At 71.5% G+C, this 57,280-nt stretch carries 51 protein-coding genes and 2 pseudogenes (2 of these 53 only partly in view); 15 read left to right on the top strand and 38 right to left on the bottom strand.

Annotated features, from left to right (window positions below):
- Positions 1-310: the 3' end of a gamma-glutamyl-gamma-aminobutyrate hydrolase family protein gene (locus tag D9753_RS28800; RefSeq protein WP_121789664.1), read on the top strand. The gene continues 380 nt to the left of window position 1, outside the view; only the last 310 of its 690 coding nucleotides appear in the window; its start codon lies beyond the left edge, outside the window; its stop codon occupies positions 308-310.
- Positions 311-431: 121 nt separating this feature from the next.
- Here D9753_RS28800 and D9753_RS28795 read toward each other — a convergent pair whose 3' ends face one another.
- A complete protein-coding gene (locus D9753_RS28795) occupies positions 432-1,355 on the bottom strand; it encodes a LysR family transcriptional regulator (protein ID WP_121789663.1) in 924 nt (307 codons plus the stop codon).
- A gap of 70 nt (positions 1,356-1,425) precedes the next feature.
- On the opposite strand from D9753_RS28795, the gene D9753_RS28790 reads away from it, so the two are divergent.
- Entirely contained in the window at positions 1,426-2,577 is a 1,152-nt protein-coding gene (locus tag D9753_RS28790) for a TDT family transporter (protein ID WP_121789662.1), read from the top strand.
- On the opposite strand, the gene D9753_RS28785 is transcribed toward D9753_RS28790, so the two are convergent.
- Together D9753_RS28785 and D9753_RS28780 are read right to left on the bottom strand one after the other, a co-directional pair.
- The gene (locus tag D9753_RS28785) at positions 2,489-3,208 is read right to left on the bottom strand and encodes a helical backbone metal receptor (RefSeq protein ID WP_121791339.1); all 720 of its coding nucleotides are present in this window, start codon (positions 3,206-3,208) and stop codon (positions 2,489-2,491) included. The two genes, D9753_RS28790 and D9753_RS28785, sit on opposite strands and share 89 nt — an antisense overlap.
- 42 nt (positions 3,209-3,250) lie before the next feature.
- On the bottom strand, positions 3,251-3,823 hold the full coding sequence (locus D9753_RS28780) for a helix-turn-helix domain-containing protein (RefSeq protein ID WP_121789661.1): 573 nt from the start codon (positions 3,821-3,823) through the stop codon (positions 3,251-3,253).
- 366 nt (positions 3,824-4,189) lie between these two features.
- Here D9753_RS28780 and D9753_RS28775 point away from each other — a divergent pair, with 366 nt between their 5' ends.
- Together D9753_RS28775 and D9753_RS28770 are read left to right on the top strand one after the other, a co-directional pair.
- On the top strand, positions 4,190-5,101 hold the full coding sequence (locus D9753_RS28775; RefSeq protein ID WP_121789660.1) for a 5'-3' exonuclease: 912 nt from the start codon (positions 4,190-4,192) through the stop codon (positions 5,099-5,101).
- A 116-nt stretch (positions 5,102-5,217) separates the two neighbouring features.
- Complete coding sequence (locus D9753_RS28770) at positions 5,218-6,063, top strand: siderophore-interacting protein (RefSeq protein ID WP_121789659.1); 846 nt, start codon at positions 5,218-5,220, stop codon at positions 6,061-6,063.
- A 35-nt stretch (positions 6,064-6,098) separates the two neighbouring features.
- Here D9753_RS28770 and D9753_RS28765 read toward each other — a convergent pair whose 3' ends face one another.
- Positions 6,099-6,686, bottom strand: coding sequence for a GNAT family N-acetyltransferase (locus D9753_RS28765; RefSeq protein ID WP_121789658.1), 588 nt, complete (start codon positions 6,684-6,686; stop codon positions 6,099-6,101).
- 83 nt (positions 6,687-6,769) lie between these two features.
- On the opposite strand from D9753_RS28765, the gene D9753_RS28760 reads away from it, so the two are divergent.
- Positions 6,770-7,720 carry a pseudouridine synthase gene (locus D9753_RS28760; protein ID WP_121789657.1) on the top strand — a complete coding sequence of 317 codons (951 nt, stop codon included), beginning with the start codon at positions 6,770-6,772 and terminating at the stop codon, positions 7,718-7,720.
- Positions 7,721-7,799: 79 nt separating this feature from the next.
- Here the strand turns inward: D9753_RS28760 and D9753_RS28755 are convergent, their stop codons facing one another.
- The 16 genes from D9753_RS28755 to D9753_RS28680 form a co-directional block, all read right to left on the bottom strand.
- Positions 7,800-9,290: a cytochrome P450 gene (locus D9753_RS28755; protein ID WP_121789656.1), complete on the bottom strand. Its 1,491-nt coding sequence runs from the start codon at positions 9,288-9,290 to the stop codon at positions 7,800-7,802.
- Positions 9,291-9,336: 46 nt separating this feature from the next.
- The gene (locus tag D9753_RS28750) at positions 9,337-9,957 is read right to left on the bottom strand and encodes a GTP-binding protein (protein WP_121789655.1); all 621 of its coding nucleotides are present in this window, start codon (positions 9,955-9,957) and stop codon (positions 9,337-9,339) included.
- Entirely contained in the window at positions 9,938-10,360 is a 423-nt protein-coding gene (locus D9753_RS28745; protein WP_121789654.1) for a DUF742 domain-containing protein, read from the bottom strand. The genes D9753_RS28750 and D9753_RS28745 overlap by 20 nt, the downstream gene beginning before the upstream one ends.
- Complete coding sequence (locus D9753_RS28740) at positions 10,357-10,761, bottom strand: roadblock/LC7 domain-containing protein (RefSeq protein WP_121789653.1); 405 nt, start codon at positions 10,759-10,761, stop codon at positions 10,357-10,359. Before D9753_RS28740 ends, D9753_RS28745 begins: the two co-directional genes overlap by 4 nt.
- Positions 10,758-12,422 (bottom strand): sensor histidine kinase, encoded by a 1,665-nt coding sequence (locus D9753_RS28735; protein ID WP_163010815.1) that lies wholly within the window; start codon positions 12,420-12,422, stop codon positions 10,758-10,760. The genes D9753_RS28740 and D9753_RS28735 overlap by 4 nt, the downstream gene beginning before the upstream one ends.
- A 376-nt stretch (positions 12,423-12,798) precedes the next feature.
- Positions 12,799-15,651, bottom strand: coding sequence for a DEAD/DEAH box helicase (locus D9753_RS28730; RefSeq protein ID WP_121789651.1), 2,853 nt, complete (start codon positions 15,649-15,651; stop codon positions 12,799-12,801).
- 90 nt (positions 15,652-15,741) lie between these two features.
- Positions 15,742-16,686, bottom strand: a complete 945-nt coding sequence (gene tatC / locus D9753_RS28725; RefSeq protein ID WP_205614288.1) for a twin-arginine translocase subunit TatC — start codon at positions 16,684-16,686, stop codon at positions 15,742-15,744.
- Between the two features lie 47 nt (positions 16,687-16,733).
- Positions 16,734-17,021 carry a Sec-independent protein translocase subunit TatA gene (tatA, locus tag D9753_RS28720; RefSeq protein WP_121789649.1) on the bottom strand — a complete coding sequence of 96 codons (288 nt, stop codon included), beginning with the start codon at positions 17,019-17,021 and terminating at the stop codon, positions 16,734-16,736.
- A gap of 255 nt (positions 17,022-17,276) precedes the next feature.
- Complete coding sequence (locus D9753_RS28715) at positions 17,277-17,471, bottom strand: hypothetical protein (protein ID WP_121789648.1); 195 nt, start codon at positions 17,469-17,471, stop codon at positions 17,277-17,279.
- Between the two features lie 42 nt (positions 17,472-17,513).
- Complete coding sequence (locus tag D9753_RS28710; RefSeq protein ID WP_121791338.1) at positions 17,514-17,774, bottom strand: hypothetical protein; 261 nt, start codon at positions 17,772-17,774, stop codon at positions 17,514-17,516.
- Positions 17,775-17,870: 96 nt separating this feature from the next.
- A complete protein-coding gene (locus tag D9753_RS28705) occupies positions 17,871-18,902 on the bottom strand; it encodes a helix-turn-helix transcriptional regulator (RefSeq protein ID WP_121789647.1) in 1,032 nt (343 codons plus the stop codon).
- Between the two features lie 14 nt (positions 18,903-18,916).
- A complete protein-coding gene (locus D9753_RS28700) occupies positions 18,917-19,870 on the bottom strand; it encodes a helix-turn-helix transcriptional regulator (RefSeq protein ID WP_121789646.1) in 954 nt (317 codons plus the stop codon).
- A 137-nt stretch (positions 19,871-20,007) separates the two neighbouring features.
- Positions 20,008-20,379 carry an FKBP-type peptidyl-prolyl cis-trans isomerase gene (locus D9753_RS28695; protein ID WP_121789645.1) on the bottom strand — a complete coding sequence of 124 codons (372 nt, stop codon included), beginning with the start codon at positions 20,377-20,379 and terminating at the stop codon, positions 20,008-20,010.
- 86 nt (positions 20,380-20,465) lie between these two features.
- Positions 20,466-21,470: an FKBP-type peptidyl-prolyl cis-trans isomerase gene (locus D9753_RS28690; protein WP_121789644.1), complete on the bottom strand. Its 1,005-nt coding sequence runs from the start codon at positions 21,468-21,470 to the stop codon at positions 20,466-20,468.
- A gap of 139 nt (positions 21,471-21,609) precedes the next feature.
- Positions 21,610-22,971 carry a Pup--protein ligase gene (gene pafA, locus D9753_RS28685; protein ID WP_121789643.1) on the bottom strand — a complete coding sequence of 454 codons (1,362 nt, stop codon included), beginning with the start codon at positions 22,969-22,971 and terminating at the stop codon, positions 21,610-21,612.
- Positions 22,972-22,980: 9 nt separating this feature from the next.
- Positions 22,981-24,240, bottom strand: coding sequence for an MFS transporter (locus D9753_RS28680; RefSeq protein WP_121789642.1), 1,260 nt, complete (start codon positions 24,238-24,240; stop codon positions 22,981-22,983).
- Between the two features lie 170 nt (positions 24,241-24,410).
- Between D9753_RS28680 and D9753_RS28675 the strand changes: the two genes are divergently transcribed.
- Positions 24,411-25,427, top strand: coding sequence for a LacI family DNA-binding transcriptional regulator (locus D9753_RS28675; RefSeq protein WP_121789641.1), 1,017 nt, complete (start codon positions 24,411-24,413; stop codon positions 25,425-25,427).
- A gap of 135 nt (positions 25,428-25,562) precedes the next feature.
- Here the strand turns inward: D9753_RS28675 and prcA are convergent, their stop codons facing one another.
- The 6 genes and pseudogenes from prcA to arc form a co-directional block, all read right to left on the bottom strand.
- A complete protein-coding gene (prcA, locus tag D9753_RS28670) occupies positions 25,563-26,300 on the bottom strand; it encodes a proteasome subunit alpha (RefSeq protein ID WP_121789640.1) in 738 nt (245 codons plus the stop codon).
- A 60-nt stretch (positions 26,301-26,360) separates the two neighbouring features.
- A pseudogene (prcB, locus tag D9753_RS28665) lies at positions 26,361-27,207 on the bottom strand (proteasome subunit beta).
- Positions 27,159-27,455 carry an endonuclease domain-containing protein gene (locus tag D9753_RS28660; RefSeq protein WP_121791337.1) on the bottom strand — a complete coding sequence of 99 codons (297 nt, stop codon included), beginning with the start codon at positions 27,453-27,455 and terminating at the stop codon, positions 27,159-27,161. Before D9753_RS28660 ends, prcB begins: the two are co-directional and overlap by 49 nt.
- 22 nt (positions 27,456-27,477) lie before the next feature.
- Positions 27,478-27,696, bottom strand: coding sequence for a ubiquitin-like protein Pup (locus tag D9753_RS28655; RefSeq protein WP_121789639.1), 219 nt, complete (start codon positions 27,694-27,696; stop codon positions 27,478-27,480).
- Positions 27,697-27,870: 174 nt separating this feature from the next.
- Positions 27,871-29,382, bottom strand: coding sequence for a depupylase/deamidase Dop (gene dop / locus D9753_RS28650; protein ID WP_338057992.1), 1,512 nt, complete (start codon positions 29,380-29,382; stop codon positions 27,871-27,873).
- Positions 29,383-29,614: 232 nt separating this feature from the next.
- Complete coding sequence (gene arc / locus D9753_RS28645; protein WP_121789637.1) at positions 29,615-31,381, bottom strand: proteasome ATPase; 1,767 nt, start codon at positions 31,379-31,381, stop codon at positions 29,615-29,617.
- A gap of 521 nt (positions 31,382-31,902) precedes the next feature.
- Between arc and D9753_RS28635 the strand changes: the two are divergent.
- Positions 31,903-32,209: pseudogene (locus tag D9753_RS28635) on the top strand (ferredoxin).
- 7 nt (positions 32,210-32,216) lie between these two features.
- Here the strand turns inward: D9753_RS28635 and D9753_RS28630 are convergent.
- From D9753_RS28630 to D9753_RS28620, 3 genes are all read right to left on the bottom strand, one after another.
- Complete coding sequence (locus D9753_RS28630) at positions 32,217-32,786, bottom strand: hypothetical protein (RefSeq protein WP_121789636.1); 570 nt, start codon at positions 32,784-32,786, stop codon at positions 32,217-32,219.
- Positions 32,787-33,010: 224 nt separating this feature from the next.
- A complete protein-coding gene (locus tag D9753_RS28625; RefSeq protein WP_121789635.1) occupies positions 33,011-33,913 on the bottom strand; it encodes a tRNA (adenine-N1)-methyltransferase in 903 nt (300 codons plus the stop codon).
- A 41-nt stretch (positions 33,914-33,954) separates the two neighbouring features.
- The gene (locus tag D9753_RS28620) at positions 33,955-35,592 is read right to left on the bottom strand and encodes a site-2 protease family protein (RefSeq protein ID WP_121789634.1); all 1,638 of its coding nucleotides are present in this window, start codon (positions 35,590-35,592) and stop codon (positions 33,955-33,957) included.
- 178 nt (positions 35,593-35,770) lie between these two features.
- Between D9753_RS28620 and D9753_RS28610 the strand changes: the two genes are divergently transcribed.
- Both D9753_RS28610 and D9753_RS28605 read left to right on the top strand, forming a co-directional pair.
- Positions 35,771-36,805, top strand: coding sequence for a RecB family exonuclease (locus D9753_RS28610; protein ID WP_394346762.1), 1,035 nt, complete (start codon positions 35,771-35,773; stop codon positions 36,803-36,805).
- A gap of 14 nt (positions 36,806-36,819) precedes the next feature.
- Positions 36,820-37,491 carry a response regulator gene (locus tag D9753_RS28605; protein WP_121789631.1) on the top strand — a complete coding sequence of 224 codons (672 nt, stop codon included), beginning with the start codon at positions 36,820-36,822 and terminating at the stop codon, positions 37,489-37,491.
- A gap of 92 nt (positions 37,492-37,583) precedes the next feature.
- On the opposite strand, the gene D9753_RS28600 is transcribed toward D9753_RS28605, so the two are convergent.
- From D9753_RS28600 to metH, 4 genes are all read right to left on the bottom strand, one after another.
- A complete protein-coding gene (locus D9753_RS28600; RefSeq protein ID WP_121789630.1) occupies positions 37,584-39,164 on the bottom strand; it encodes an ABC transporter substrate-binding protein in 1,581 nt (526 codons plus the stop codon).
- A 98-nt stretch (positions 39,165-39,262) separates the two neighbouring features.
- Positions 39,263-40,867, bottom strand: coding sequence for an ABC transporter substrate-binding protein (locus D9753_RS28595; RefSeq protein WP_121789629.1), 1,605 nt, complete (start codon positions 40,865-40,867; stop codon positions 39,263-39,265).
- A gap of 433 nt (positions 40,868-41,300) precedes the next feature.
- A complete protein-coding gene (locus D9753_RS28590) occupies positions 41,301-42,041 on the bottom strand; it encodes an HAD family hydrolase (RefSeq protein WP_121789628.1) in 741 nt (246 codons plus the stop codon).
- Positions 42,042-42,223: 182 nt separating this feature from the next.
- Positions 42,224-45,751 (bottom strand): methionine synthase, encoded by a 3,528-nt coding sequence (gene metH / locus D9753_RS28585; RefSeq protein WP_121789627.1) that lies wholly within the window; start codon positions 45,749-45,751, stop codon positions 42,224-42,226.
- Positions 45,752-46,020: 269 nt separating this feature from the next.
- Between metH and D9753_RS28580 the strand changes: the two genes are divergently transcribed.
- The 5 genes from D9753_RS28580 (at position 46,021) to D9753_RS28560 (ending at position 52,376) form a co-directional block, all read left to right on the top strand.
- On the top strand, positions 46,021-46,785 hold the full coding sequence (locus D9753_RS28580; protein ID WP_121789626.1) for an IclR family transcriptional regulator: 765 nt from the start codon (positions 46,021-46,023) through the stop codon (positions 46,783-46,785).
- 341 nt (positions 46,786-47,126) lie between these two features.
- Positions 47,127-47,921, top strand: a complete 795-nt coding sequence (locus D9753_RS28575) for an MIP/aquaporin family protein (RefSeq protein WP_121789625.1) — start codon at positions 47,127-47,129, stop codon at positions 47,919-47,921.
- Positions 47,922-47,993: 72 nt separating this feature from the next.
- On the top strand, positions 47,994-49,532 hold the full coding sequence (glpK, locus tag D9753_RS28570; protein WP_121789624.1) for a glycerol kinase GlpK: 1,539 nt from the start codon (positions 47,994-47,996) through the stop codon (positions 49,530-49,532).
- Between the two features lie 47 nt (positions 49,533-49,579).
- On the top strand, positions 49,580-51,196 hold the full coding sequence (locus tag D9753_RS28565) for a glycerol-3-phosphate dehydrogenase/oxidase (protein WP_121789623.1): 1,617 nt from the start codon (positions 49,580-49,582) through the stop codon (positions 51,194-51,196).
- 187 nt (positions 51,197-51,383) lie between these two features.
- Positions 51,384-52,376, top strand: coding sequence for a PAC2 family protein (locus D9753_RS28560; protein WP_121789622.1), 993 nt, complete (start codon positions 51,384-51,386; stop codon positions 52,374-52,376).
- Between the two features lie 72 nt (positions 52,377-52,448).
- On the opposite strand, the gene mshC is transcribed toward D9753_RS28560, so the two are convergent.
- The 4 genes from mshC to D9753_RS28540 form a co-directional block, all read right to left on the bottom strand.
- Positions 52,449-53,678, bottom strand: a complete 1,230-nt coding sequence (gene mshC / locus D9753_RS28555) for a cysteine--1-D-myo-inosityl 2-amino-2-deoxy-alpha-D-glucopyranoside ligase (protein ID WP_121791336.1) — start codon at positions 53,676-53,678, stop codon at positions 52,449-52,451.
- Between the two features lie 114 nt (positions 53,679-53,792).
- Complete coding sequence (locus tag D9753_RS28550) at positions 53,793-54,617, bottom strand: SCO1664 family protein (RefSeq protein WP_205614286.1); 825 nt, start codon at positions 54,615-54,617, stop codon at positions 53,793-53,795.
- The gene (locus tag D9753_RS28545; protein ID WP_121789620.1) at positions 54,581-55,171 is read right to left on the bottom strand and encodes a DUF3090 domain-containing protein; all 591 of its coding nucleotides are present in this window, start codon (positions 55,169-55,171) and stop codon (positions 54,581-54,583) included. The genes D9753_RS28550 and D9753_RS28545 overlap by 37 nt, the downstream gene beginning before the upstream one ends.
- Before the next feature lie 104 nt (positions 55,172-55,275).
- Positions 55,276-55,962: a histidine phosphatase family protein gene (locus tag D9753_RS28540; protein ID WP_121789619.1), complete on the bottom strand. Its 687-nt coding sequence runs from the start codon at positions 55,960-55,962 to the stop codon at positions 55,276-55,278.
- A gap of 62 nt (positions 55,963-56,024) precedes the next feature.
- Here D9753_RS28540 and D9753_RS28535 point away from each other — a divergent pair, with 62 nt between their 5' ends.
- A complete protein-coding gene (locus D9753_RS28535) occupies positions 56,025-57,026 on the top strand; it encodes a magnesium and cobalt transport protein CorA (protein WP_163010814.1) in 1,002 nt (333 codons plus the stop codon).
- Positions 57,027-57,193: 167 nt separating this feature from the next.
- Here the strand turns inward: D9753_RS28535 and D9753_RS28530 are convergent, their stop codons facing one another.
- Positions 57,194-57,280: the end of an LLM class F420-dependent oxidoreductase gene (locus D9753_RS28530; protein ID WP_121789617.1), read on the bottom strand. Its footprint extends 969 nt past the window's final position; only the last 87 of its 1,056 coding nucleotides appear in the window; its start codon lies off the right edge, out of view; its stop codon occupies positions 57,194-57,196.

The following is a 57,280-nucleotide window of genomic DNA, read 5'->3' as shown; positions in this document are numbered from 1 at the left end:
CACGCTGGTGCAGCATCTGGAGGGACACGTGGAACGGGTCGGCGTGTTCGGCGGCCATCCGGTGAAGCCGGTGCCGGGGACGCTGTACGCCGGGCTCGTCCCGGAGGAACTGACCGTGCCGACGTACCACCATCAGGCGGTGGAGCGGCTCGGGGCCGGGCTCGTGCCGTCGGCCTACGCGGCGGACGGGACGGTGGAGGCCGTCGAGCTTCCGGCGGAGCGGGGCTGCTGGGTGCTGGGGGTGCAGTGGCATCCGGAGATGGGTGAGGATCTGCGGGTGATGCGGGGGTTGGTGGGGGCGGCGTCGTGAGCGGGGGTGGTTCGGGGGCGGGTGCGGGGACGGTTCGGGGGCGGGTGCGGCGCCTTCGTGGCTGGTCGCGCAGTTCCCCGCGCCCCTTGGGGGGTTGCGGGGCCGTCCGTCTTCAGTGGGGTCAGGAGTTTGTCAGGGTGAGGAGGTCTCGGGCCGGGCCTGTGGGGCGGTGGCCTGTGGGCCATACCGCTCGTAGGGCTCGGCGCAGGGAGATGTCCTGGACCGGGATGCCGACCAGTCGTCGTGTCGCCAGCTCCTCCCCCACCGCCAGTTCACTCAGGACCGAGGGGCCCGCGCCGCTGACCGCGGACGCCTTCACCGCCGTGGTCGACGACAGTTCGATCAGCGGACGGGCCAGCCCGCCGAGGGCGGTGTCCAGGACCTGGCGGGTGCCGGAGCCGCGCTCGCGGAGGATGAGCGGGGTCGCGGCCAGTTCCTCCGGGGTCAGCGGGCGCCGGCGGCGGGCCCACGGGTGACCGGGGGCGGTGACGACGATCAGGCGGTCGTGGGCGATCACCGCCGAGTCCAGGCCCACCGGCATCGTCAGGCCCTCCACGAAGCCGAGGTCGGCCTCGCCGGCCAGCAGCAGTTCCGCCACCCTGGCCGAGTTCCCGGCGAGGAGCGAGACGGCCGTGTCGGGCCGCTGGGCGTGCAGGGCGAGCAGCCAGCCGGGCAGCAGGTACTCGGCGATGGTCATGCTCGCGGCGACCCTGAGCCGTGAGTCCCGGCGGTCCCGCAGCGCCTGCGCCCCCGCGTCGAAGGCCGCCGCGGCCTCCACCACCCGGCGGGCCCAGTCCGTCACCAGGGCGCCCGCGTCGGTGAGCCGGGAGCCGCGCGGCGAGCGGTCGACCAGGGCCACCCCGAGCTGCCGTTCCATGGAGCGGATCCGGCTGCTGGCGGCGGGCTGGGTGATGCCGACCTCGCGCGCCGCCGCTCCCAGACTGCCCAGCCGCGCCACGGCGAGCAGCAGCTCCAGCGCGGCGAGGTCCGGCACCCGGTGCGCCAGCGACGCGGTGCATGCCTGCCGCCCCTCCACCTCACTCATAAGACCAGCTTATGTCCTCATAGGACGGGACTCCCTGGCCCGTGGCGGGCGGTGACGGCATCGTGGACGCATGGTCACCGCAGCCCAGCCCCTGTTCCGCGCCGACCGGGTCCGGCATCTCGGCCCGAACTGGTACGCCTCCGTCATGGGCACCGCCGTCGTCGGCTCGGCCGGTGTCGCGCTGCCCGGGACCGGGCATGGCTCGCGCGGTGTCCTCGCGGCCGTCTGGGCGCTGTCCCTGCTCCTGCTGGTGGTGCTGCTGACCGCCCGGACCCTGCACTGGTCCCGCCATCGCGACCAGGCCCGCGCCCACCTCCTCGACCCGGCGACGGCCCCCTTCTACGGCTGTCCGGCGATGGCCCTGCTGGCGGTGGGCGGCGGCGCCCTGACGACCGGACGGGAGCTGATCGGCACGCGCGCGGCGGTCACCCTGGACTCCGTGCTGTTCACCACCGGTACGGTGACCGGGCTCGGGGCCGCCGTGGCCGTCCCGTACCTGATGGCCGTACGGCACCGTGCCGGGGTCGCCGAGGCCACCCCGGTGTGGCTGCTGCCGCTCGTCGCGCCCATGGTGTCGGCCGCGGCCGGCCCGCTGCTGGTGCCGCACCTGCCGCCGGGCCAGCCGCGCGAGACCCTGCTGCTGGGCTCCTTCGCGCTGTTCGGGCTGAGCCTGCTGGCCGTGCTGCTGATGCTGCCGCTGGTCTTCGCCCGGCTGATCACGTCCGGGCCGCTGCCGCCCGCGCTCACCCCGGTCCTGTTCCTGGTCCTGGGCCCGCTCGGGCAGTCCACCACCGCCGTGGCGCTGGTCGCGGACGCCGCCGAGGGGGTCGTACCGGCCCCGTACGACCGTGGTCTCGCGGTCTTCGCCGTGCTGTACGGGGTGCCGGTCATGGGGTTCGCGCTGCTGTGGCTGGGGCTGTCCGTCGCGCTCGTGGTGCGGGCCCGGCGTCACGGCATGGGGTTCACACTGGCGTGGTGGGCGTTCACCTTCCCGGTGGGCACCTGCGTGACCGGTGCCGCGGCCCTCGCCCGGCACACCGGTCTCGCCGTGTACGACGTCCTGGCCGCCGGCCTGTACGCCGTCCTGGTGGCGGCCTGGCTCGCGGCGGCCTGCGGCACCGCGCGCGGCCTGCTCAGCGGCGAGCTGCTCGCAGCGCCGCGGCCAGCACCCGTGGAGCCCGTGCCAGCGACGGCCCGTACCAGGTCAGGTGCCGTCCGCTGACCAGGGCGCAGGGCAGGCCGGGGAAGGCTTCCGGGCCGTCGTCGGCGGTGAAGCGGTACGGCTCGTCGGGGAGGACGACGAGGTCCGGCTCCGCCGCGCGCAGCTCGTGCAGCGGAACGCAGGGGTAGCGCTCGGGGGCGGCGGCGTACGCGTGGTCCACGCCCAGGCGGGCGAGGACGTCACCGGCGAAGGTGTCCCGGCCGAGGACCATCCAGGGGCGGCGCCAGACCGGTACGACCGCCGTCCTGCGCTCCACCGGCTCCGGCAGGGCCGCCCAGGCCGCCTCCGCCTCGGCCAGCCAGGCCGGCCGCCCGGACGCGCCGCACGCGGTGAGCACGCGGTCCAGCTCGGTGAGGGCCTGCGGCACGGTCCGCACCTCGGTGACCAGTACTTCCAGGCCCGCCGCGCGCAGGGCGGCCAGGTCGGGGGCGCGGTTCTCCTCCTCGTTGGCGATCACCAGGTCGGGGGCCAGCGAGACGATCCGGTCCACGTCCGGGTTCTTCGTGCCGCCGATCCGGACGACGTCCAGGTCCGCCGGACGCTCACACCAGTCCGTGGCGCCGGCCAGCACCCCCGGGAGCGTGACGGCGACCGCCTCCGTCAGCGACGGGACGAGGGAGACGGCCCGCACCCCGGCCGCGACGTCGCGCTTGCGCCCACCCGTCGCCACGGCTCAGCGGGACCGGTCCTGGACGGCCTCGATGTGCTCGGCGACCGCCACGACGACGACCCGGGTGTCCGGGACCGTGGCCCGCCAGCGGTGGCGGACCCCGCCGGTCAGATACAGGGTGTCGCCGCGACCGAGGCGGTAGGCCCGGCCCTCGGCCTCGATCTCCACCGCGCCGTCGGCGACGTACATCAGCTCGTCGTTGCGGTGCTGGAACTCGCGGCCGGCGTCGTGGTCGCCGGTGAACTCGGAGGCGTGCAACTGGTGGTGGCCGCGCACCAGGGAGCGGGTCCTCGGGTCGAAGTCGCCCTCGGCGACCTGCTCGGCCCGGACCACGTCCACGCTGGCCGCCGGATCGGCGGCGGCGAGGAGTTCCACGGCCGTGGTGCGCAGGGCGTCGGCCAGCTTCTCCAGGGAGGTACTGCTCGGGCGGGCCCGGTCGTTCTCGACCTGGCTGAGGAAGGGCACCGACAGGCCGCTGCGCTCGGCCACGACGGCGAGGGTCAGTTCCAGCGCACGGCGGCGCCGGCGGACGGCCGCGCCCACCCGCACGGGCTGCTGCTCTTTGTGGTCGCCCATCGCTCCGGCTCCCTCCCTCACTCGTCGTGCCGCTGTCCGGGTGCCCTCCCGGGGGCACACCTCTCCCGATGACTTCTCTGCACCCTACGCATGTTCGGCAAACCGTTTCACGTGCTGTCACATCCCTGACATCCCCGTGACCCTCCACCCTCACCTTTCGCGCCAGCATCGCAGGCACCGGGACCGGCCCGGGACCCGGCCCCGGCGGCGGAGAAACACGCCGCCCAACTGGGCCGGGCACCCCGGCGCGGTCCACTGGCAGTCACTTTGAGCGATTGTCCTGATCCTTTCCGTAGCCATGGACGCTGTCGCGGCCGGGGCGGTGTCGGTGCCGTACGGCATGATGCGAGCGTGACCGGACGACTCATGCTCCTCGACACCGCCTCGCTGTACTTCCGCGCCTACTTCGGCGTCCCGGACTCCGTGAAGGCGCCGGACGGTACGCCCGTCAACGCCGTGCGCGGACTGCTGGACTTTATCGACCGGCTGGTGCGCGACCACCGGCCGGAGCGGCTGGTGGCCTGCATGGACGCCGACTGGCGGCCGCGGTGGCGGGTGGACCTCATCCCCACCTACAAGGCGCACCGGGTCGCCGGGGAGCGCGCGGACGCGCCGGACGAGGAGGAGGTGCCGGACGCGCTCGCCCCGCAGGTGCCGGTCATCGAGGAGGTGCTGGACGCGATCGGGATCGCGCGCGTCGGGGTCGCCGGGTACGAGGCCGACGACGTGATCGGCACGTTCACCGCGCGCGCCGGGGAGCAGGTGGACATCGTCACGGGCGACCGCGACCTGTACCAGTTGGTGGACGACGGGCGCGGGATCCGGGTGCTGTATCCGCTGAAGGGCGTCGGCACGCTCCAGTTGACCGACGAGGCGGTGCTGCGCGAGAAGTACGGCGTCGACGGCCGGGGGTACGCGGATCTGGCGCTGCTGCGCGGCGACCCGAGCGACGGCCTGCCGGGCGTGGCCGGCATCGGCGAGAAGACGGCCGCCAAGCTGCTCACCGAGTTCGGCGACCTGGCCGGGATCATGGCGGCGGTCGACGATCCGCGGGCGAGGCTCACACCGTCGCAGCGGAGGCGGCTCACCGAGGCCCGGGCGTACGTCGCGGTCGCGCCGAAGGTGGTGCGGGTGGCCGCGGACGTGCCGGTGCCGGACGTCGACACCGCCCTGCCGCGCACCCCGCGCGACCCGGCGGCCCTGGAGGACCTGGCGCGGCGGTGGGGTCTCGGCGGCTCCCTCCAGCGACTGCTGGACACGCTGGCCGAGCGGCCTTGACGGGAACCTGACCGGAATATTCCGGCAAAGGGCTCCCATCGAGCCCTGGGGAACGGGACGTTCACAGAAAGCGAGTGCTAACTTAGGTTTACCTAACCAATAAGCAGGAGGCCGTGATGGCAGAACGTCCTGGACGAAAGCCGCGCAAGCCCCATACCGCCCAGGTTGTGCGGACCGAACGACTGACCCCGCACATGCAGCGTGTGGTGCTCGGCGGCGAGCACCTCGCCGGATTCCCCGCGGACACCTGCACCGACCACTATGTGAAGCTGCTGTTCGGCGTCCCCGGCGTCACCTACCCCGAGCCCTTCGACGTGGAACGGATCCGCGCCGAGTTCCCGCGCGAGCAGTGGCCGGTGACCCGGACGTACACCGTGCGCGCCTGGGATCCCGAACTGCGGGAACTGACCATCGACTTCGTGATCCACGGCGACGAGGGCCTGGCCGGGCCGTGGGCCGCCCGCGTGCGGCCCGGCGAGACCGTGCGCTTCATGGGCCCCGGTGGCGCCTACGCGCCCGACCCGGAGGCCGGCTGGCACCTGTTCGCCGGTGACGAGAGCGCCCTGCCCGCGATCGCCCGCGCCCTGGAGACGCTGCCCGCCGGCGCCCGTGCGCACGCCTTCGTGGAGGTGTCCGGGCCCGAGGAGGAGCAGAAGATCGACACCGAGGTGCCGGTCGTCTGGCTGCACCGCGGGGACCGGCCGGTCGGCGAGGCCCTGCTGGAGGCCGTGCGCGGGCTCCGGTTCCCCGAGGGCCGGCCGCAGGCGTTCGTGCACGGCGAAGCGGGATTCGTCAAGGAACTGCGCCGGCTGCTCCGCGTCGAACGGCAGCTGCCGCGCGAGGATCTGTCGATCTCCGGTTACTGGCGCCTCGGCCACAACGAGGACGGCTGGCAGGCCTCCAAGCGGGAGTGGAACGCCCGGATCGAGGCCGAGCAGGAGCGCACGGCCACGGCGGCCTGAGCGGGACCGGCAGGCACGGCGGGCCGGCGGTCCCGTCAGGCGCCGTCGCCCCGCACACGCGCGTGCAGATGCATGTCGTGCCAGCCGTCCGGGTGCAGCAGGGCGCTGCGCTTGGTGCCCTCCAGGGAGAAGCCGGCCTTCACGGCGACGCGGCAGGACGCCTCGTTGGCGAGGGCGTGGGTCAGCTCCAGGCGGTGGAAGCCGATCTCCTCGAACGCCCAGTGGGCCAGCGCGGACGTCGCACGCGCGGCGACACCCCGGCCGCGGGCCCGCGCCACCGTCCAGTACGCGACCTCGGCGGCGCCGTCCCCGAGCAGGATCTGGCGCAGCGCGACCCGGCCCAGCAGCTCGTCCGTGATCTCGTCCGCGACGGCCCACTGGGCGTCCTGTTCGGCCTCCCAGCCCTTGCGCCACCGCGTGATCCAGTCGGCGGCCTCCCCGACCGAGTCCGAGGACCTGATGTGCCACTGGTGCATCACCGGATCCTGGAAGGCCGCGTGCACGGCGGGCGCGTCCTCGGCCCGCCACGGGCGCAGGACCAGGCCGTCACCGGCCGGGAGAGCGGGCTGGGGGATGCGGGCGAGGGCCCCGGGGATCAGAACCGGGCTGCTGAGGAACGGCATGATCCCCATCCTGCCGACCGTGCGGCCGGTGGCCCACCCATTTACGGCGGCCACCGAGTGACCGCCCCCGTACCCTTGACGCGATGAGACGCCGTACGCCGCCCCCGCCCGCCCCGCTCCCCCAGCGCGACGGTGTGGACCCCGTACGGGTGCGGCTGCCCGTGGACGGGACGTGGGCGACCGTGCGGGAACACCTGGTGGACCGGCTCACCGGCGCCGGGCCCGGGGTGGTCGCGTCGATGTTCGACGCGGGGCTGGTGGTCGGCGCCGACGGACGGCCCGTGTCCCCCGGGGCGCCGTACCGGCCGGGGATGTTCGTGTGGTTCCACCGCGAGCTGCCCGCGGAGGTGCCGGTGCCGTTCCCGGTGGAGGTGGTGTACCGGGACGAGCACATCGTGGTGGCCGACAAGCCGCACTTCCTGGCCACGACCCCGCGCGGCTCGCACGTCGCCGAGACCGCGCTGGCCCGGCTCCGGCGCGAGCTGGACCTCCCGACGCTGACGGCGGCGCACCGTTTGGACCGGCTCACGGCGGGGCTGGTGCTGTTCACCGTGCGGCCCGGGGAGCGGGGCGCCTACCAGACGCTGTTCCGGGACCGGCTGGTGCGCAAGGAGTACGAGGCGGTCACGCCGTACGATCCCGCGCTCGACCTGCCCCGCACCGTACGCAGCAGGATCGTGAAGGAGCGCGGGATGCCGGCCGCCCGGGAGGTGGCGGGCGAACCGAACGCCGAGACGCGGGTGGAGCTCGCCGGCCACCGGGACGGACTGGCCCGCTACCGGCTGCTCCCGGCGACCGGGCAGACCCACCAGCTCCGGGTCCATCTGAGCGCCCTCGGCGTGCCCGTCCTCGGCGACCCCCTCTACCCGGAGGTGACCGCCCCCGTACCGGTCGGCGACTTCCGCCGCCCGCTCCAACTGCTCGCCCGCCAACTGGAGTTCACCGATCCGGTGACCGGCACGGAGCACACGTTCGTCACCGGACGCGCACTGAGGGCCTGGACGTCGTACGACGAGTGGGCCGCCGGAGACTAGTCCGGGCCAGGGGACTGTTCCGGGCCCGGGAAGGCGGACCCCGGCGGACGGCCGGCCCTCACCCGAAGGTGCCGGTGCGTCACTCGCCGCGCCACCAGGCCAGCAGGCGGCGCCAGGCGCCCCGGGGGCGGGACGGTTCCGCGGGCGTGGGGAGCGGGGCCGGGGCCTGGGGCGGGCGCGGGGGCGCCGGCCGGGGTGCGGCGGCCGGAGCCGGGGCGCTGCTCGCGGTGCCGACCTGCCGGGCGGAGCGCTGCGGCGGTAGGGCCACGGGCCGGGGCGGCATCTCCACATCCTGCTGCGGCTTCGGTTCGAACCGCACCGGCAGGGCCACCAGATGCCGCGAGGCGATGGACGACCGCCAGCGCAGCTCCTCCTCCGCACAGTCGAGCTGGATGTCGGACAGCCGCGTCAGCAGCGCGTCGACGCCGACGTCGGCGATCGCGCGGCCGATGTCCTGGCCGGGGCACTCGTGCGGTCCGCCGCCGAAGGCGAGGTGGGACCGGTTGCCCTGCATGCCGGCGGACAGGTCCGGGCGGATGCGCGGGTCGAGGTTGCCCGGCGCGGGCGCGAACAGCAGCCCGTCGCCCTTGCGGATGCGCCGGCCGCCCAGCTCGGTGTCCTGCTTGGCGTAGTAGCCGAAGACGGTGCTGAACGGCGGCTCGTCCCACAGCGACTGCTCGATCGCCTCCGGCACGGTCATCTGGCCCCCGTTGAGCTGGGCGCGGAAGCCCGGCTCGGTCAGGACCATGCGCAGCGCGTTGGCGAGGAGGTTGGCGGTGGCCTCGTAGGCCGCGAAGAGAACCAGCCGCAGGTGTTCGCGGACCTCCTCGTCGGTGAGTCCGGCCGGGTGGGCGATGAGGTGACTGGTGAAGTCGTCCTCCGGCAGGGCCCGGCGGCGGGTGGTGAGCCGGCCGAGCGCGTCCATGACGTACCCATGGCTCTGGATGGCGGTCTCGGTGCCCTTGAGGGCGTCCCGCGCGGCCTGCACCATCCGGTCGTCGTACTCCTCGGGCATGCCGAGGACCTCGCACATGACGGCCATCGGCAGATGCTCGGCGAACTGGGAGACCAGGTCGGCCCGGCCCCGCTCGCAGAAGCCGTTGACCAGGGCCTGGGTGTGGCGGCCGATGTGGCGGCGGACGCTGCGGTGGTCGATGGTGGTCATGGCCGCGGTGACCGCCGCGCGCAGCCGCTGGTGCTCGTCCCCCTCGGCGTGGGAGCAGATGGGCTGCCAGGCGATGTGCGGCATGAGGGGGTGGTCGGGCTTGACCGTGCCCTCCAGCAGCGGGGTCCAGATGCGGCTGTCCCGGGTGTACTGCGAGGGGCTGCGCACCAGTTGCAGGTTCTCGGCGTGCCCGAGCACCACCCACATCGGTACGTCGTCGGGGAGCAGCACGGGGGCCACGGGGCCGTGCTGCTCGCGCAGGCGCTCGTAGAGGCTGCCGAGGTCCTCGGCGTCGGGGCCGTAGAGCCGGTGCAGTCCCCCGGGGCCGAGGCCGTGCGCCGGGCAGCCCGGCGGCGGGCCGGACGTGGGGTCTGTGCCGGTCAGAGATGGGGATTCAGACGTCACGGTGTCGCTCCGGAACGGATGGTGGGGGGATCGGTCGGGCGGCGGGTCAGGTGCGGGGGCCGGAGAGGGCGATGGAGTGCAGGAAGCGCATGAGGGTCATCAACACGTCTTTGCTGGAGGCCCGCCGGCGTACGTCGCAGTCGATGATCGGGACATCGGGTGCCAGGTCCAGCGCGGTGCGCAGGTCCTCGACCGGGTAACGGGGTCCGTCCGGGAAGGAGTTGACGGCGACGACGAAGGGAACGCCGCGCTCCTCCAGCCGGCCCATCACGTCGAAGCTGACCTCCAGGCGCCGGGTGTCGACCAGGACGACCGCGCCGAGAGCGCCTTCGAACAGTCCGTTCCACAGGAACCAGAAGCGCTCCTGGCCGGGGGTGCCGAAGAGGTAGAGCACGAGCTTGTCGGTGATGCTGATACGACCGAAGTCCATGGCCACGGTGGTGGCCGTCTTGGAGTCGGAGCCGTAGTCGTCGTCCACGCCGATGCCGGCCTGGGTCATCGTCTCCTCGGTGGTCAGCGGTCTGATCTCGCTGACGGACCCGACCATGGTGGTCTTGCCGACACCGAAGCCGCCCACGATCACGATCTTCACCGCGGCCTGGGCCGTGTGCGGCAGTTGGTCCTCGGTGCGCGGGCCGGGGATCGTGTCAGAGCCGTTGAAGTCCATGCATCACCGCTTCGAGGAGTGAACGGTCGGGGACCGACCGGCGGACGATGGGGGCGCGCGCCTGCACCAGTTCCGCCCCGATCAGCTCGGTGATCAGCACGGTCATCGCGCTGAACGGCAGCCGGAGATAGGCCGAGAGTTCGGCCACGGACAGCGGGGCGACGCAGAGCCGGAGCACGTCCGCCTCCTCCGGCGAGGCGGACGGCTGCGGCGAGGAGCGCGCCACCACCAGCGTCACCAGGTCGAGTTCCGCGCGGGCACCGTCGGCGGATCCCGCGATGGTGTACAGCCGTTCGGGGTTCCTGGGCGTCTCCTGGCCGCCGGCCGGCTGGGCGGACGGCGGCGGGGACGGCGGGGGCGCCACCGGCTGCGGCTGGCGCCGTTTGCGTCGTGGAGGCGTCATACGGCCTGTCCGTTGCGCCGGGGCGGGCTGGTCAGGTGGGCCCCGATCCGGACGACGAGGTCGCGCATCATGCCGCTCATCCGCCCCGGTTCGCAGGTCACGTCGGCGAGCACGGCGAGATAGGCGTTGGCGCCCGCGTTCATGAGGTAGAAGTAGCCGCCGTCGATCTCGAAGACGACGACCTTCATGTCACCGGCGCCGGGGATCTCCTGGACGATGGCACCGGCCAGGCTCTGGACGCCCGCGCACGCGGCGGCCACGCGGTCGGCGGCGTCGGGGTCGCCGCCGTAGCGGGCGATGCGCAGTCCGTCGGCGGAGAGGACCACGATCATCTCGATACCCGGCACACCGTCGTTGAGCTGCTTGAGCATCCAGTCCAGGTTCGCTCGCTGCTGGATCACTTGAGGTTCCCCTCGTCGTCGGCCTCGGTGGCGCCCTCGCCGGGGTCGGCCGAATCGTTGAGCAGATGCAGGTACTTGGTCGGGTTCAGCGTGAAGTCGGTCAGTTCCGAGGCGGTGGCGTCCGCGGGCATGCCCTTGCGCAGGCCGTCCCAGAACGCTTCCATCCACATGCCCGGCGGCCGGTCCATGAGCTTCTTGCGCTCGGGGTCGATCTCGGGCTCGGGTTCCGGCCTGCTCTGGGACCAGATGGTCGGCCTGCCCTCGCGCTCGGCGCGCTCGATGGCGGCCTGCTCCGCGAGCCGCTGGCTGATCGGGGTCTTCACCCGGCTGCGCCGCTGCGGCAGGCCGCCCGCGGTCCACTCGGTTACCTCCGGGACGTCGTCCTCCATGGAGATGCCCGCGGGGATCTTGGGGCTGGTGGGACGGCGCTTCTTGGGCGGGCGCTTCGGGCCCTCGACGGCACCGAGCTCGGGCTTCGGGATGCCGGTCGCGCCGATGCCGTGCGCGGCGCCGACGCCGGGCTCGGTGGTCGTCATCACCCGCGGCACGATGAGGATCGCGCGGACGCCGCCGTACGCGGAGGAGCGCAGCGAGACATCCATGTCGAACTGCTTGCACAGGCGGCCGACGACGGCGAGACCGAGGCGCGGGTTCTCGCCGAGGTTGTCCGCGTCGTCGTTGTTCTTGGCGTCCTCGATGGCCTGCTCGATACGGGCGCGGGACTCCTCGCTGAGGCTGACACCCGCGTCCTCGATCTCGATGACGACACCGGACTGCACCTCGGCGGCGGTGACGTGCACCTTGGTCGAGGGCGGCGAGTACCGGGTGGCGTTGTCGAGGAGTTCGGCGGCGGCGTGCAGGACCGGTTCGACCGCGGTGCCCTTGATGTTGATGTTGACGATGGAGCTGAGTTCGATCCGGCGGTACTCCAGGATGCGGGACATGGCGCCGCGCAGCACGCTGTAGAGGGAGACCGGCAGGGGCCACTGACGGCCGGGCCGGCCGCCGCCGAGCACCGAGATGGTGTCGGCGAGGCGGCCGATCAGCGAGGTGCCGTGGTCGATGCGCAGCAGGTCGTCGAAGACCTCGGGGTTGCGGCCGTGGTCCTCCTCCATCTCACGGAGTTCCTTGGCCTGCTGGTGGACGATGGCCTGGACGCGACGGGCGATGCTCACGAAGGAGCGCTCCGTGGCGTCGCGCATCGAGATCTCGTGGTCGGCGCCGCGCCAGGCGACGCGCACCAGCTCGCGGTAGCCCTCGGGCAGGCCGCGCAGGCCGGGGTCCGCGTCGTAGACGTTGCTCACGGTGTCCCGGAGTGCCTCGCCGCGGCGCAGCCGGTAGAAGCCGGTGGGCAGAATGTCGGTGGTGATGCGGTCGATCAGCGCGTTGTGGGCGGCGATCCGCTGTTCCAGGTACGCGGCGTGACGGGCGTGTTCGGCCTGCGCCTCGCGCAGGCGCCGGCCACGGCGGACGGCCTCCCCGGCCGCGCCGAGGACCAGCAGCACGGCCAGCGTTCCGCACACGCCGACGGCGAGCCGGGCCGTGGGCGGTGCGAGGGCGACGGCGGCCCCGGCAGCGGCGGCCATCGCTATGGCCGGAGCCAACAGCACGCGCGCACAAGGACGTTCACGGCCGCCGGGAGGCTTCTGAACACTCACCATGGATGCCTTCTGAGATGAGTCGGCTGGGTGTCGGGGGGAGCTGCGGAGGGAAGGTTCACGGACGATCGGGATCTGCTTCGCACAAGGGGAACAGGCGCACGAATTACCTCAACTCGGTGCGCCTCGGGCGAGCTTAGTCCGACCGGATCATCGCCGTGCCTTCTTCGGCAAGCACCTGAAATCGCTCCCGCGACAGGGGTAGGCTCGAAGCCATTTACACACTGTGCTGTTGTTCGAACACTCTTCGTAATGGAGGACGAGCGTACGAATGCCCCTCACCGGGAAGAGTGAACCGGCCTCCCGGAGCCGTGGCCCCCGGCGGGTGTGGGGACCCGCGCGCTCAGCCGCGGCGCGCCCACACCCGCCGGACCGCGGGTCACCCCACCGACGAGTAGGCCACCACGCCGCGCAGTAGCTGGTCCACCGCCTTGCGCGCGTTCTTCGCCACGGTCGACCCCTCCGTGGGAGCCGCCGCCGAGATCTGCCCCAGTACGTCGATGACCTGCTTGCACCACCGCACGAAGTCACCGGCGGGCATGTCCGCCTCGCGCAGCACCTCGTCGAGACCGTTGCCCGTCGCCCACATGTACGCCGCCCAGGCGAACCCGAGGTCCGGCTCCCGCTGGCCGACCCCCTCGGTCTGGCTGATCCGGAACTCCTCCTCCAGGGCGTCGAGCCGGCCCCAGATCCTGACCATGTCACCGAGCGCGGCCTTCGCCCCGCCCGACGGCAGCTTCGGCGCCAGCGCGTCGTCGCCCGTCCGGGACTCGTACACCAACGCCGAGACGCACGCGGCGAGTTCGGCGGGGCCGAGGCCCTCCCAGACGCGCTCGCGCAGGCACTCGCTGGCCAGCAGGTCCAGTTCGCCGTAGAGCCGGGCCAGCCGCTTGCCGTGCTCGGTGACCTCGTCACCGCGCAGGTAGTCCAGCTCGGTCAGCAGCGCCACGATCCGGTCGAAGGTCCGCGCGATCGTGTTCGTGCGGCCCTCGATCCGCCGCTCAAGCTGCGAGGTGTCGCGCAGCAGCCGGTGGTAACGCTCGGCCCACCGGGCGTGGTCCTCACGGTCGCTGCAGCCGTGACAGGGGTGCGCACGGATCGCCGTGCGCAGCCGCGCGATCTCGCGGTCGTCGGCGGCCTGCGACCGCTGCTTGCGCGCCCGCTCCGGCGGGACGTGCCCGGCCTTGGTGCGCAGCGCGGAGGCGAGGTCCCGACGGGACTGCGGCGAGCGGGGATTGAAGGACTTCGGAATCCGCATCCGGTCCAGCGGCTCGACCGGTACCGGGAAGTCCATCGAGGCCAGCCGCTTGACCTGCCGCTCCGCGGTCAGCACCAGCGGGCGCGGACCGTCCTGGTGCTCGAAGCCGCGCTGGCCGCCCGCGCGGCCGGCGGGCAGGCCGGGGTCCAGCACCAGGGCCAGACCGGCGTACTTGCCCGTCGGCACGTGGATGACATCGCCGGCCTTGAGCCTCTCCAGGGCGACGGCGGCCTCGGCGCGCCGCTGGTTGGCGCCCTGCCGGGCCAGCTCCGTCTCCCGGTCCTTCAGTTCGCGGCGCAGCCGCGCGTACTCCTCGAAGTCGCCGAGGTGGCAGGTCATGGAGGCCTTGTAGCCCTCCAGGCCCTCCTCGTTGCGCTGCACCTGCCGGGAGATGCCGACGACCGACTTGTCGGCCTGGAACTGCGCGAAGGAGGTCTCCAGCAGTTCGCGCGAGCGGTGCCGGCCGAACTGCTCGACCAGGTTGACCGCCATGTTGTACGACGGCTTGAAGCTGGAGCGCAGCGGGTACGTGCGGGTGCCCGCGAGACCGGCGAGGTGCTCGGGACTGCTGCCGCGCTGCCAGAGGACGACCGCGTGGCCCTCCACGTCGATGCCGCGGCGGCCGGCCCGGCCCGTTAGCTGGGTGTACTCACCGGGAGTGATGTCGGCGTGCTGCTCGCCGTTCCACTTGACGAGCTTCTCCAGCACGACCGAGCGGGCGGGCATGTTGATGCCGAGCGCGAGGGTCTCGGTGGCGAACACGGCCTTGACCAGGCCGCGTACGAACAGCTCCTCCACGACCTCCTTGAAGGTCGGCAGCATGCCCGCGTGGTGGGCGGCGATGCCCCGCTCCAGGCCCTCCAGCCACTCGTAGTAGCCGAGGACGTGCAGGTCCTCCGGCGGGATCGAGGCGGTGCGTTCCGCGACCAGGGCGCGGACCCGCTCCCGGGCGTCCTCGTCGTTGAGCCGGAGGCCGGCGTGCAGGCACTGCTGGACGGCGGCCTCGCAGGCGGCGCGGCTGAAGATGAAGGTGATGGCCGGGAGCAGGCCCTCGGAGTCCAGGCGCTCGATGACCTCGGGACGGCTCGGCGTCCACACCCGCGAGCGCTGTCGGCGCTCCCGCTCGCGATCGGCCTCGCGCATCGACCGGCCGCGCCTGCGGTCCTGGAAGGACGGCCGTGTCGCCTCCATCCGGGCGAGGCGGACGAGATCGGGGTTGACGGCCTTCTTGTGGCCCTCGCCCTCCTCGAACAGGTCGTACATCCGGCGTCCGGCGAGCACGTGCTGGAACAGCGGCACGGGCCGGTGCTCGGAGACGATCACCTCGGTGTCGCCGCGGACGGTGTCCAGCCAGTCACCGAACTCCTCGGCGTTGGACACGGTCGCGGAGAGCGAGACCAGGGTCACCGACTCGGGCAGGTGGATGATCACTTCCTCCCAGACGGCGCCGCGGAAGCGGTCGGAGAGGTAGTGCACCTCGTCCATGACCACGTGGCCGAGACCGAGGAGGGTCCGCGAGCCGGCGTACAGCATGTTCCGCAGCACCTCGGTGGTCATCACGACCACCGGGGCGTCGGAGTTCACGCTGTTGTCGCCGGTGAGCAGACCCACCTTCGCGGCGCCGTACCGCCGGCACAGGTCCGCGTACTTCTGGTTCGACAGGGCCTTGATGGGGGTCGTGTAGAAGCACTTCTTGCCCTGCTGGAGGGCGAGGTGGACGGCGAACTCGCCCACGATCGTCTTGCCCGAGCCGGTGGGGGCGGCGACCAGCACACCCTTCCCCGCTTCGAGTGCCTGGCAGGCCTCGATCTGGAAGGGGTCGAGGCCGAAGTCGTACATCTCGCGGAAGGAGGCGAGCGCGGTGGCCTGTTCGGCAGCCCGCCTGCGGGCTGCCGCGTACCGCTCGGCCGGGGAGAGGTCCTCTGTCATCGTGCTTTCGAGCGTACCGGGCCCCACTGACAACAGGACGATCATTATCCGGAACGTGGGCTGATCGGCAAAGACGGATGCCCCCGCCCCCGGAGGGCTCCGGGGACGGGGGCATCAGGCCTGGTCGGGTGCGGGCTAGGTCACGTCGTCGTAGCCGTTGACCCGGTCGGTGCTCGTCTGCTCGGGCAGCGCCCGGGCGGCCGGGACGGGCTCGACCGCGCCGATGTCCTCGGGCGTGAGGTCCAGCTCGGAAGCCTCGTCGTCGGCGGGGCCGGCGGCCTCGCGGCGGGCCCGGCGCCGGTCGTTGAGCAGTGCGATGGCCACGGCGATGAAGTAGAGCGCCCAGATCGGCGCCGCCAGCGCCAGCATCGTCATCGGGTCGGGGCTGGGCGTGGCCACGGCCGCGAAGGCGGTGATGCCGACGACCATGCCGCGCCACCAGCCCCGCATGCGCCGGCCGGAGAGGACGCCGGTGAGGTTCAGCATGACCAGCAGCAGCGGCATCTCGAAGGCGAGGCCGAAGACGACGATCATGCGGGTGATGAGGTCCAGCAGGTCGTCCAGCGGCAACAGGTTCTCAGCGCCGTCGGGCGTGAGCTCGATCATGAACTTCGCCGTGGTGGGCAGCATGTGGAACGCGAGGTAGCCGCCGCCGAGGAAGAGCGGGAAACCGAAGACGACGAACGCGTAGGCGTACTTCTTCTCGCCGCGATGCAGGCCCGGTGCGACGAACGCCCAGAGCTGGTAGAGCCAGACCGGCGACGCGAGCACGATGCCCGACATGAGGGAGACCTTCAGGGCCAGGTTGAACGCGCCCAGCAGGCCGCTGACGGTGATATGCGCACAGCGGACGTTCTTGGCGTCGGCCAGTTCCCCGAAGGACTGGTGGCAGCCGATCTCGTCCAGCATCGGCCGGGTGATGACTTCGATGATGTCCCGGTAGAAGAAGGCCGAGACGATCGTGACGGCGAGGATCGCCAGGACAGCCTTGGCGAGCCGGTTGCGCAGTTCACGCAAGTGATCCCCGAGCGGCATCCGCCCCTCGGGATCCCTCTCCTTTTTGCGGGCAGGCTTGAGCAACCCACATCCTCATCTCGTGCAGCGGACCGGGTGTCCCGGTCCTCGCGTCAGCGCTGGGTCGTGTCCGTCGGCTCGGTGACCGGGCGGGAGCTGGTCACGTCACCTGGGGCGGCCTGGATCGTGCGCTGAGGCGAAGCGGGGTCGTCGGCGGTGGACTGGGCGGTGCCCTCGGGCTGCTTGCCGTCGTCCTTCATCGCCTTGGCCTCGCTCTTGAGGATGCGCGCGGACTTGCCGAGCGAGCGCGCCATGTCCGGGAGCTTCTTGGAGCCGAACACCAGGACGATCACCAGAACGAGGAGCAGCAGGTGCCACGGCTCAAGTCCGGAGCGGAACATAAATCTTCACCTTCTCACCGAGGCGGGCACGTCCGACAGGTCGGACACTTGTCCGGACGTCATGCTGGCTGCGATCGTAACGCCTGGGGATGAACGCGGGACAATCCCCCGGCGTACTCCTGCTCCGCGGACCGCGCCTCTCACCGGGCCGCGACCAGCACCAGCAGCGTACCTGGCCGGGTGGGCGCGGTGACAGAGCCGAGTGACCGACACCGCACCCCCGGGCCGGGACTCACCGGCACCGCGCGACGCGGCTCACAGCGTGTCCACGGCGCGGGCGGCGCTCACGGCCGCCCGCTCCAGATCCTCCGCGGCCCTGGTGATGCGGCGCCCGGAATCGGCGACCTGCTGCCCGAGGCGCCGCGCCTCCAGGAACACCCGGACGGCGAACACCCCCAGGACGGCGAGACCCAGGAACCCCATGGCTACCGCGAACATCGGCCAGAACATGACGTCGAGACTAGACCGTCCCCCGGAGCGGGTCCCAGCCGGCTACACCGTGGAGTGCAGCCGCAGGGTCCGGACGCCGCCGCCGGTGAGCAGCTCGACTATCCGCTCCCCCGCGGGCTTGCGGACCGCGGTGCCGCACTCGGGGCAGGTGAAGGAGTAGAACGTCGTCCGGCTGCTGGCGCCGATGGCGAGGCGCAGCGCGCTCGCGGCGAGTTCGAAGCGGCCCCGGCAGTCGGGGCAGCCGGCCCGGAAGACCACCGGGACGGCTCCGCGCATCCCGGCGAAGGCCGTCGCCACCGTCATCTCACCCGCACCGGACACCGGGGACTCGCTCACAGCCCTCGCTCCTCTTCCTCTGGTCACTCCGGGTCGTCCGCCTCCGGGGCGTACGGCCTCGGCTCACGCGGGACTCAGGTCCCGGCCGTCACCGGCGCCCCGCACCGCGCCCGCCGGGCCGTCGTACGCGGCCAGGGCCTCGCGGGCCGCGCGGCGGGCGCTCTCGGCCAGCTCGGACGGGGAGACGATCCGGCCGTCGCGGCCGAGCCGCAGGGCCAGCCGGCGCAGGGAGGCCGGGTCGGGGGTGCGCAGAGTGATACGCAGTCCGCCGTCGGGAAGCTCATCGGCGCTGTCGTGCGGGTAGTACTCGGCGACCCAGCGACCGCCGGGGCCGACCTCGACCACGACCTCCGGGTCCTCGGCGGCCGGCTGCACCAGGGCCTCGGAGAGGTCGCGCAGCTCCACCTCGGGCGGGGCGGACGGCTCGTCGAGGATCCTGATCTCGGCGACCCGGTCGAGCCGGAAGGTGCGCCGGGCCTCGGAGCGGCGGCACCACGCCTCCACATAGGTGTGGCCGACGCTGACCAGGCGGATGGGGTCGATCTCGCGCTCGGTGATCTCGTCGCGCGCCGGGGAGTAGTAGCGGATCCAGAGCCGGCGGCGCTCGGAGATCGCCCGGTCGACGTCGGCGAAGACCCCGCCCTCGGACTCGAAGGTCACCGACAGGCGGGAGCTGGCCCCGGCGGCTTCACCGGCCGCGGTCTCGACCTTGGCCGTGGCCCGCAGCAGGGCCTGGCGATCACCCTCCCGGAGGCCGGGCAGCGTCGACACCGCGCGGGCGGCGACCAGCAGGGCCGTGGCCTCGTCGGCGGCGAGCCGGAGCGGCTCGGCCGCCTCCTCGCCGAGCGCGGCCGGGTTGTGCCACCAGATGCGCTCGCCGTCGGTGTCGATGTCCAGCAGGTCGCCGCCGCGGAAGCTGGTGCCGCACATGGGCAGCAGGTCGAGGTCGGCGACCAGCTCGTCCTCGGTGATGCCGAAGGCCCGCGCCACGTCGGCGATCCGGGCGCCGGGGCGCTCCCGGAGATAGGTCACCAGCGAGAGCATCCGCCGGGTCTGGTCGATGGCGTTCACGGGCCTGGCCGGTTTGCCTGCCACAGTCCTGCTCCCCCTCAGCCCTTGGCCACGGCACGCAGCCGGTCCACCACGTCCGCGCGCAGCTCGGCCGGCTCCAGCACGACCACGTCCGGTCCGAACTCCACCAGCCAGGCGTCCAGGCCGTGCCCGTACGGAATCTCCAACTCGTCCCAGCCGTCGCCGAGTTCGCGGACCGCGGTGGCCTTCGCCCGAAGGGGGTACCCGGCGCCGGAGCGCAGCCGGATCAGCGCCGAGCGGTCGGCGATCTCGCCGGCCCAGCCCGCGACGGTCTCCCGCACGGTGACGACGTCCGGCACGGGAGCGGTGAAACCCGTGCCCCGGGAGCGGACCCTGCCGGTGATCCGGGAGAGGCGGAAGACGCGCTCGGCGCCCCGGTCGCGGTCCCAGCCGGCCAGGTACCAGTGGCCGCGCCAGCACTCCAGCGCCCACGGCTCGACGTGCCGGGGCTCGGGACGGGCGGCGGAGGCCTTGCGGTACTCGAAGAGGACCGGGCGGCGGTCGCGCAGGGCCAGCATCAGCGGCTCGAAGGCGGCCTCGTGCACCGGGATGCGCGGTTCCAGGGCGCTGTGCGCCTCGTACGGGTCGACGTCCTCGGGCAGGCCCGCCGCGCGCAGTTTCTGCAGGGCTCCGCTGGCCGCGCCGGCCAGCCGGGCCTGCTGCCAGACCTTGGCGGCGAGGCCGAGGGCGGCGGCCTCCTCGGCGTCCAGGGTGATGGGGGGCAGGCGGTTGCTGTCGCGGCGGGCGAGGTAGCCGACCTCGCCCTCGATGTTCTCGACGGTCTCGATGACGAGTCCCAGCTCGCGCAGGTCGTCCTTGTCCCGCTCGAACATGCGGTTGAAGGAGTCGTCGCTCCCCGCTTCGAGGTAGGCCTCGATGGACGCGCGCAGCTCGCGCTTGCTGAGCGGCCGTCGCGTGCCGAGCAGGCACAGCGCGAGGTTCATCAGCCGCTCGGCCTTGGCAATGGCCATCGACGCCCTTCGCCTTCCCTATGGTGCTTCTGACCGATGACCGTACCGCTCCGCGGGGCGGTGGCAAAAGCCGAGGGCCCACGCCCGAACAGGCATGGGCCCCAGGTGATCGGATCCGGTCGGATCCGGGCCGTGGATCAGACGCCGAGCAGGTCGACCACGAAGATGAGCGTCTCGCCGGGCTTGATCGCCGGGGTCGGGCTCTGGTCGCCGTAGGCGAGGTGGGCGGGGATGGTCAACTGGCGGCGGCCACCGACCTTCATGCCCTGCACGCCCTGGTCCCAGCCCTTGATGACCCGGCCCTGGCCCAGCGGGAAGCGGAACGGAGTACCGCGGTTCCAGCTTGCGTCGAACTCCTCGCCGGTGCTGAAGGCGACGCCCACGTAGTGGACGGTGACGTTCTGGCCCGCCTGGGCGACCGGGCCGTCGCCCTCCCAGATGTCCTTGATCTCGAGGTCGGCCGGGGGCGCGCCCTCCGGGAAGTCGATCTCGGGCTTGTCGATGCTCACGTCAAAAGCTCCTGCTTGTGTACGACACGGAACGCGGACAGTCTTTCATCATCGCGGGCCCCGCGCCCGCTCCGGGCGTCCCCGGCCTACATCGCCGCGAGGATGTCCACCGTGAACACCAGGGTGGAGCCCTTCCTGATGACCCCGCCGCTCGGCGGGTTGTCGCCGTAGCCCAGCTCCGGCGGGACGACGATCAGGACCCGGCTGCCCACCTTCTTGCCGGTCAGTCCCTGCGCCAGGCCCTTGACCGCCTGCTGCATCTGCTCCAGGGCGAACTGGCTGAGCCGGCCGGAGCCGTACGTCCGCTGGAAGGTCTTGCCGCCCTCCCAGACCAGGCCCTGGAACTGGCACAGGACCGTCTGGTCGGCCTTCAGTTCGGGGCCGTCGCCCTCCAGGACGTACTCCGAGACGAGCTTCTTCGGCGGGTCCGACTTGGGGACGGTGACCTTGGGCACCTGGCCGTCGGTGTTGGTGGCCACCTTCGGCAGTGCCGAGTCGTTCTGCGCGACCGGCTTGCCCTTGGCGGAGCTCTTGGAGTTGAAGGAGTCGATGAGGTCGATGACGAAGACCAGGGTGTCGGTGCCCTTGATGCCGGCGTCCGGCTGGCCCGACTTGCCGTAACCCAGGGCGGGCGGCACGGCGATCTGGACCCGGCTGCCGGTCCTCTTGCCGGCCAGGGCGTACCGCCAGCCGTCGATGATGCTGCCCTGGGCGAGCTGCATGACCAGCGCGCGATTGCGGTCGTAGGAGTTGTCGAAGACCTTGGCGGTGTCCCAGATCTGGCCGAGGTAGCTCGCCTGGACGAAGTCGTTCTCCGCGACCGTGCGGCCACTGCCCGGGATCAGCGTCTTGACCGCGAGGTTCTTCGACGGGTCGCCCGGCCCCTTGGCGATGACCGGCTTCTCACCGAACTTCGTGCCCGACGTGACCGCCGGCAGCGGTCCGTCCACGATCTTGGGCGGGGGCGCGGCGGACGCCGACGGCGACGGCGAGGCACTGGTCTTGCCGGAGTCGGACGAGTCGTCACCGCAGGCGGCGAGCGTGACCAGTCCTGCGGGGACAGCGGCGAGGAGGAGTGAGCGTCGGCGCACGGAGAGCCTCGTAATCGGTCGGTCTTGCGGATGGCGTGCGCGCAACTCTACGGCGTGAGAAGGGCGCCGTACGGAAAACGTACGGCGCCCGTGTGGCGTTCCGGCTCCTGCGAGCCGAGACGCCTGACTTCGTCCTTCGCTACATTCCGGCGATCAGCTTCTCCACCCGGTCGTCCACCGAACGGAACGGGTCCTTGCACAACACGGTGCGCTGCGCCTGGTCGTTGAGCTTCAGGTGGACCCAGTCGACGGTGAAGTCCCTGCTCTGTTCCTGCGCCCGCCGGATGAAGTCGCCGCGCAGCCGGGCCCGAGTGGTCTGCGGGGGAACGGACTTGCCCTCGAAGATCTTCAGGTCGTTGCAGATCCGGGCGGCCTGGCCCTTCTTCTCCAGCAGGTAGTACAGGCCACGACGGCGGTGGATGTCGTGGTAGGCGAGGTCTATCTGCGCGACCCTCGGGTGCGACATGGTCATGTTGTGCTTGGCCCGGTACCGCTCGATGAGCTTGTACTTCATGACCCAGTCGATCTCGGTGGCGATCCGGTCGAGGTCCTCGGCCTCGATCGCGTCCAGCGTGCGGCCCCACAGGTCCAGGACCTCGGCGACCGTGCCGGTGCGGATGCCCCGGCGCTCGCAGAAGTCCACGGCCTTGTCGAAGTACTCGCGCTGCACCTCCAGTGCGGAGGCCTCCCGGCCGCTGGCCAGGCGCACCTTGCGCCGGCCGGTGATGTCGTGGCTGACCTCGCGGATCGCCCGGATCGGGTTCTCCAGGGTGAGATCGCGCATCACGGTGCCCGCCTCGATCATGCGCAGCACCAGGTCGGTGGCGCCGACCTTGAGCAGCATGGTCGTCTCGGACATGTTCGAGTCGCCGACGATGACGTGCAGCCGGCGGTAGCGCTCGGCGTCCGCGTGCGGTTCGTCGCGGGTGTTGATGATGGGCCGGGAGCGGGTCGTCGCCGAGGAGACGCCCTCCCAGATGTGCTCCGCGCGCTGGCTGACGCAGTAGACGGCGCCGCGCGGGGTCTGGAGCACCTTGCCCGCGCCGCACAGCAACTGCCGGGTGACCAGGAAGGGGATGAGGATGTCCGCGAGCCGGGAGAATTCCCCGTGCCGGGCCACCAGGTAGTTCTCGTGGCAGCCGTAGGAGTTGCCCGCCGAGTCGGTGTTGTTCTTGAAGAGGTAGACGTCGCCCGCGATGCCCTCCTCGTGCAGGCGTCGTTCCGCGTCCACCAGGAGTCCTTCGAGAATGCGCTCGCCGGCTTTGTCGTGGGTGACCAGTTCGGTCACGTTGTCACACTCGGGGGTCGCGTATTCCGGATGTGAGCCCACGTCGAGATAGAGCCGGGCGCCGTTGCGCAGAAACACATTGCTGCTGCGGCCCCATGACACGACACGGCGGAAGAGGTACCGCGCCACCTCGTCAGGAGACAGGCGGCGCTGTCCCCTGAACGTGCACGTGACGCCGTACTCGTTCTCCAGCCCGAAAATGCGGCGGTCCATGAGGGAACATTACGCCCGATCCCCCGAGCTGAAACGGGGTTCGACAGCACGATTTGGATCGTTTTCCGGTGAAGCCGCAACGATCGCGCCCCGCGCGGGAGCCGCCAGGACCCGTCCGGTGGCGAGCAGGACCAGCAGGGACACGGCCCCGGCCGCGCCCGGGAGGCCGAAACCCCACACGGTGCCGCCGGCCTGGACGACCGGGCCCGCCAGACCCGTTCCGACCGACGCGCCCACGGTGAACGTGGTCACCAGCCAGGAGAACGCCTCGGTGACGGTCCCGGCCGGCGCGTGCCGGTCGACGATGATGAACGCGCAGGCGATGCACGGCGCCAGGAATACTCCGGAGACCACGCTGAGCAGCACCATGGCGGCCGTGCCCGGCGTCAGCGTCAGCGGCAGGTAACAGACCGCCAGCAGGGCCACCAGCACCGTCAGTCGCCGTTCGGGCGCGCCGGCCCACCGGCGGGCGCCGTAGACGCTGCCGCCGGCGAGCGCGCCGAGGCCGAGCCCGGCCATGAGCCAGCCGTAGACCGCGTCACCGCCGTGCCCGTCGGCGTACGACACCGAGGCGACCGTGATGGAGCCCAGGGCGATGCCGACGAACAGGAAGGCCGCGAGCAGCGCGAGCAGGCCGGGTGAGCGCAGGGCGCCCAGCCAGTGCGCCTCGCGCGGGGCGGAGCGCCACGCGCGCGAGGGCGGCGAGAGGACCACGGAGAGCGCGCCCAGCACGCCGAGGAGGTTCAGCACGAGCAGGGCGGCGCGCTCGTCCCACAGGGACACGCACAGGGTCACCAGCAGCGGGCCGGCGGTGAACATGATCTCCTGCGCGATCGCGTCCATGGCGTACGCGGTGTGCACCTGGTCCTCGCGGCGCAGCACGGACGGCCACAGGGCGCGCAGTCCGCCCTCCAGGGGCGGGGTGAACAGGCCGGCCGCGGCCACGGTCGCGTGGGCGAGGGGGAGCGAGCCGGTGCCCAGGAAGGCGAAGGCGGTCATCGACAGGGCCGCGAGGACCGCCGCGGGAAGCTGGACGCGCGGCTGGCCGTACAGGTCCACGAGCCGGCCCAGGACCGGCTGGCCCACGGCGTTGGCGACGCCGTACACCGCGGCGAGGGCACCGGCGAGGCTGTAGGAGCCGCCCTCGGCGCGGACGAAGAGCACCAGGGCGATGGCGGCGGTGGCGTTGGGCAGGCGGCCCACCAGGGTGCCGGTGAGCAGCCGGCACGCGTGCCGCGCTCTGAGGATCTCCAGGTATCCCGTGGCCATGTCGTGCCCTTCCGTGGCTCGCGGGACGCCTCGACGGCCCGAAGTGTTACGTATAACGTCCCCATCCATACGTACCATGTGCGCTGTTCACACGTCCAGACGGCCGTCAGTGACCCGCACGGCGCCCACGCGCCCGGGCCGACGACCGCAAGCAGAGGAGCAGGCCCGCGGTGGCACACAGCAGCACCCGCCCGACCAGCCGTGACGTCGCCCGCGCGGCCGGGGTCTCCCAGGCGGCCGTCTCCCTCGTGCTGGGCGACAAGTGGCGCGGCCGGGTGTCCGAGGCCACCGCCGAACGGGTCCGGGAGGCCGCGCGCGAGCTGGGCTACCGGCCCAACCTCGCCGCCCGCAACCTCCGCCTCGGCCACACCCGTACCGTCCTGCTCGTGGTGCCCGCCCTGACAACGGAGTTCTTCGCCGGGGTCTACACGGGCGCCGCGCGCGTGGCGGCCGAGCACGGCTTCGGCGTCGTGCTCTACCCCTCGCCCGAGGGCATCGGCCCGGCCCGCGACCCCTTCGCCTCCGCGCAGGCCGCCCTGGACGGCGTCATCGCCTCCTCGATGGCCGCCGACGCCCTCACCGCGATCCGCGGCGACCAACTGCCCCTGGTCATGCTGGACAGCGATCCCTCGGGCAGCCTGGGCGCCGCGACCGTCAACCTGGACATCACCGACGGCGTCCGCCAGGTCGCCGAGCACCTGCTGGGCCTCGGTCACCGCCGGGTGCTGCACCTGGCCGCGGACGTGCCGTCCTGGACGTTCGAGATCCGGGGGCGCGAGCTGGCGGCGCGCCTGGCCGCGGTCCCGGGCACACACGTGCGTACGGCCCGGGCCCCGATCTCCATCGAGGGCGCGCGGGCCGCCACCGAGGCCGCGCTCACCGCGCCGGGCCCCCGGCCCACGGCCGTGGTCTGCGACGACGACAAGCTCGCCGCGGGCGCGTACAAGGCGCTGCGCCGCCTCGGCCTGCGCGTCCCGGACGACGTCTCGGTCACCGGCCTGGACGACCTGGCACTGGCCACCGCGCTCGACCCCGAGCTGACGACCGTACGACTGGACGCCGAGCTGTTCGGCGAGCGCGGGATGCGGGCCCTGCTGGCGGTACTGGAGGGCCGTGCGCCGGAGAGCGGGGACATCCCCGTCGAACTGGTCGTCCGAGCCTCCACGGCACCGCCTCGGGAGGTCTAGGGCCTCTCGTCCGGATCGTGCCGGGCTCGCGCCGCGGGAGCGGACGGCCGGAGCCGGCCCGGGCCGGTCACCGCCGCCGGAACGGCAGGTGCCCCGGCCGGAGGACCGGCCGGGGCACACCTGCGCCGAGGGGGGTCACTCCTCCTCGGCGCTCTCCGCCTCCGTGGTCGCGCCGCCCGCCTCGAGCAGGCGGCCGAGCTGACGGCCGACGATGCGCTTGAACTTGCGCTTCTGCGGACGCGTGCGGTCCAGCACGGCGACCTCCAGCCGCTCGGCGGGGATCTCCCGCTCGCTGCCGTTGGTGTCCCGGGACAGGGCCTGCACGGCCAGCTTCAGGGCCTCCGCGAGGCTCATGCCGTCGCGGTGGCGCTGGCCCAGGAAGCTGCTGATCTGCTCGGCGTTGCCGCCCACCGCGACCGAGCCGTGCTCGTCCACGATGGAACCGTCGTGCGGCAGCCGGTAGATCTGGTCGCCCTCGGGGGTCTCCCCCACCTCGGCCACCACCAGCTCCACCTCGTACGGCTTCTCGGCCGCCGAGGAGAAGATCGTGCCCAGCGTCTGGGCGTAGACGTTGGCCAGGCCGCGGGCCGTGACGTCGTCACGGTCGTAGGTGTACCCGCGCAGGTCGGCGTAGCGCACGCCGCCGATGCGCAGGTTCTCGTACTCGTTGTACTTGCCGGCCGCCGCGAAGCCGATCCGGTCGTAGATCTCGCTGAACTTGTGCAGCGCGCGGGACGGGTTCTCGCCGACGAACACGATGCCGTCGGCGTACTGGAGCACGACCAGGCTGCGGCCGCGGGCGATGCCCTTGCGGGCGTACTCCGCCCGGTCGGCCATGGCCTGCTGGGGTGAGACATAGAACGGCGTCGACACCGGTTATCCGTCCCTTTCTGTCTTGGTCACTGGATCACCTCGATGAGAACGGGGCCGCGCTCAGAGCAGGGCGGCCTTGGGGCCGTCCGGCTCCTCCAGGCGCTTCTGGAGCACCGCGCGCGCGAGCCCGGACGACTCCTCGTCGGTGAGCCGGCGGAAGCCGTCCTCGGTGATCACGGTGATGATCGGATAGATCCGGCGGGCGACATCGGGACCGCCGGTCGCCGAGTCGTCGTCAGCCGCGTCGTAGAGGGCCTGGACCACGAGCGTGGCGGCCTGCTCCTCGGTCAGGTCGTTGCGGAACAGTTTCTTCATCGCACCGCGCGCGAAGACCGAGCCCGAGCCCGTCGCGGCGAAGTTGTGCTCCTCGGAACGGCCGCCCGTGACGTCGTAGGAGAAGATGCGTCCCCGCTCGCGGTCCAGGTCGTACCCGGCGAACAGGGGCACCACGGCCAGGCCCTGCATGGCCATGCCGAGGTTGGAACGGATCATCGTCGACAGTCGGTTGGCCTTGCCCTCCAGGGAGAGCTGGGCCCCCTCGACCTTCTCGAAGTGCTCCAGCTCGAGCTGGAAGAGCTTGACCATCTCGACGGCCAGACCGGCGGTGCCGGCGATGCCGACGGCCGAGTACTCGTCGGCCGGGAAGACCTTCTCGATGTCCCGCTGCGCGATGACGTTGCCCATGGTCGCCCGGCGGTCACCGGCGAGCACGACGCCTCCGGGGAAGGTGACGGCGACGATCGTCGTGCCGTGCGGCGCCTCGATCACGCCCTGCGTGGGCGGGCAGCTTCCGGTTGCCGGGCAGCAGAGCGGGCTGGTGCTCGGAGAGGAAGTCCATGAATGAGGAGGATCCTGGCGTCAGGAAGGCAGCTGGTAGACGCCCGGTGCCACGAGTATTGGCTTCCACGAGTTTCCTTCCACATAGCGGCAGTCCGGCGGGCAGCCCGGGGCGTCTTCCCCCCACCTGCCGATGGCCGAATTGCGGTTGAAGCACGGTATGCCACGGACCTTACCCGGCCGGTGACGGTGATCCACCTGCCCGGCCGAAGCCGTTCCCGGGGACGAGGACTGCCCGCGGCCCGGACTTCTCCGGCCGCGAGCAGTGCTTCGTCGTCCGTTCGCCGGCCACTCACCACTCCGACGCCCCCGGACCATCGATCCGAAGGGGAGAGCAGGCCTACTGGCCACCCTTCTGCACGAAGGACCGCACGAAATCCTCAGCGTTTTCCTCGAGTACGTCGTCGATCTCGTCCAGGACGGAGTCCACGTCGTCGGAGAGCTTCTCGTGCCGCTCCTTGAGGTCGTCCTGCGCCTGCGCGTCCTGCGTCTGCTCCTCGGCCTGTTCGGTCGAGTGCGTGGCCTTCTGCTGGCCGCCGCCCGTGTCCTTGGTCGCCATAACCCTCACCCCGCTCAGTTCGCCTGCCGATCGGTGATGATCAGACCCTACAAGCCGGGTCCGACATCGGCCCCGCAGTTTCTCCAACGAACGGGGGCCATCCCGATGATTCCCGGACGGTGGGCTTTCCACCCTGTCCGCCCGGGGCCGCACCGAGTACCCCCCTGACACTGCTCACCCGCCGGACAGGACCCTGACCAGGTCTTCCGCGGTGCGACAGCGGTCCAGAAGCTCCTTGACGTGATTTCGCGTTCCGCGTAGCGGTTCCAGGGTTGGAACGCGCTGGAGAGAGTCACGGCCGGGGAGATCGAAGATGACCGAGTCCCAGCTCGCCGCGGCCACGTCGTCCGCGTACTGCTCCAGGCAACGGCCGCGGAAGTACGCGCGCGTGTCCTCCGGCGGCTTCGTACGGGCCCGCTCGACCTCGCCCTCGTCCAGCAGCCGTTTCATGCGCCCACGGGCCACCAGGCGGTTGTAGACGCCCTTCTCGGCGCGGACGTCGGCGTACTGGAGGTCGACCAGGTGCAGCCGCGCGGCGTCCCAGTCAAGGTCGTCCCGGCGGCGGTAACCCTCCATCACCTCCCGCTTGGCCACCCAGTCCAGCTCGCCGGCCAGGCTCATCGGGTCGCGCTCCAGCCGGGTCAGGGTGTCCTCCCAGCGGCCGAGGACGTCCTTGGTCTGGTCGTCGGCGTCGGCGCCGAAGCGTTCCTCGACGTACTTGCGGGCCAGTTCGAAGTACTCCATCTGTAGCTGGACCGCGGTGAGCGTGCGTCCGCTGCGCAGGGTGACCAGGCGCTTCAGGGACGGGTCGTGCGAGACCTGGTGCAGGGTGCGCACGGGCTGGTCGACGGCCAGGTCCACGGCGATGAAGCCGTCCTCGATCATGGACAGGACCAGGGCGGTCGTGCCGAGCTTGAGGTAGGTGGAGATCTCCGAGAGGTTGGCGTCACCGATGATCACGTGCAGCCGGCGGTACTTCTCCGCGTCCGCGTGCGGCTCGTCGCGGGTGTTGATGATCGGGCGCTTGAGCGTGGTCTCCAGGCCGACCTCGACCTCGAAGTAGTCCGCGCGCTGGCTGAGCTGGAAGCCGTGCTCGTGGCCGTCCTGGCCGATGCCGACGCGGCCCGCTCCGGCGAAGACCTGGCGGGAGACGAAGAAGGGCGTGAGGTGGCGCACGATGTCCGAGAAGGGGGTCTCCCGCTTCATCAGGTAGTTCTCGTGCGTGCCGTAGGAGGCGCCCTTGTTGTCGGTGTTGTTCTTGTAGAGGTGGATCTGCTGGGCTCCCGGTAGCTGCGCGGCCCGCTCGGCGGCCTCGGCCATGATCCGCTCACCCGCCTTGTCCCAGAGGACGGCGTCACGGGGGTTGGTGACCTCGGGGGCGCTGTACTCGGGGTGGGCGTGGTCGACGTAGAGGCGCGCGCCGTTGGTGAGGATCACGTTGGCGAGGCCGATGTCCTCGTCGGTGAGCTGGCTGGAGTCGGCGGTCTCCCGGGCGAGGTCGAAGCCTCGCGCGTCCCGCAGCGGGTTCTCCTCCTCGAAGTCCCAGCGGGCCCGGCGGGCCCGGTGCATCGCGGCCGCGTAGGCGTTGACGATCTGGGACGAGGTGAGCATGGCATTGGCGTTCGGGTGGCCGGGGACGGAGATCCCGTACTCCGTCTCGATTCCCATTACTCGCCGTACGGTCATGCGGCCCTCCTTGCCCGGCGGCACCCTCGGTCGTGGGCGCCGCTCATGTACCGCTGGCGCTCCGGTGCGTGTGCGGTGCCCGTTCCCGCACGGCGCGACTCGGCGGCAGGAACGAGCCTAGAACGCCTTTGCGCTGGTGGGGAGATCATTTGCGTCATTGGCTGCTCCGGTCGTGGCCCTGAAAACAGTCGGCTGCGGGTACCCGTCGAGGGCACCCGCAGCCGCCCTGCCTCTACAGGTACTGACCGGTGTTCGCCACCGTGTCGATCGAGCGTCCGGTGTCCGCGCCCTGCTTCCCGGTGATGAGCGTACGGATGTACACGATCCGCTCGCCCTTCTTTCCGGAGATCCGGGCCCAGTCGTCCGGGTTCGTGGTGTTGGGCAGGTCCTCGTTCTCCTTGAACTCGTCCACGCAGGCCTGGAGCAGGTGGGAGACGCGCAGGCCCTTCTGGCTCTTCTCCAAGAAGTCCTTGATCGCCATCTTCTTGGCCCGGCCCACGATGTTCTCGATCATGGCGCCGGAGTTGAAGTCCTTGAAGTAGAGGACCTCCTTGTCACCGTTGGCGTAGGTGACCTCCAGGAAGCGGTTCTCCTCCGACTCGGCGTACATGTGCTCGACCGCCGTCTGGATCATGCTCTGGACGGTGGTGGTCTTGTCGCCGCCGTGCTCGTCGACGTCGTCCGTGTGCAGCGGCAGACGCTCGGTGAGGTACTTGCCGAAGATGTCCTTGGCCGCCTCGGCGTCCGGACGCTCGATCTTGATCTTCACGTCGAGCCGGCCGGGGCGCAGGATGGCCGGGTCGATCATGTCCTCACGGTTGGAGGCGCCGATCACGACCACGTTCTGGAGGCCTTCCACGCCGTCGATCTCGGCGAGCAGCTGCGGGACGATGGTGTTCTCCACGTCCGAGCTGACACCGGAGCCACGGGTGCGGAAGAGGGACTCCATCTCGTCGAAGAAGACGATCACGGGGGTGCCCTCGCTGGCCTTCTCACGAGCACGCTGGAAGACGAGGCGGATCTGCCGCTCCGTCTCGCCGACGTACTTGTTGAGCAGCTCGGGGCCCTTGATGTTCAGGAAGAAGCTCTTGCCGGCGGCCTGGCCGGTGACCTCGGCGACCTTCTTGGCCAGCGAGTTCGCGACGGCCTTGGCGATGAGCGTCTTGCCGCAGCCGGGCGGGCCGTAGAGCAGGACGCCCTTGGGCGGGCGCAGCTCGTGCTCCTTGAACAGGTCCGGGTAGAGGTACGGCAGCTCGACCGCGTCGCGGATGGCCTCGATCTGGTTGCCGAGGCCGCCGATCTGCTCGTAGCCGATGTCGGGGACCTCTTCGAGGACCAGCTCCTCGACCTCGCTCTTGGGCACGACCTCGTAGACGTAGCCGGAGCGGGGTTCGAGCAGGAGGGCGTCGCCGGCGCGGATGGTGACGTCCAGCAGCGGCTCGGCGAGCCGCACCACCCGTTCCTCATCGGTGTGCCCCAGGACGAGGGCGCGCTCGCCGTCCTCCAGGATCTCCTTGAGGGTGACGATGTCGCCGACGCGCTCGTACTCCATGGCGTCGACCACGTTGAGCGCCTCGTTGAGCATGACCTCCTGGCCGCGCCGGAGGTCGTCGAGTTCGACGCTCGGGCTGACGTTCACCCGGAGCTTGCGGCCACCGGTGAAGATGTCCGCGGTGCCGTCCTCGTTCGCCTGGAGGAAGACACCGAAGCCGGCGGGCGGCTGGGCGAGCCGGTCGACCTCCTCCTTGAGGGCCACGATCTGGTCGCGGGCCTCGCGGAGGGTGTTGGCCAGTCGTTCGTTCTGGGCGGACACGCCGGCCAGGTTCGTCTGTAGCTCGACGATCCGCTCTTCGAGAATCCTCGTGTGCCGCGGAGAGTCGGCGAGCTTGCGTCGCAGGACGGCGATCTCCTGCTCAAGGTAGGCGATCTGCCCGGCCGGGTCGTCGGACCCGCGTCCCGGGCGGATGCCGCGGTTCATGTCGTCGTCGTGGGCTGCCACGGTCCTCACCTCCTCCAAGGGGAGCTGGACGCTTCCAGACCCTACCTGGGTGGGTGTCGATTGAAACCCCTAGATCACAAAGACTGTCAAGGTGTGTCGTCGGTCACCCGGCGCGCACTCCCTCGCACGGAGGGGATACCCACTGAACGTGAGGGGGAAGCAGCCGGTTCCGTGCGTGGCGCGGTCGAAACCCTCCGCGACTGGCCGGAGTTGTCCGTTCCGGGCCGATCGGCCCGGATGAGGGCAGCCCTCGGACCGCTCGCACGATCATCACGCAGAGCGACGAGATCGACAGAGGCGGTCACCGTCAGGACGGCCTGAAGTGATCGATCCGGCCGCCGGGGCACCCCTGTCCCGGTCCGGCGCTGGTACCCGAGCGGGAGGCTCCGGAAACCCCCGGACCGGCCCGGACCGGACGTGAACCGGGCGGAGGTAGGGTCGAGGGTGTCCAACAGCCGCTGGAGCGGACCCGGCCGGCCCTCGCGGCACCCGGACCGCCCGGCGAACCGACGGCAGGAGACATGACCGTGCAGCAGGAGGCCCCGGGCGGCGAGGTGCTGGAGGTCTGGATCGACCAGGACCTGTGTACCGGCGACGGCATCTGCGCCCAGTACGCCCCCGAGGTGTTCGAGCTGGACATCGACGGGCTGGCCTATGTGAAGGGCGCGGACGACGAACTGCTCCAGGCCCCGGGCGGGCGCGGCCACGCCGGTACCGCTGCCGCTGCTGGCGGACGTGGTGGACTCGGCGAAGGAGTGTCCCGGCGAGTGCATCCATGTGCGGCGCGTTCAGGACAGGGTCGAGGTGTACGGCCCCGAGGCGGAGTGAGCCCGGTTCAGACGCTGTGGGCGGACCCCGTGGAGCGGATGAAGGCACTGCCGTTCCACTGCCAGGCGGCCGGGGTCCTCAGGTCGGGGCAGCAACTGGGCACGGCGTCCGAGGAGTAGCCGAGCAGCGTGGCGGACACGGTACGCGCGCGTACGGCGAAGTCGGTGACCGTGAGCCGGTCCTCGGGCCTGACGAGGGTGGCCACCACGCGCGGCCTCCTGCCGTCCGCGGAGCGGGTGAGGACGTAGACGCCGTCCGGCGGGGTGCCCATGGGGGCGTCGCAGTGGACCACCGCGACGGTTTCCGGCCTGCCGTCGCCGTCCAGGTCCGCGCCGGCCTTCTTGACGACCAGGGCCTTCACCGGTCCGCAGTCCAGCGGGAACTGCACACCCGTCGTGCCCGGCGCGACGGCCGCGGTCGTCGTCCGCGTGCCGGTGGCGGACTGGGCGGCCGTGGCCGATCCGGGCCGGGCGACGGTGGAGAGGGCCACCACGGCGGCGACGGCCGTGGCGGTGAGGACCCAGTGGATCGGCCGGGTCTGGGTGTGGGCGAGCTCCGGAACGGCGGGTTGCTGCACTAGGAGTGTCTCCTGTGAGGGCTGTGCCGGTGGGATGGCCTGCATGCTGCCACACGCCACGGTGCGGGGGAACGGTGGGGGCCGGGATTCCCCCGGGCGGCAGACCGGCGCGCGGGAGGCGTCGCTGCCGGTACCGCGTCAACGCGGGAGCGCCGTGCCCGCGTTCCCGGATGCGGTGGGGAACTCGGGCACGGCGCCCTTGCGTTGTGCGCGTGCGGGGCCGGTCAGCGGCCGGCGCCGCCGTCGGCGTTGGGTCCGGCGTAGTCCTCGCCGTACGCGCCCTTCGCGGGGCGGCGGCGGCGCATGGGCGGCTCGACGCCGTCCGCGAGGCGGCGGGCGGTGAGCAGGAAGCCGGTGTGGCCGATCATCCGGTGGTCGGGGCGGACGGCCAGGCCCTCGATGTGCCAGTTGCGGATCATGGTCTCCCAGGCGGTCGGCTCGTTGAAGCAGCCGATCTCCCGGATGGACTCCACGGTCCGGGCGAGCTGGGTGGTGGTGGCCACGTAGCAGCACAGGATGCCGCCCGGGACGAGCGCCTTGGAGACGGCCTCCAGGCACTCCCAGGGGGCGAGCATGTCCAGGATGACGCGGTCGACGTCGGTGTCGGACAGGTTGTCCTGGAGGTCGCCGACGGTCAGCTGCCAGGCGGGGTGCGGGCCGCCGAAGTAGCGCTCCACGTTCTGCTTCGCGATCTCGGCGAAGTCCTCGCGGCGCTCGTAGGAGTGCAGCATGCCCTGGTCGCCGATGGCCCGCAGCAGGAAGCTGCTGAGCGAGCCGGAGCCGACGCCGGCCTCCACGACGCGCGCGCCGGCGAAGATGTCGGCGAAGGAGAGGATCTGCCCCGCGTCCTTGGGGTAGACGACGGCTGCCCCGCGGGGCATGGACAGGACGTAGTCGGGGAGCAGGGGGCGCAGCGCGAGGTAGGCCACGTTGCCGGTGGTCCGGACAACGCTGCCCTCGGGAGCGCCGATCAGTTCGTCGTGCGGGAAGGAGCCCTTGTGGGTGTGGAAATTCTTCCCGGCTTCGAGCGTGAACGTGTAGTGGCGGCCCTTGGGGTCGGTCAGCTGTACCTGGTCCCCGACCTTGAAGGGCCCGCGCCTGCGGGCGGCACCGGTCGGTTCGGACATGTGACCAGCCTACCGGCGTTTCCCGAGGCCGCCGACCACGGCTACGGGGTGGGCCGGGCCATGGCCTTCACGAAGGCGCGTTCGACGTCGGCGGCGGACAGGACGCCGTAGATCTCGCCGGTCTGCTCGACCACGAGGTACTCGGTGGCCGGGGCGGCCCGGAGGGCGTCCAGCAGGTCCTCCCCGGCCAGCTCCGCGGAGACTCGCATGCCGTCGGTCAGCTCCTGGGCCAGGCCGCTCACGGCCACCCAGGGGCGGCGGTGCTCGGGTACGCCGACGATGGCGGCCTCGCGGACGAGCGCGAGGGGGTTGCCGTCGGCGTCGACGACGACCAGGGCGCGGGCACCGGCGGCGTTGGCCCGGCGCAGTGCCTCGGAGAGCGAAGTGTCGTTCTCGACCGGTACGGCCCGCCGGGTGAGGGTGCGGGCGCGCAGCTCGGGGAGGTGTTCGCGCAGCCGGGCCATGCGCAGGCTGTTGCCGGCGCCGGTCCAGATGATCGCGGCGAGGATCGCGGCGAGCAGGGCGTCGGTGACCGTGTCCATGCCGCTCGTCTCCTCACCGCCGCCGCCGAAGGCGCTGGAGTGGTTGAGCAGCGGCAGGCCGATCAGGACGGAGACGGCGAGGGCGCGGCCGACCCAGGCGGCGGCGACGGTGCCGCTCATCGGGCTGCCGGTGAGCTTCCAGACGACGGCGCGGAGCATGCGCCCGCCGTCGAGGGGCAGGCCGGGCAAGAGGTTGAAGATCGCGACGATGAGGTTGGAGACCATCAGTCCGGCCAGCAGCACGCCGGGGACGGTGCCGGGCTCGACGGGCTTCATGGCGAGGTAGAACAGTCCGGCCAGGACGAGGGAGAGCAGCGGGCCGACGAACGCCAGCACGAATTCCCGGCCGGGGGTCTCGGCTTCCTTCTCGATCTCCGAGACACCGCCGAAGAACTGGAGCTGGATGCGGCGGACCGGCAGCTCGAAGCGGATCGCGGCGACCGTGTGAGCCAGTTCGTGGACCAGGACGGAGGCGTAGAAGGCGACCGCGAAGAAGAGGGAGACCAGGTAGCGGGCGGCGCCCAGCTCGGGCAGCACGCGGTCGAGCTGGCCGCCGAAGACCCAGGTGATCAGCGCGGCGACGAGGAACCAGCTCGGCGCGACGTACACGGGCACGCCGAAGGGCCGCCCCATGAGGATGCCCCCGCCGGGCTCCTTGGGCCGCGGGTGCGGCGGCTCGCCCTTGGCGATACCGGAGTGTGCGAGGGAGCGGTGCTCGGAGGAGTCACCGCCGTGCGGCACGGACGCGTGCGCGTCGTCCTTTCCTGCCGGACGGCGGGCGGTGTCCGCATGTGCCGGGCGCGGTGAGCTGTCGTCGTCGGCCGCGCCGGGCGCACTCGCCGCCGGGGCGGTGTGCTCGTGACCGGACGCGCCCGCCTCACCGGCCGTGCCGTCGCCGGCAGGCGTGCCGTTCCCGGCAGGAGTGTCGTCCTCGTCGGCCGGGTGGGGCTCGGCGGGACCGTCGTGCGGGGTGGTCCGTCGGGTGGCGGGTCCCGGTGTGGCGGGGCGGGGGGTGCCGGGGGTGTCGTGGATCGGGGTCGCGGGGTGGTCGGTGGGTTCGGCCGCAGGCTCGGCGGAGTTGTCGGCCGGTCCGTCGTTGCCGGACCGCGGCTGCCCGCTCCCGCCGCTCACGTCCACGATGTCCCCTAGTTCGAAGCGTCTCCCGCGCCTGCCGGGCGGAAGGGTCTCTGGTCGATGGTATGCGGCCGTGGCGGCGTGTTCCGCTCCGGCACCCCTTGTGTTCGCCTCCCGCTCGCACCGCCGACGCGGCCGGCGCCCGGGTCACTGTCAGTGCCGGGCCGTAAGGTCTGTGGACATGGACAGCAGCATCGAGGAGGCAGCGGCCCCGCCGCCCGGCGCCGAGCACACGCCACCGGACGCCCCGCCGCCGGCGCCCCCGACGACCCCGGCCGAGATGTCGGCGACGTCGGTGAGATCGGTGGCGTCGGAGGAGAGTCCCTCGGTGCCCGCGCCCGCGGTGGCCGGCGGGGAGCGGGCGGCTGTGGCGCCCACCTCGCTGTCGCCGTCCCGGGCGAGCGATTTCATGCAGTGCCCGCTGCTGTACCGGTTCCGGGTGATCGACCGGCTGCCGGAGAAGCCGAGCGAGGCGGCGACACGGGGCACGCTGGTCCACGCCGTGCTGGAGCGTCTGTTCGACGCGCCCGCCGGTGAGCGGACCGCGCCGCGGGCCAAGGCGCTGATCCCGGGGCAGTGGGACCGGCTGCGGGAGAGCCGCCCGGAGGTGACCGAGCTGTTCACCGACGATCCGGAGGGCGAGCGGCTGACCCGGTGGCTCGCCGAGGCCGAGCGGCTCGTGGAGCGCTGGTTCACGCTGGAGGACCCGACGCGGCTGGAGCCGGCCGAGCGGGAGCTGTTCGTGGAGGCCGAGCTGGACTCGGGGCTGCGGCTGCGCGGGATCATCGACCGGGTGGACGTGGCGCCGACCGGCGAGGTGCGGATCGTCGACTACAAGACGGGCAAGGCGCCCCGCCCCGAGTACACGGAGGGCGCCCTGTTCCAGATGAAGTTCTACGCCCTCGTGGTGTGGCGGCTGAAGCGGGTGATCCCGCGCCGGCTGCAACTGGTCTATCTCGGCAGCGGCGACGTGCTGACGTACGACCCCGTCCTCGCCGACCTGGAGCGGGTCGAGCGCAAGCTGCACGCGCTGTGGGAGGCCATCAGCGAGGCCACGGAGACGGGGAACTGGCGGCCCCGGCCGACCCGGCTGTGCGACTGGTGCAACCACCGGGCGCACTGCCCGGAGTTCGGCGGCACTCCCCCGCCCTATCCGCTGCCGGTGAGGGCGGCCGAGTCGGGGGCGCCGGCGCAGGGCAGAATGGGCGCGGACTAGCGAAGGAGTGTCACGTGGCCATCCGCGTCCTACTGGTCGATGACCAGCCGCTGCTGCGTACCGGCTTCCGGATGATCCTGGAGGCCGAGCAGGACCTGGCCGTCGTCGGCGAGGCCGGTGACGGTCTCCAGGCCCTCGACCAGGTGCGAGCGTTGCAGCCGGATGTCGTGCTCATGGATATCCGGATGCCGCGGATGGACGGTGTGGAGGCCACCCGGCAGATCACCGGCCCCGGGCGGGACGGTCCGGCCAAGGTGCTGGTGCTGACCACGTTCGACCTGGACGAGTACGTGGTGGAGGCGCTGCGCGCGGGAGCGAGCGGCTTCCTGCTCAAGGACGCGCCCGCCAACGAACTGGTTCAGGCCATCCGGGTCGTGGCGGCCGGCGAGGCCATGCTCGCGCCGAGCGTCACCCGGCGGCTGCTGGACAAGTACGCCACGCATCTGCCCTCCGGCGAGGAGCCGGTGCCCGACGCTCTGCACACCCTGACGGATCGTGAGGTCGAGGTGCTGAAGCTGGTGGCGCGCGGGCTGTCCAACGCGGAGGTCGCGGCCGACCTGTTCGTCAGCGAGACGACCGTCAAGACCCATGTGGGCCATGTGCTGACCAAGCTGGGCCTGCGTGACCGGGTGCAGGCGGCGGTGTACGCGTACGAGAGCGGGCTGGTGCGCCCCGGCGCGCAGTAACGGGCGGGCCGGCCGGCCGACGCGCTCCGGCGGGCGGTACGGCGAAGGGCGCCCCTGCCGCCTGGTGCGGGGCGCCCCTGCCGTGACCGGCGTCAGCTCTTGCTGAGTTCCCAGAACCGGAACACCGTGGAGGCGTCCAGGCAGTACTCCAGACCGTAGACGCCGTCGCGGACGACCGCGTACTGCTTGGCCTGCCAGACCGGCAGGACGGGCAGTTCGTCGGCGACGATGTCCTGCAGCCTGCCGAAGTCCTTGTCGGTCGCGGCCCGGTCGCTCTGTGCGGCGGTGGCGGGCAGGAGCGAGCCGGTGATGGTGCGGTTGCCGTAGTTGTTCTCCAGCACGTTGCCCTTGCCGAAGAAGGGGGCCGTGAAGTTGTCGGCGTCCGGGTAGTCCGGCACCCAGCCCTTCACGTACACGCCGTACCTGCCCTGGGCGATCTCCTTCTCGTACTGGTCGAAGGGGACGGACCGCACGTCGGCGTCGAACAGGCCGCTGGCGTTGAGCTGGCCGGCTATGGCCTTCAGTTCCTCGTCGGTGGCGGGGCCGTAACGGGACGGCGTGGACCACAGGGTGAGCTTCACCTTGCCGGTGATGCCGTCGGCGCGCAGGGCGGCGGCGGCCTTGGCGCGGGAGGGGCGGGCGCCGTACGTGTCGAAGAAGGCGGTGTTGTGGCCCGCGATGCCCGCCGGGATGATCGAGTACAGCGGGGTGGCGGTGCCCTGGTACACGTTCTCGATCAGGGCGTCGCGGTCGATGAGGTAGGCCATGGCCCTGCGGACGCCGAGCTTGCCGGCCACCGGGTCCTTCATGTTGAAGACCAGGTGCTGGACCTCGGCGCTGGTGCCCTCGATGACGTCGACGCCCTTGTCGTCCTTCTGCCGGTCGAGGCCGGCTGTGTCGGAGGCGGCCAGACCGCGGTAGGCGATGTCGATGCCGCCGTCGAGGAGGGACTGCTTCAGGGCGGTGCGGTCGCCGTGGAAGAACTTCAGGGTGACGCCGGAGTTCTTGACCTGGACGGTCCCCTTGTAGTTGCCGTTGACCGAGAAGACCGCCTGCTCCTTGTCGAAGGAGTCCAGCTCGTAGGGGCCGGAGCCGACGGCCTTGTGGTCGGTGCGCAGGCCGTTCGCGTCGTACTGGCGGTGGTCCACGACGGAACCGGCGCCGGAGGCGACCTTGCTGGGGAAGGTGGCGTCGGGCACCTTCAGGTGGAAGACGACCGTCTTCGCGTCCGGTGTCCCGATCGTGCCGAGCATCGGGAACATGATCGCGGGACCGGCGGGGTCGTCGATCCTCAGCATGCGCTCGAAGGAGAACTTCACATCGGCGGAGGTGAGGGGGTCACCGTTGCTGAACTTCAGGCCGTCCTTCAGTTCGCACCGGTAGACCATGGCCCGGGTGTCGGTGAAGCCGCACCGCTTCGCCAGTTCGGGTTCGGGTTCGGTCGCCCCCTTGGGGAAGCTGAGCAGCGACTGGAAGACGTTGTTGAACAACAGCCAGGAGCCGGGGTCGTAGCCGGACGCCGGGTCCGTGGCGAGGACGTCGTCGGACATCCCCATCACCACGGCGGAGCCGGTTCCCCCGGAATCGCCGGTCTCCGAGCCACAGCCGGTCAACAGGCCGGAGGCCAGCCCCGCCACGAGGGGCAGGACCGGCCACGGGTTGCGCTTCTTCACTTGACATGTGCCTTGTCGTCGGTTCGTCACCCCGGGACCACCGTCCTGGTCCCCGGGACCCGGGGCAGCCGTCCCTGGCCCCCGGGTGAGGAGAGCCGTCAGCCGCTCACACCACGGCCGAGCTCCCACAGCTGGAGCGTCGAGGACGAGTTGAGGGCGTAGGAGACGCCCGTGACGTTGTCCCGCGCGGCGACGTACTGCTTGCCCTGCCACAGCGGCAGGACCGGCACGTCGTCGGCGACGATGTCCTGGATCTCGGTCAGGCTCTTGGCGGCGCCGAGCCGGTCGGCCTCACGGCGCGACTGCGGGATCAGCGAGCGCTGGATGGCGCTGTTGGCGTACGGCGAGCCGAGGAAGTTGTCCTTGTCGAGGAAGGGGGCGAGGAAGTTGTCGGCGTCCGGGAAGTCGGGGAACCAGCCCATGCCGTAGACGTCGTACGCGCCCTTCTGCTCGGCGGGCCGGAAGGTCGCCCAGGGGTGGCCCTGGATGGAGGCGTCGAACAGGCCGCTGTCGTTGAGCTGCTGCCGGAGGATCTGGAATTCCTGCTCGGTGGCCGAGCCGTAGTGGTCGGTCGTGTAGTGCAGGGTCAGCTTCACCGGAGTGGTGATGCCGGCCTTGGCGAGAAGGTTCTTGGCCTTGTCGACGCTGGGGTTGCCGTACTTGTTGAAGAACGAGTTGGAGTGCCCGGTGACGGTGGCGGGGACCAGCGAGTACAGCGGCTCGGCCTGGGTGCCGTAGACCTTGGAGACCAGCTCGCCGCGGTTGATGATCTGCGCCATCGCCTGGCGTACGGCCTTGGACTTCACGCTGGTGGCATCGGTGTTGAAGGCCAGGTAGCGGATCTCCAGGCCGGGCATGTCGACCAGGTCGGCCTTGTCGTCGCTGCCGGCGTCCAGCTTCTGGATCTGCCCGGGCGACATGGTGCGCGTCATGACGTCGATGTCACCCTTGTCGAGCGCGGTGCCCATGGCGTCGGCGTCGCTGAAGGAGCGGAGTTCGACCGCGTCGTTGTTCACCGTCACGTTGCCCTTGTACGAGGGGTTCTTGGTGAAGGTGATGCTGGTGATCGCGTTGTTCTTGACGTCGGCCCGGAGGGTGTACGGGCCGGAGCCGTCGACGTCGAAGCCGTCGCGCAGCTTGTCCTTGTCGTAGTCCTTCGGGTTGATGATGCCCGCGACCGGGGTGGACAGCTTGTACGGGAAGGTGGCGTCGGCTGTCTTGAGGTGGAAGACGACCTCGCGGTCGCCCTGCGTCTCGATGGTGTCGACGGTGTTCAGCAGGGCGGAGACACCGCTGTCGGCCTTGATGCGCAGCGCACGCTCGATGGAGTACTTGACGTCGGCGGCGGTCACCTTGTCGCCGTTCGCGAACGTGAGGTCCTTGCGCAGCTTGCAGACGTAGCGCTCGCTGCCGCTGTCGGTGAAGGAGCAGCTCTCGGCGGCCTCGGGCACGGGGTCGCCCTCGCCCTTGGGCTGGGCCATCAGGGTCTGCACGGTCTGGCGCAGGATGTTCCAGGTGCCGACGTCGTAGGCGTAGGCCGGGTCGAGGGGCGCCGGAGCCGCCTTGCTGGCCGTGAACTGGTCCGTGGTACCGACGACGATGGCGTCACCGCTCTTGCTCCCGCTGTCGGATCCGCCGCACGCGGCGAGAACCGGGGTGAGCAGGCCGGCCACCGCCGGCAGCACCAAAGTCTTGCGGTTCATGCGGGAGTTTCTCCAGAGCTGTTCGGGTCCGTGTATCCGGCATGCATGGGTGGTGCGACGGATCACGGGGGTTCGCGGCGATGTTCTCGCGACGAGATTAGTCCGCGCCCGCAGCGCGCTTCACGGCCCCGTGAGTTGACCCCCCATCACGCAGTGGAACCGGTCGCGGACACACCGAAAACCCGACAGCGGCAGGATTAGTGCAGCATCCCATCAATCGGGACACAAAGCCCCGCCCACACCACCCGTTCCGGGTGCTTCTGCACAGTCGAACGGCGTTGTCGAGTCCGGTGGGCGTGGGAAACGTCACACGCCCAACTGTGTGACCGGTCAGCACAATTCGGCCGGACACCTCACCCTGAATTCCCCTCGGGTCTACTTCCCGGGAAATATGTCCAGCACACCCAATGGGCGTCGCACGCTGGGTGAACGGCTAGCGCATTTCCGTCATGAGGCCGTGCAGAAATGCCAGGTCGACCTCTTCCAGAGAGGAGACGACGGTCCGTCCGGCGGCCGGGCCGATGGGTGCCACGGAGGGCACGGCGATCACCCGGCAGCCCGCGGCCTCCGCGGCGGCGACCCCGGTCGCGGTGTCCTCGACCACGGCGCACCCGGCCGGGTGCGCGCCGAGCCCCGCGGCGGCGAGCAGGTACGGGTCCGGGAAGGGCTTGGTGCGCGAGACCTCGTCGCCCGCGACGGAGAGGGCGAAGTGGTGCGGGCCCAGCACGGACAGCACCCGGTCGATGATGCGCCGGTGGGAGGCGGAGACCAGGGCCGTGGGCACACCGTGCCGGTGCAGCTCGCCGAGCAGGCGCGCGGCGCCCGGCATCAGCGGCAGGGCGCGGTCGATGCGGTCCTCGAAGCCGTCGTTGAGCAGCACCGAGAGTTCGGCGAGGGTGATGTCGGCGCCGGTGGCCTCGATGAGGAAGCCGGCGCTGCGGGTCATGGGGCCGCCGACCACGACGTGCCGCCAGGAGTCGTCCAGGGTGTGGCCGAGGCGGGCGAACACCTCCACCTCGACGTCCCACCAGAAGCCCTCGGTGTCCACCAGGGTGCCGTCCATGTCGAGCAGCACCGCCTGGAGGGTGGAGCCGTCGGGCGGTGCGGTCCCGCCCGCTCCGGTGCCGGCGGGAGCGGGGGGAAGGGTTCCGGGCGCGGGGACCGTGCTGGTCATCCGGGCGCACCTCCTTGAGGGACGGTCAGGCCGGTTCCCGTGCGGGGAACCGGCCTGCGGTGGACCGACCAGTGTACGACGCCGCGGAGCGAAACGCCTCGTTCATCACTCCGGGCCCGGGGGCACCCCGTCGGACACCCCCCGGACGGCCCGGGGGCGTGGCGGTGTGCCGGTGGCGGGGGTCACCTGGCGTTGAAGTACTTCGCCTCCGGGTGGTGGATGACGATGGCGTCGGTGGACTGCTCGGGGTGGAGCTGGAACTCCTCCGACAGGTGCACGCCGATCCGCTCGGGCTCGAGGAGGGCGGCGATCTTGGCGCGGTCCTCCAGGTTCGGGCAGGCGCCGTAGCCGAGGGAGAAACGGGCGCCGCGGTACCGGAGGGCGAACATGTCCTCGATGCCGTCCGGGTCCTCACCGGCGAAGCCGAGTTCGGAGCGGACGCGGGCGTGCCAGTACTCGGCGAGGGCCTCGGCCAACTGCACGGACAGGCCGTGCAGTTCGAGGTAGTCGCGGTAGGCGTTGGCCTCGAAGAGCCGGGCCGTCTCCTCGCCGATGCGCGAGCCGACGGTGACGACCTGGAGGCCGACGACGTCCGTCTCCCCCGACTCCTCCGGACGGAAGAAGTCGGCCAGGCACAGGCGCCGGCCGCGGCGCTGGCGCGGGAAGGTGAACCGGGTGCGTTCGTTGCCCTGCTCGTCCAGGATGATCAGGTCGTCGTCCTTGGAGACGCACGGGAAGTAGCCGTAGACCACGGCCGCCTCCAGCAGGTTCTCCGTCTGGAGCCGGTCGAGCAGGCCGCGCAGGCGCGGGCGGCCGTCGGTCTCGACCAGTTCCTCGTACGACGGCCCCTCCCCGGTGCGGGCCTGCTTCAGCCCCCACTGGCCCTTGAACAGGGCGCCCTCGTCCACCCAGCTCGCGTACTCCTTGAGCTGGATGCCCTTGACGACCCGGGTGTCCCAGAACGGCGGGGCCGGCACGGGGTTGTCGATGGCGACGTCGGAGCGGACGTGGCCCTCCTCCGGGCGCTCCTCGGCCTCCTCGACGACGGCGGCCCGCACCCGGCGCTGCTTCAGCTCGGGCAGCTTCGCGCCGGGCACGCCGCGCTTGACGCCGATCAGCGCATCCATCAGGCGCAGGCCCTCGAAGGCGTCGCGGGCGTAGCGGACCTCACCCTCGTAGACCTCGTACAGGTCCTGCTCGACGTAGGCCCGGGTCAGGGCGGCGCCACCGAGGATGACCGGGAAGCGGGCGGCGAGGCCGCGCTGGTTCAGCTCCTCCAGGTTCTCCTTCATGATCACCGTGGACTTGACCAGCAGCCCCGACATGCCGATGACGTCCGCCCGGTGCTCCTCGGCCGCCTCCAGGATCGCCGAGACGGGCTGCTTGATGCCCAGGTTGACGACGTTGTAGCCGTTGTTGGAGAGGATGATGTCGACCAGGTTCTTGCCGATGTCGTGCACGTCGCCGCGCACGGTCGCGAGGACGATGGTGCCCTTGCCCGCCGCTTCCTCACCGTCGGCCACCTTCTCCATGTGCGGTTCGAGGTGGGCGACGGCCACCTTCATGACCTCGGCGGACTGAAGGACGAACGGCAGTTGCATCTGGCCGGAACCGAACAGCTCACCGACGACCTTCATGCCGTCCAGCAGGGTCTCGTTGACGATGTCGAGCGCGGGCCGGTCCTGGAGGGCCTCGTCCAGGTCCGCCTCCAGGCCGTTGCGCTCGCCGTCGATGATGCGGCGCTTGAGGCGCTCGTCCAGCGGCAGCGCGGCCAGTTCCTCGGCCCGGCCGGCCTTCAGCGACTTCGCGGTGGCGCCCTCGAAGAGCTGCATGAGCTTCTGGAGGGGGTCGTAGCCCTCGGAGCGGCGGTCGTGGATGAGGTCGAGGGCCGTGCGGACCTCCTCCTCGCTGAAGCGGGCGATCGGCAGGATCTTGCTGGCGTGCACGATCGCCGAGTCGAGTCCGGCTTTGACGCACTCGTCGAGGAAGACGGAGTTCAGCAGGATGCGGGCGGCCGGGTTGAGGCCGAAGGAGATGTTCGACAGGCCCAGCGTGGTCTGCACGGCCGGGTGGCGCCTCTTCAGCTCGCGGATCGCCTCGATGGTGGCGACGCCGTCCTTGCGGGACTCCTCCTGACCGGTGCAGATGGTGAAGGTCAGGGTGTCGATGAGGATGTCCTCCTCGTGGATGCCCCAGTTCCCGGTGAGGTCGGCGATCAGCCGTTCGGCGATCTCGACCTTCTTCTCGGGGGTGCGGGCCTGGCCCTCCTCGTCGATCGTGAGCGCGATCAGGGCGGCGCCGTGCTCCCGCGCCAGCCGCGTGACCTTCACGAACCGCGAGTCGGGTCCGTCACCGTCCTCGTAGTTCACCGAGTTGATCACCGCGCGCCCGCCGAGCTTCTCCAGGCCCGCCCTGATCACCTCGACCTCCGTGGAGTCCAGGACGATCGGCAGGGTGGAGGCGGTGGCGAAGCGGCCGGCCAGTTCCTCCATGTCGGCGACGCCGTCACGGCCGACGTAGTCCACGCACAGGTCGAGCATGTGCGCGCCCTCGCGGATCTGCTCGCGGGCGATCTCGACGCAGTCGTCCCAGCGGGCCTCCAGCATGGCCTCGCGGAACTTCTTGGAGCCGTTGGCGTTGGTCCGCTCGCCGATGGCCAGGTAGGCGGTGTCCTGGCGGAACGGCACCGACTGGTAGAGGGAGGCGGCGCCCGGCTCGGGACGCGGGGCGCGCTCGGCCGGGGCGAGGCCCCGGACGCGCTCCACGACCTGGCGCAGGTGCTCGGGGGTGGTGCCGCAGCAGCCGCCGACCAGGGACAGGCCGTAGTCCTGTACGAAGTTCTCCTGGGCGTCCGCCAGGCCCTCGGGGCCGAGCGGGAAGTGGGCGCCGTCCTTGGTGAGGATGGGCAGCCCGGCGTTGGGCATGCACAGCAGCGGGATGCGGGAGTTCCGGGTGAGGTAGCGCAGGTGCTCGCTCATCTCGGCCGGGCCGGTCGAGCAGTTCAGGCCGATCATGTCGATGCCGAGCGGCTCCAGCGCGGTGAGGGCGGCGCCGATCTCGGAGCCCAGCAGCATGGTGCCGGTGGTCTCGAAGGCCATCGAGACGAGCAGCGGGACCTCCAGGCCGAGCCGCTCCATGGCGCCGCGCGCGCCGAGGACGGAGGCCTTGGTCTGGAGCAGGTCCTGGGTGGTCTCGACGATCAGGGCGTCGGCGCCGCCCGCGAGCAGACCCTCGGCGTTCGCCTGGAAGCCGTCCCGGATCGTCGCGAAGCCGATGTGGCCGAGGGTGGGCAGCTTGGTGCCGGGGCCGATGGAGCCGAGGACCCAGCGCCGGCGGCCGTCCTCGGCCCAGTACCTGTCTGCGACCTCGCGGGCGATGCGGGCGCCGGCCTCGGACAGCTCGTGCACGCGGTCGGGGATGTCGTACTCCGCCATGGCCGCGTGGTTGGCCCCGAAGGTGTTGGTCTCGACGCAGTCGACGCCCACGGAGAAGTACGCCTCGTGGACGGAGCGGACGATGTCGGGGCGGGTGACGTTGAGGATCTCGTTGCAGCCCTCGAGGTTCTCGAAGTCCTCGAGTGTGGGGTCCTGGGCCTGGAGCATGGTGCCCATGGCTCCGTCGGCGACCACCACACGGGTGGCGAGTGCCTCGCGGAGCGCGGACACCCGGGTCCGGCTGTCGGCGGAAGGGGACGTGGGCAACGAGGCCATGAAGGGGCTCCCTGGGCTGCGACGGCTGTCGGCTATGCGGTTCCCCCGGCAGGCAGGGTTGCCGCACGGCGCCAGAGTAGCCGGGAGTGGGCTTGGATGGGCACCTGCGTCCACGGAACGGACGCGTCCGGCCGGGGGCCGCCGGTGTGTAACAGGTGTCGTCCGACCATTGGCGGGAGATCGGCAAGGACCGGTAGTGTTCGGCATTGCCGAACGGCGGATTGGGCATGGCGCCGACGGCAGTCGAAGGGGACGGAGGCAGGACGGGGATGGCACGGAACATCCAGTCGCTCGAACGGGCGGCCGCGATGCTGCGGCTGCTCGCGGGCGGCGAGCGGCGGCTCGGCCTCTCGGACATCGCCTCGTCGCTGGGTCTCGCCAAGGGCACCGCCCACGGCATCCTGCGCACCCTCCAGCAGGAGGGCTTCGTGGAACAGGACGACGCCTCCGGGCGCTACCAGCTAGGCGCGGAGCTGCTGCGCCTCGGCACCACCTACCTGGACGTGCACGAACTGCGCGCCCGGGCCCTGGTGTGGGCCGACGACCTGGCCCGCTCCAGCGGCGAGAGCGTGTACCTGGGCGTCCTGCACCAGCAGGGCGTCCTGATCGTGCACCACGTCTTCCGGCCCGACGACAGCCGGCAGGTGCTGGAGATCGGGGCGATGCAGCCGCTGCACTCCACGGCGCTGGGCAAGGTGCTGTCGGCGTACGACCCGGTGGCGCACAGCGAGGCGCTGGAGGCCGACCGCAAGGCGTTCACGGACCGCACGGTGTGCGACCCGGGCGACTTCGAGCACCTCCTTGACGTCACGCGCGCGCGTGGGTACGCGGCCGACGTGGAGGAGACCTGGGAGGGGGTGGCCTCGCTCGCCGCCCCCATCCACGACCGGCGCCGCATGCCCGTGGGCGCGGTCGGCATCACCGGGGCCGTGGAACGGCTGTGCCGGGAGGGCGAGCTGCGTCCGGAGCTGATCGCGGCGGTGCGGGACTGCGCCCGCGCGGTCTCCCGCGATCTGGGCGCCGGACGGTTCTGAGCAGGGACCCGGGTACGGAACGACCGGGACGTCGGGCGACGTTCCGGCTGTCGACCTACCCTGAGATGGACAAATAGGATCGAAACGTACGCCCGTAGCCGATGATCGATAAGTCGCAGCGATCAATAACGATCCTGCTTTCGATAACAGAACTCTTGACGCACGCGTAACGCCGAAGCAAGACTCCCGTCCATCGGTCGGCATTGTCGAACACCTACCGGCAATACGCGCTAGAGTGTGACAACGCCAGAGGCCGGCCAGCTCTCACCCCCTGAGGGCGCCAGACCCCCGGCGGGAACCGGGGTCCGGCTACCCCTGGACGAAGGACAAAGGAGTCGCGGGTGTCCAGCTCCGACATCTTCATCGGCGAGACCATCGGTACCGCCATACTCATCCTGCTCGGCGGCGGCGTCTGCGCCGCTGTCACGCTGAAGGCCTCCAAGGCCCGTAACGCCGGTTGGCTCGCCATCGCCTTCGGGTGGGGCTTCGCCGTCATGACGGCCGTGTACATCTCCGGACCACTGTCCGGCGCCCATCTCAACCCGGCCGTCACCGTCGCCCTGGCCATCAAGGACAGCGACTGGAGCAACGTCCCGACCTACTTCGCCGGCCAGCTGCTCGGCGCCGTGATCGGTGCGGCCCTGGTGTGGGTCGCCTACTACGGACAGTTCCAGGCACACCTGACCGACAAGGAGATCGTCGGCGGTCCGGGCGCGCAGGCCACCTCCGCCAAGGCCGTGGAGGCCCGGGAGAAGGGCGCCGGCCCGGTCCTCGGCATCTTCTCCACCGGTCCGGAGATCCGGAACGTGGCGCAGAACCTGGCCACGGAGATCATCGGCACCGTCGTACTGATCCTCGCGGTCCTCACCCAGGGCCTGAACGACAAGGGCAACGGCCTCGGCGTCCTCGGCGGACTGATCACCGCGCTCGTGGTCGTGTCGATCGGTCTCTCCCTCGGCGGCCCGACGGGCTACGCCATCAACCCGGCCCGTGACCTGGGTCCGCGCATCGTGCACGCCCTCCTGCCGCTGCCCAACAAGGGCGGTTCCGACTGGAGCTACGCCTGGATCCCGGTGGTCGGTCCGCTGATCGGCGCCGCGATCGCCGCAGGCATCTACAACGTCGCATTCGCCTAGGAAGCCCCCCGAGACTTCGCGCACGCGCCGTACGTACAGCCCCACCACCACGGACCCTTCAGGGAGCACACAGTGACCGACGCCCACACCGCAGGCCCGTTCATCGCCGCCATCGACCAGGGCACGACCTCCTCGCGCTGCATCGTCTTCGACCGGGACGGCCGCATCGTCTCCGTCGACCAGAAGGAGCACGAGCAGATCTTCCCCAAGCCGGGCTGGGTCGAGCACAACGCCAACGAGATCTGGACCAACGTCCAGGAGGTCGTCGCCGGAGCCGTCGAGAAGGCCGGCATCACCCGGGACGACATCAAGGCCATCGGCATCACCAACCAGCGCGAGACGACCGTGCTGTGGGACAAGAACACCGGTGAGCCCGTCCACAACGCCATCGTCTGGCAGGACACCCGCACCGACGCCCTCTGCCGCGAGCTGGGCCGCAACGTCGGCCAGGACCGTTTCCGCCGCGAGACCGGTCTGCCGCTCGCGTCCTACTTCGCCGGGCCCAAGGCCCGCTGGCTGCTCGACCACGTCGACGGCCTGAAGGAGCGCGCCGAGGCGGGCGACATCCTCTTCGGCACCATGGACAGCTGGGTCATCTGGAACCTGACCGGCGGTGTCGACGGCGGCAGGCACGTCACCGACGTCACCAACGCCTCCCGCACCATGCTGATGAACCTGCACACGATGCAGTGGGACGAGAAGATCGCCGAGTCGATCGGCGTGCCGCTCCAGATCCTGCCCGAGATCCGCTCCTCCGCCGAGGTCTACGGCGAGGTCACCGGCGGCCGGCTCGGCGAGCTGCTCGGCGGCATCCCGGTCGCCTCCGCGCTCGGCGACCAGCAGGCGGCCCTGTTCGGCCAGACCTGTTTCACCGAGGGCGAGACGAAGTCGACCTACGGCACCGGCACCTTCATGGTGATGAACACCGGCTCCAAGATCATCAACTCCTACGCCGGCCTGCTGACCACCGTCGGCTACAAGATCGGCGACCAGCCGACGGTGTACGCCCTGGAGGGCTCCATCGCCGTCACCGGCTCGCTGGTGCAGTGGATGCGCGACCAGATGGGCCTGATCTCCACCGCCGCCGAGATCGAGACGCTCGCGCTCTCGGTCGAGGACAACGGCGGCGCCTACTTCGTGCCGGCCTTCTCCGGCCTGTTCGCCCCGCACTGGCGCTCCGACGCCCGCGGTGTGATCGCCGGCCTGACCCGGTACGTGACCAAGGCGCACCTCGCGCGCGCCGTCCTCGAGGCGACCGCCTGGCAGACGCGGGAGATCGCCGACGCCATGGTCAAGGACTCCGGCGACGAGCTGGTGACCCTGAAGGTCGACGGCGGCATGACCGCCAACAACCTGCTGATGCAGAACCTCGCCGACGTCCTGGACGCCCCCGTGGTGCGCCCGATGGTCGCCGAGACCACCTGCCTCGGCGCCGCCTACGCCGCCGGCCTCGCCGTCGGCTTCTGGTCCAGCATCGACGAACTGCGCGCCAACTGGCGCCGGGCCGCCGAATGGACCCCCCGCATGGACGCGGAGACCCGCGACCGTGAGTACAAGAACTGGCTCAAGGCCGTAGAGCGGACCATGGGCTGGCTCGAAGACGAGGACTGAGCGGTTCCCCCGGCTCAGTCAGCTCTGACGAGGAGTAAGTACCCGACATGACCAGTCAGTCCACCCTGAAGTCCGTGCCTGCCCTGGGGACGCACCCGGCCTCCGGCTCCAACCCGAGCCGCGCCGAGACCAGGGAGCAGCTCGCCAAGGCGTCGTACGACCTTCTTGTGATCGGCGGCGGCATCCTGGGCATCTCCACCGCCTGGCACGCCGCGCAGTCCGGTCTCAGGGTGGCGCTGGTCGACGCCGGCGACTTCGCCGGCGCCACCTCCTCCGCCTCCTCCAAGCTGCTCCACGGCGGTCTGCGCTACCTCCAGACCGGCGCGGTGAAGCTGGTGGCGGAGAACCACTTCGAGCGCCGTGCGGTCTCCCGCCAGGTGGCCCCCCACCTGGCGAACCCGCTCACCTTCTACCTCCCCGTGTACAAGGGCGGGCCGCACGGCGCGGCGAAGCTCGGCGCGGGCGTCTTCGCCTACTCCGCGCTCTCCGCGTTCGGCGACGGCGTCGGCCACCTGCTCTCGCCCGCCAGGGCGGCGCAGGACGTGCCGGAGCTGCGCACCGAGAACCTCAAGGCCGTGGCCGTGTACGGCGACGACCAGATGAACGACGCCCGCATGGCGCTGATGACGGTCCGCGCGGCCGTCGAGGCCGGCGCGGTCGTCCTGAACCACGCCGAGGTGACCGGGCTGCGCTTCACCCGGGGCCGGGTCACCGGCGCCGAGCTGAAGGACCGGACCACCGGTGACGAGTTCGGGGTCAACGCCCGCCTGGTGCTGAACGCGACCGGCCCCTGGGTCGACCACCTGCGCAAGCTGGAGGACCCGAACGCGGCCCCGTCCATCCGCCTGTCGAAGGGCGCGCACCTGGTCCTGAAGCGCACCTCCCCGTGGAAGGCCGCGCTCGCGACCCCGATCGACAAGTACCGCATCACCTTCGCCCTCCCCTGGGAGGACATGCTGCTGCTCGGCACCACCGACGAGGCGTACGAGGGCGACCCGGCGGACGTGGCCGTCACCGAGAAGGACATAGCCCAGATCCTGGACGAGGCCGCGTTCTCCGTCCGGGACCAGCAGCTCCAGCGCGACCTCATGACGTACGCGTTCGCCGGTCTGCGGGTGCTGCCGGGCGGCCCCGGCGACACCGCCAAGGCCAAGCGCGAGACCGTGGTGACCGAGGGCCGGGGCGGCATGCTGTCCGTCGCGGGCGGCAAGTGGACGACGTTCCGCCACATCGGCCGTACGATCATGAAGAAGCTGGAGGCGCTGCCGGGCCACCCGCTCGGTGACGACTTCGAGCCGATCTCCTCGCTGCCGAAGAGGCTGCCGCTGCCCGGTGTCGCCAACCCGCGCGCGGTCGCCCACCGCCTGCTGGTGGACAACCCGGCACCCGGCCCGCGCATGGCCGCCGACACCGCCCGGCACCTGGCCACCCACTACGGCTCCCTGGCCTTCGACATCGCCCGCCTGGCGAACGAGAGCCCGGAGCTGGCCGAGCGCGTCCACCCCGACGCCCCGGAGATCTGGGCGCAGGTCGTCTGGGCCCGCGACCACGAGTGGGCCGAGACGCAGGACGACGTGCTGCGCCGCCGGACCACGCTGACCATCCGCGGCCTGGCCACGGACGAGGTCCGCACGAAGGTCCAGGACCTGCTCGACCGGAAGTAGGCCCGTACGCGCGAGGGCGGCCCCACACCGGTGGGGCCGCCCTTTCCGCGTGCTGACCGGGGGTGTTCCGGGCCCGGGAACGGGGCAGTGATCCGTTCACTCCCCCGTGCGAGGGGGCTGCGGGCGCCCCCGCCGGACGCCGTAAGGTTGGTGAGTCAAGCGAGGGCACGTCGGAAGGAGGCACTGGGTGATCGAGCTGGAGGGGGTTCCCGAGCTGATCGACCCAGTCATGGTGGCCGCGTTCGAGGGCTGGAACGACGCCGGTGACGCCGCCTCCACGGCGGTCGCGCATCTGGAACGCGAATGGAAGGGCGAGGTGTTCGCGGCGCTGGACGCCGAGGACTACTACGACTTCCAGGTGAACCGCCCCACGGTGTTCATGGACGGCGGTGTGCGAAAGATCACGTGGCCGACGACCAGGCTGTCGGTGGTCCGCGTCGGCGGCGACAAGCCGCGGGATTTGGTGCTGGTGCGCGGGATCGAACCGTCGATGCGCTGGCGCTCGTTCTGCAACGAACTGCTCGGCTTCGCGCACGAGCTGGGCGTGGAGCTGGTGGTCATCATGGGCGCCCTGCTCGGGGACACCCCGCACACGCGGCCGGTGCCGGTCAGCGGGGTCACGTCCGACCCGGACCTGGCCCGGCGGATGGATCTGGAGGAGACCAAGTACGAGGGCCCGACGGGCATCGTCGGCGTCCTCCAGGAGGCGTGCGCGCACGCCGGTGTCCCGGCGGTGTCGCTGTGGGCGGCCGTGCCGCACTACGTCTCCCAGCCGCCCAACCCGAAGGCCACGCTGGCGCTCCTCAACCGTCTGGAGGACCTGCTCGACGTGCGGCTCCCGCTGGGTGAGCTGCCCGAGGACGCGCGGGCCTGGCAGGTGGGCGTGGACCAGCTCGCCGCCGAGGACAGCGAGGTCGCCGAGTACGTCCAGACGCTGGAGGAGGCCCGGGACACCGCGGAGCTGCCGGAGGCGTCGGGCGAGGCGATCGCCCGCGAGTTCGAGCGGTACCTGCGGCGCCGGGACGTCGGCCCGTCGGGCGGTCACGCCACCGCGGAGGGCGGGGAGGGCGGCTCGTACCTGCGGGACGGCCCGGGCGGCCGGACCCGCCCGCCGAAGCCGCCCAGGCCCGACGCCGCCGAGGGCGACGACCAGGACAAGGGCGACTCCGCCGAGGACTGAGCACGAGGACCGGACACGACGGAGAGGGGCGGTACGCGCGACGCGTACCGCCCCTCTCCGTCGTGCGTCCTGCTAGAGGGCCACTCCCAGCAGGGCGTCGACGGCGCGGGAGGCCAGGCCGGGGGCTCCGGTGTCGGTGCCGCCCTCCCGCTCCTGCCGGGCCGCCCAGCGGTCCACCGCGGCGAGCGCGGCCGGCGCGTCCAGATCGTCGGCCAGTGCCGCGCGGATCTCCTCCACGAGCGCCTCGGCGGACGGTCCGTCGGGCCGGGAGACGGCGGCGCGCCAGCGGCCGAGCCGGGCCACGGCGTCCTGGAGGACCTGGTCGGTCCACTCCCAGTCGGCACGGTAGTGGTGGGCCAGCAGCGAGAGCCGGATCGCCGCCGGGTCGACGCCGTCGCGGCGCAGCCGGGAGACGAAGACCAGGTTGCCCTTGGACTTGGACATCTTCTCGCCGTCCAGGGCGACCATGCCGGCGTGCACGTACGCGCGGGCCATCGGGAACGCGCCGGTGAGCACCTGGGCGTGCGAGGCGCCCATCTCGTGGTGCGGGAAGGCCAGGTCGGAGCCGCCGCCCTGGACGTCGAAGCCCATGCCGAGGTGGTCGAGGGCGATGGCCACGCACTCGATGTGCCAGCCGGGCCGGCCCCGGCCGAGGGTGCCGCCGTCCCAGCTCGGCTCGCCGGGCCGGGCCGCCGACCACAGCATCGGGTCCAGCGGGTTCTTCTTGCCCGGACGGTCCGGGTCGCCGCCGCGCTCGGCGGACAGCAGCCGCATGGCGGCGGCGTCCAGGTGGGAGACCGTGCCGAAGTGCGGGTCGGACTCGACGGAGAAGTAGACGTCGCCGTCCAGCTCGTAGGCCGCGCCGAGGTCGCGCAGCCGCTCCACCAGCGGGACGATGCCCGGTATCGCCTCCACGGCGCCTATGTAGTGCCGCGGCGGGAGCATCCGCAGCGCGGTCATGTCCTCGCGGAAGAGGGCCGTCTCCTTCTCGGCGAGGGCGACCCAGTCGACGCCGTCCCGCTCCGCGCGCTCCAGCAGCGGATCGTCGACGTCGGTGACGTTCTGGACGTAGTGGACCTGCCGCTTGGTGTCGAGCCACACGCGCTGGACGAGGTCGAACGCGTTGTAGGTCGCCGCGTGACCCATGTGGGTCGCGTCGTACGGGGTGATGCCGCAGACATAGATTCGGGCGACAGGACCGGGGTCGAGGGTGACCGGACCGCCGGTCGCGGTGTCGTGGATCCTCAGGTCGCGGCCCTGACCAGGCAGGGCGGGGACCTCGGAAGCGGGCCAGGCATGCATGTACATGAGCCTAACCGGCGCCGAGCTGCGCGTACGAACGGGATCAGGCCGGACGGCCGGTTCTGCGTTCTTGCATCTCGGCGCCGCGTGTGCTGACACCCACGGTCGCGGCCCTCACACCGGTGGCCAGGGAATCGCCGGCCACTCCCCGTTCGGCTCCGGGTGCAGGCCCGAGGCGAGCAGCGCGTCGACCCGCGCGCGCGTGGCGTCCGTCTCGGCGTCCGTGACCAGCCCGCCCAGTCGCTCGCCCAGCGGCCCGTCCAGGGCGTCCCGCAGGCCCTTGAGGACGCCGACGGCCTCGGGGGTCAGGGGTTCCCCCGCCCAGCCCCACAGCAGCGTGCGCAGCTTGTTCTCGACGTTGAAGGTGACACCGTGGTCGATGCCGTAGAGCCGGCCGTCGGCGGTGGGCAGCAGATGGCCGCCCTTGCGGTCGGCGTTGTTGATCACCGCGTCGAGGACGGCGAGCCGGCGCAGCCGCTCGTCGTCGGCGTGCACCAGCAGCGCGGTGCGTCCCTCGCCGACCTCGGCGAACCCGATCGCCTTCCAGCCCGGCTCCGGCTCCTCGCCGTCGACCAGGGCGAGCAGCTCCGCCTCCGGGCTGACGTCGATCCAGAGCTGGCACATGCCCTCGCCGTACGGCCCGTCGCGCAGCACGGTCGGCGGCACGAGCCCCCAGCCGGTGGCCTCGGAGACCTCGTAGGCGGCCACCTCGCGGCCCGCGAGGTGGCCGTCGGGGAAGTCCCACAGGGGCCGCTCCCCCGCCACCGGCTTGTACACGCAGGAGGCCTGCCGGCCGTCCAGGGCGACCGTGCAGAACAGCGCCGCGTTGGACGCCTCGCGGATCCGCCCGCGCACGGTCAGCTCACCGCGCGCGAGCAGCTCGGCGGGGTTCGGGTCCGCCGTCACGCTCCGCGGCGGTATCCGTTCTGGCGCGGACATACGTGTCCTTCCGGGTCGAGCGGGAGGCTGCACAGCGGGCACGGCGGCCGCCCGGCGTTGACGACGTCGAGGGCGCGCTTGGCGAAGGCCCGGGCCTGCGCGCCGGTCAGCCGGACCCGCAGCATCGGGGGCCCGTTCTCCTCGTCCTGGAGCAGCCGCTCCTCGGCCTCGGCGAGGTCCTCCTCGGTGTCGGCCTCCAGCTCGACCAGCGCCTGCGCCTCGACGATCATGCGCTGGTCCTCACCGTCCCAGGCCAGCGCCATGGTGCCGACGCGGAACTCCTCCTCGACGGGGCTCGCCAGCGGGGCGGTGTCGGTGATCTCCGAGGGCGCCATGGCGGGCACGGCGGCGCTGCCGCCACTGCGCCGTACGACCTCGTCGAGCAGTTCGTCCATGCGCTCGGCGAGCGCGGCGACCTGGGTCTTCTCCAGGACCACGCTGGTCACCCGGGGGCCTGCGGTGGCCTGGAGGAAGAACGTACGGCGCCCGGGCAGTCCGACCGTGCCGGCCACGAAGCGGTCCGGCTGGTCGTAGAGGAACACCTGACGGGACACGTCCTGTCTCCATTGAATTCGAGAGGTGCGGTGCGGGCCATGCGGGTTCACGGCTGTCGGGATGCGCGGCCGTGCGGACCGCTTCACCCTACTGCGGCCGACGATCACGGTGCGCCCGCACCACCCCCGACCGGTGCGTCGCCCTCGCCGGGTTCCTCGCGCGGGGCGAGCGAAGCGAAATCCCCGGTGTCGCCGAGGCGGACGAGGTACGGCCGCAGGCGGGTGTAGCGGATCGCGGTGACGGAGCACGGCTCCACGGAGACCCGCTGGAAGAGGTCGAGATGGAGCCCGAGGGCGTCCGCGACGAGCGACTTGATGATGTCGCCGTGGGAGCACATGAGGTAGACGGCGTCGGCGCCGTGATCGCGCTCCACGCGCGCGTTCCACTCGCGTACGGCCTCGGCGGCGCGGGTCTGCATGGCCCGCATCGACTCACCGCCGGGGAAGGCGGCGGCGGACGGATGGGCCTGGACGACCTCCATCAGCGGCTCGTCCGTCAGCTCGGCGAGCTTGCGGCCGGTCCAGTCGCCGTAGTGGCACTCACCGATCCGTTCGTCGGTGTGGGCGTGCAGCTCCGGGCGGGCCGCCAGCAGCGGCCGCACGGTCTCCTGGCAGCGTTGGAGCGGGCTGACGACCACTTCGGAGAGCGGCAGGCCGGCCAGCCGTCCGGGCAGCGCGGCGGCCTGCGCGGTGCCGCGCTCGTCCAGCGCGACGCCGGGCGTCCAGCCGGCGAGGAGACCTGAGGTGTTGGCGGTGGAACGTCCGTGCCTTACGAGGATCAGCGTGGGCATGCGGACCAGGGTAGGCGCATCACGTGATGTGCCGATGATCGGCCGAAGGGAGAATGCGCCGCGTGATCGTGGACTGCGCCATCTACCGACAGGGGCACCGTACCGAGGGCCCGGAGGACCTGTCCGACGCGCTCGCCGAGGCGAGGGCGGCGGGGGGCTTCGTGTGGATCGGGCTGCACGAACCCTCCGAGCGGGAGTTCGACCTGGTCACCAGGGAGTTCGGACTGCATCCGCTGGCCGTGGAGGACGCCCTCAAGGCCCACCAGCGGCCCAAGCTGGAGGTGTACGACGACTCGCTGTTCCTGGTGCTGAAACCGGTCGTGTACGAGCCCCGGAGCGACGCCGTCTCGGCCGGCGAGGTGATGATCTTCATCGGTGACTGCTTCGCGGTGACCGTACGGCACGGCGAGGGCGCGCCGCTGGCCGCCGTGCGGCACCGGCTGGAGGAGGAGCCCAAGCTGCTCGACAAGGGTCCCACCGCCGTGCTGTACGCGATCGCGGACGCCACCGTCGACCACTATCTGGAGGTGGCGACGGAGCTGCAGACCGACCTGGACGAGCTGGAGGCGGAGGTGTTCCGGCCGGACATCGGCGGGTCGCGCAACATCGCGTCCCGGATCTACACCTTCAAGCGGCAGGTCCTGGAGTTCCGGCGGGCCACCGGGCCGCTGGCGCTGCCGCTGTCCCGGCTGTCCGGCAACGGCCCGGTCGGCGGCGGCGGCGGGGTGCCGTTCGTGCACGACAAGGCGCGGCCGTTCTTCCGGGACGTGGGCGACCACCTCACGCGCGTGAACGAGTCCGTGGAGGCCCTGGACCGGCTGGTGTCGGACATCCTGTCGGCTCATCTGGCGCAGATGAGCGTGCGGCAGAACGACGACATGCGGAAGATCTCCGCGTGGGCGGCGATGGCCGCGGTCCCGACGATGATCGCGGGTGTCTACGGCATGAACTTCGACCACATGCCGGAGCTGCACTGGGGGTGGTCGTACCCGGCGGTGATCGCGGTGATGGCGGTGCTGGAGGTGCTGCTGTACCGGCTGTTCAAGCGGCGTGGCTGGCTGTGAGGCCGGAGCCCGTCGTGGGCGGCACCGACGCCGGACAAGGGTGCGGACCGGATCGGCCGGAGGAATGACCGCGCACGTCGTAACCGCGCGGCGCCGGGCGCGTTGTTCCGGGTGACGGCCGTGGCGGGGAAGACCCCCGAGCCCCCACCACGGCCGCTGGACTTCTCCTACGCGAGCCCGGCCCGCTCCAGGGCCTCGCTGCCGGCCCGCAGGGACGCGAGCCGCTCGTCCAGCGTGAAGCCGGCCGGGGCCAG

Source organism: Streptomyces dangxiongensis, assembly GCF_003675325.1.
Lineage (GTDB): Bacteria > Actinomycetota > Actinomycetes > Streptomycetales > Streptomycetaceae > Streptomyces > Streptomyces dangxiongensis.
Note: the sequence above shows the minus strand (reverse complement) of the source record. Positions and strands in the feature narration are given on the sequence as shown.

Bases quoted from the DNA above. Each gene is read 5' to 3' on its own strand.
- D9753_RS28795 (WP_121789663.1), bottom strand. From the start codon at position 1,355: ATGAGTGAGGTGGAGGGGCGGCAGGCATGCACCGCGTCGCTGGCGCAC.
- D9753_RS28790 (WP_121789662.1), top strand. From the start codon at position 1,426: ATGGTCACCGCAGCCCAGCCCCTGTTCCGCGCCGACCGGGTCCGGCAT.
- D9753_RS28780 (WP_121789661.1), bottom strand. From the start codon at position 3,823: ATGGGCGACCACAAAGAGCAGCAGCCCGTGCGGGTGGGCGCGGCCGTC.
- D9753_RS28775 (WP_121789660.1), top strand. From the start codon at position 4,190: ATGCTCCTCGACACCGCCTCGCTGTACTTCCGCGCCTACTTCGGCGTC.
- D9753_RS28770 (WP_121789659.1), top strand. From the start codon at position 5,218: ATGGCAGAACGTCCTGGACGAAAGCCGCGCAAGCCCCATACCGCCCAG.
- D9753_RS28765 (WP_121789658.1), bottom strand. From the start codon at position 6,686: ATGCCGTTCCTCAGCAGCCCGGTTCTGATCCCCGGGGCCCTCGCCCGC.
- D9753_RS28760 (WP_121789657.1), top strand. From the start codon at position 6,770: ATGAGACGCCGTACGCCGCCCCCGCCCGCCCCGCTCCCCCAGCGCGAC.
- D9753_RS28750 (WP_121789655.1), bottom strand. From the start codon at position 9,957: ATGGACTTCAACGGCTCTGACACGATCCCCGGCCCGCGCACCGAGGAC.
- D9753_RS28745 (WP_121789654.1), bottom strand. From the start codon at position 10,360: ATGACGCCTCCACGACGCAAACGGCGCCAGCCGCAGCCGGTGGCGCCC.
- D9753_RS28735 (WP_163010815.1), bottom strand. From the start codon at position 12,422: ATGGTGAGTGTTCAGAAGCCTCCCGGCGGCCGTGAACGTCCTTGTGCG.
- D9753_RS28730 (WP_121789651.1), bottom strand. From the start codon at position 15,651: ATGATCGTCCTGTTGTCAGTGGGGCCCGGTACGCTCGAAAGCACGATG.
- tatA (WP_121789649.1), bottom strand. From the start codon at position 17,021: ATGTTCCGCTCCGGACTTGAGCCGTGGCACCTGCTGCTCCTCGTTCTG.
- D9753_RS28715 (WP_121789648.1), bottom strand. From the start codon at position 17,471: ATGTTCTGGCCGATGTTCGCGGTAGCCATGGGGTTCCTGGGTCTCGCC.
- D9753_RS28710 (WP_121791338.1), bottom strand. From the start codon at position 17,774: ATGACGGTGGCGACGGCCTTCGCCGGGATGCGCGGAGCCGTCCCGGTG.
- D9753_RS28700 (WP_121789646.1), bottom strand. From the start codon at position 19,870: ATGGCCATTGCCAAGGCCGAGCGGCTGATGAACCTCGCGCTGTGCCTG.
- pafA (WP_121789643.1), bottom strand. From the start codon at position 22,971: ATGGACCGCCGCATTTTCGGGCTGGAGAACGAGTACGGCGTCACGTGC.
- D9753_RS28680 (WP_121789642.1), bottom strand. From the start codon at position 24,240: ATGGCCACGGGATACCTGGAGATCCTCAGAGCGCGGCACGCGTGCCGG.
- D9753_RS28660 (WP_121791337.1), bottom strand. From the start codon at position 27,455: ATGGTCCGGGGGCGTCGGAGTGGTGAGTGGCCGGCGAACGGACGACGA.
- D9753_RS28655 (WP_121789639.1), bottom strand. From the start codon at position 27,696: ATGGCGACCAAGGACACGGGCGGCGGCCAGCAGAAGGCCACGCACTCG.
- dop (WP_338057992.1), bottom strand. From the start codon at position 29,382: ATGACCGTACGGCGAGTAATGGGAATCGAGACGGAGTACGGGATCTCC.
- D9753_RS28625 (WP_121789635.1), bottom strand. From the start codon at position 33,913: ATGTCCGAACCGACCGGTGCCGCCCGCAGGCGCGGGCCCTTCAAGGTC.
- D9753_RS28610 (WP_394346762.1), top strand. From the start codon at position 35,771: ATGGACAGCAGCATCGAGGAGGCAGCGGCCCCGCCGCCCGGCGCCGAG.
- D9753_RS28595 (WP_121789629.1), bottom strand. From the start codon at position 40,867: ATGAACCGCAAGACTTTGGTGCTGCCGGCGGTGGCCGGCCTGCTCACC.
- D9753_RS28590 (WP_121789628.1), bottom strand. From the start codon at position 42,041: ATGACCAGCACGGTCCCCGCGCCCGGAACCCTTCCCCCCGCTCCCGCC.
- metH (WP_121789627.1), bottom strand. From the start codon at position 45,751: ATGGCCTCGTTGCCCACGTCCCCTTCCGCCGACAGCCGGACCCGGGTG.
- D9753_RS28580 (WP_121789626.1), top strand. From the start codon at position 46,021: ATGGCACGGAACATCCAGTCGCTCGAACGGGCGGCCGCGATGCTGCGG.
- D9753_RS28565 (WP_121789623.1), top strand. From the start codon at position 49,580: ATGACCAGTCAGTCCACCCTGAAGTCCGTGCCTGCCCTGGGGACGCAC.
- mshC (WP_121791336.1), bottom strand. From the start codon at position 53,678: ATGCATGCCTGGCCCGCTTCCGAGGTCCCCGCCCTGCCTGGTCAGGGC.
- D9753_RS28550 (WP_205614286.1), bottom strand. From the start codon at position 54,617: ATGTCCGCGCCAGAACGGATACCGCCGCGGAGCGTGACGGCGGACCCG.
- D9753_RS28540 (WP_121789619.1), bottom strand. From the start codon at position 55,962: ATGCCCACGCTGATCCTCGTAAGGCACGGACGTTCCACCGCCAACACC.